Source organism: Flavobacterium sp. SOK18b, assembly GCF_014156605.1.
Classification (GTDB): domain Bacteria; phylum Bacteroidota; class Bacteroidia; order Flavobacteriales; family Flavobacteriaceae; genus Flavobacterium; species Flavobacterium tiangeerense.
Map to the genome: position 1 here is coordinate 1 of NZ_QKNZ01000003.1, position 52,694 is coordinate 52,694.

General features: G+C 35.4%; 48 protein-coding genes and 2 riboswitches. Of the genes, 26 read left to right on the forward strand and 22 right to left on the reverse strand.

Translation table 11 applies throughout. From position 1 onward, the window contains the following. Positions 1-154: 154 nt before the first annotated feature. The 11 genes from DNC80_RS00470 (at position 155) to DNC80_RS00520 (ending at position 9,295) form a co-directional block, all read left to right on the forward strand. Complete coding sequence (locus DNC80_RS00470) at positions 155-808, forward strand: queuosine precursor transporter (protein WP_182648310.1); 654 nt, start codon at positions 155-157, stop codon at positions 806-808. Beyond that, positions 805-1,374 (forward strand): DNA-3-methyladenine glycosylase I, encoded by a 570-nt coding sequence (locus DNC80_RS00475; RefSeq protein WP_182648312.1) that lies wholly within the window; start codon positions 805-807, stop codon positions 1,372-1,374. The genes DNC80_RS00470 and DNC80_RS00475 overlap by 4 nt, the downstream gene beginning before the upstream one ends. Before the next feature lie 36 nt (positions 1,375-1,410). Next, positions 1,411-1,506: riboswitch (TPP riboswitch) on the forward strand. Between the two features lie 66 nt (positions 1,507-1,572). After that, positions 1,573-1,779 carry a sulfur carrier protein ThiS gene (thiS, locus tag DNC80_RS00480; protein WP_182648314.1) on the forward strand — a complete coding sequence of 69 codons (207 nt, stop codon included), beginning with the start codon at positions 1,573-1,575 and terminating at the stop codon, positions 1,777-1,779. 144 nt (positions 1,780-1,923) lie between these two features. After that, entirely contained in the window at positions 1,924-3,747 is a 1,824-nt protein-coding gene (thiC, locus tag DNC80_RS00485; RefSeq protein ID WP_182648316.1) for a phosphomethylpyrimidine synthase ThiC, read from the forward strand. Positions 3,748-3,839: 92 nt separating this feature from the next. Beyond that, positions 3,840-4,430 carry a thiamine phosphate synthase gene (locus DNC80_RS00490; protein ID WP_182648318.1) on the forward strand — a complete coding sequence of 197 codons (591 nt, stop codon included), beginning with the start codon at positions 3,840-3,842 and terminating at the stop codon, positions 4,428-4,430. Next, positions 4,412-5,164: a hydroxymethylpyrimidine/phosphomethylpyrimidine kinase gene (locus DNC80_RS00495; RefSeq protein ID WP_182648320.1), complete on the forward strand. Its 753-nt coding sequence runs from the start codon at positions 4,412-4,414 to the stop codon at positions 5,162-5,164. Before DNC80_RS00490 ends, DNC80_RS00495 begins: the two co-directional genes overlap by 19 nt. After that, entirely contained in the window at positions 5,154-5,786 is a 633-nt protein-coding gene (locus DNC80_RS00500) for a thiamine phosphate synthase (protein ID WP_182648322.1), read from the forward strand. Before DNC80_RS00495 ends, DNC80_RS00500 begins: the two co-directional genes overlap by 11 nt. Further along, positions 5,773-6,543, forward strand: a complete 771-nt coding sequence (locus DNC80_RS00505) for a thiazole synthase (RefSeq protein WP_182648324.1) — start codon at positions 5,773-5,775, stop codon at positions 6,541-6,543. Before DNC80_RS00500 ends, DNC80_RS00505 begins: the two co-directional genes overlap by 14 nt. Before the next feature lie 149 nt (positions 6,544-6,692). Next, a complete protein-coding gene (locus tag DNC80_RS00510) occupies positions 6,693-7,070 on the forward strand; it encodes a GxxExxY protein (protein WP_182648326.1) in 378 nt (125 codons plus the stop codon). Between the two features lie 319 nt (positions 7,071-7,389). Continuing rightward, a complete protein-coding gene (gene thiH, locus DNC80_RS00515; RefSeq protein WP_182648327.1) occupies positions 7,390-8,532 on the forward strand; it encodes a 2-iminoacetate synthase ThiH in 1,143 nt (380 codons plus the stop codon). Positions 8,533-8,584: 52 nt separating this feature from the next. After that, positions 8,585-9,295, forward strand: coding sequence for a HesA/MoeB/ThiF family protein (locus DNC80_RS00520; RefSeq protein WP_182648329.1), 711 nt, complete (start codon positions 8,585-8,587; stop codon positions 9,293-9,295). A 187-nt stretch (positions 9,296-9,482) separates the two neighbouring features. On the opposite strand, the gene aat is transcribed toward DNC80_RS00520, so the two are convergent. The 3 genes from aat to DNC80_RS00535 all read right to left on the reverse strand — a co-directional run bounded on the left by aat (position 9,483) and on the right by DNC80_RS00535 (position 11,518). Beyond that, positions 9,483-10,121 carry a leucyl/phenylalanyl-tRNA--protein transferase gene (aat, locus tag DNC80_RS00525; protein ID WP_182648331.1) on the reverse strand — a complete coding sequence of 213 codons (639 nt, stop codon included), beginning with the start codon at positions 10,119-10,121 and terminating at the stop codon, positions 9,483-9,485. A 110-nt stretch (positions 10,122-10,231) separates the two neighbouring features. After that, positions 10,232-10,612, reverse strand: a complete 381-nt coding sequence (locus tag DNC80_RS00530) for a DUF3127 domain-containing protein (RefSeq protein ID WP_086453648.1) — start codon at positions 10,610-10,612, stop codon at positions 10,232-10,234. Between the two features lie 24 nt (positions 10,613-10,636). Further along, complete coding sequence (locus DNC80_RS00535; RefSeq protein ID WP_182648333.1) at positions 10,637-11,518, reverse strand: flavin reductase family protein; 882 nt, start codon at positions 11,516-11,518, stop codon at positions 10,637-10,639. A 274-nt stretch (positions 11,519-11,792) separates the two neighbouring features. Between DNC80_RS00535 and DNC80_RS00540 the strand changes: the two genes are divergently transcribed. Both DNC80_RS00540 and DNC80_RS00545 read left to right on the forward strand, forming a co-directional pair. Further along, entirely contained in the window at positions 11,793-12,629 is an 837-nt protein-coding gene (locus tag DNC80_RS00540; protein WP_182648335.1) for a CPBP family intramembrane glutamic endopeptidase, read from the forward strand. Between the two features lie 100 nt (positions 12,630-12,729). Next, entirely contained in the window at positions 12,730-13,878 is a 1,149-nt protein-coding gene (locus DNC80_RS00545) for a HAMP domain-containing sensor histidine kinase (protein WP_182648337.1), read from the forward strand. Here DNC80_RS00545 and DNC80_RS00550 read toward each other — a convergent pair. The 3 genes from DNC80_RS00550 to greA all read right to left on the reverse strand — a co-directional run bounded on the left by DNC80_RS00550 (position 13,875) and on the right by greA (position 16,054). Continuing rightward, positions 13,875-15,047: a transglutaminase domain-containing protein gene (locus DNC80_RS00550; protein ID WP_182648339.1), complete on the reverse strand. Its 1,173-nt coding sequence runs from the start codon at positions 15,045-15,047 to the stop codon at positions 13,875-13,877. The two genes, DNC80_RS00545 and DNC80_RS00550, sit on opposite strands and share 4 nt — an antisense overlap. Before the next feature lie 99 nt (positions 15,048-15,146). Further along, on the reverse strand, positions 15,147-15,536 hold the full coding sequence (locus tag DNC80_RS00555) for an HIT family protein (protein WP_182648341.1): 390 nt from the start codon (positions 15,534-15,536) through the stop codon (positions 15,147-15,149). A 41-nt stretch (positions 15,537-15,577) separates the two neighbouring features. Beyond that, positions 15,578-16,054 carry a transcription elongation factor GreA gene (gene greA, locus DNC80_RS00560; protein ID WP_144889642.1) on the reverse strand — a complete coding sequence of 159 codons (477 nt, stop codon included), beginning with the start codon at positions 16,052-16,054 and terminating at the stop codon, positions 15,578-15,580. A 161-nt stretch (positions 16,055-16,215) separates the two neighbouring features. Between greA and DNC80_RS00565 the strand changes: the two genes are divergently transcribed. Continuing rightward, positions 16,216-16,629, forward strand: a complete 414-nt coding sequence (locus DNC80_RS00565; RefSeq protein WP_182648343.1) for a hypothetical protein — start codon at positions 16,216-16,218, stop codon at positions 16,627-16,629. Between the two features lies 1 nt (position 16,630). Here DNC80_RS00565 and DNC80_RS00570 read toward each other — a convergent pair whose 3' ends face one another. The 7 genes from DNC80_RS00570 to DNC80_RS00600 form a co-directional block, all read right to left on the reverse strand. Further along, on the reverse strand, positions 16,631-16,951 hold the full coding sequence (locus DNC80_RS00570) for a hypothetical protein (RefSeq protein ID WP_182648344.1): 321 nt from the start codon (positions 16,949-16,951) through the stop codon (positions 16,631-16,633). A gap of 163 nt (positions 16,952-17,114) precedes the next feature. Next, positions 17,115-19,334: a TonB-dependent receptor gene (locus DNC80_RS00575; RefSeq protein WP_182648346.1), complete on the reverse strand. Its 2,220-nt coding sequence runs from the start codon at positions 19,332-19,334 to the stop codon at positions 17,115-17,117. Positions 19,335-19,427: 93 nt separating this feature from the next. Further along, positions 19,428-19,521, reverse strand: a riboswitch (TPP riboswitch). A gap of 105 nt (positions 19,522-19,626) precedes the next feature. Next, complete coding sequence (arfB, locus tag DNC80_RS00580) at positions 19,627-20,028, reverse strand: alternative ribosome rescue aminoacyl-tRNA hydrolase ArfB (RefSeq protein ID WP_182648348.1); 402 nt, start codon at positions 20,026-20,028, stop codon at positions 19,627-19,629. Between the two features lie 11 nt (positions 20,029-20,039). Beyond that, the gene (locus DNC80_RS00585; protein WP_182648350.1) at positions 20,040-22,160 is read right to left on the reverse strand and encodes a DUF4301 family protein; all 2,121 of its coding nucleotides are present in this window, start codon (positions 22,158-22,160) and stop codon (positions 20,040-20,042) included. Then, complete coding sequence (gene pnuC / locus DNC80_RS00590) at positions 22,115-22,744, reverse strand: nicotinamide riboside transporter PnuC (protein ID WP_182648351.1); 630 nt, start codon at positions 22,742-22,744, stop codon at positions 22,115-22,117. The genes DNC80_RS00585 and pnuC overlap by 46 nt, the downstream gene beginning before the upstream one ends. 3 nt (positions 22,745-22,747) lie before the next feature. Beyond that, positions 22,748-23,464 (reverse strand): geranylgeranylglyceryl/heptaprenylglyceryl phosphate synthase, encoded by a 717-nt coding sequence (locus DNC80_RS00595; protein WP_182648353.1) that lies wholly within the window; start codon positions 23,462-23,464, stop codon positions 22,748-22,750. Between the two features lie 36 nt (positions 23,465-23,500). Next, a complete protein-coding gene (locus DNC80_RS00600) occupies positions 23,501-24,130 on the reverse strand; it encodes a 4'-phosphopantetheinyl transferase superfamily protein (protein WP_182648355.1) in 630 nt (209 codons plus the stop codon). Positions 24,131-24,411: 281 nt separating this feature from the next. On the opposite strand from DNC80_RS00600, the gene ahcY reads away from it, so the two are divergent. Further along, positions 24,412-25,728, forward strand: a complete 1,317-nt coding sequence (gene ahcY / locus DNC80_RS00605; protein ID WP_182648357.1) for an adenosylhomocysteinase — start codon at positions 24,412-24,414, stop codon at positions 25,726-25,728. Positions 25,729-26,087: 359 nt separating this feature from the next. Here ahcY and rpmA read toward each other — a convergent pair whose 3' ends face one another. Next, on the reverse strand, positions 26,088-26,354 hold the full coding sequence (rpmA, locus tag DNC80_RS00610) for a 50S ribosomal protein L27 (RefSeq protein ID WP_086453627.1): 267 nt from the start codon (positions 26,352-26,354) through the stop codon (positions 26,088-26,090). A gap of 33 nt (positions 26,355-26,387) precedes the next feature. Continuing rightward, positions 26,388-27,023, reverse strand: a complete 636-nt coding sequence (rplU, locus tag DNC80_RS00615) for a 50S ribosomal protein L21 (protein WP_182648359.1) — start codon at positions 27,021-27,023, stop codon at positions 26,388-26,390. A 234-nt stretch (positions 27,024-27,257) separates the two neighbouring features. Between rplU and DNC80_RS00620 the strand changes: the two genes are divergently transcribed. Beyond that, the gene (locus DNC80_RS00620) at positions 27,258-28,583 is read left to right on the forward strand and encodes a pitrilysin family protein (RefSeq protein ID WP_182648361.1); all 1,326 of its coding nucleotides are present in this window, start codon (positions 27,258-27,260) and stop codon (positions 28,581-28,583) included. An 11-nt stretch (positions 28,584-28,594) separates the two neighbouring features. Further along, positions 28,595-30,643, forward strand: coding sequence for a pitrilysin family protein (locus DNC80_RS00625; protein ID WP_255493138.1), 2,049 nt, complete (start codon positions 28,595-28,597; stop codon positions 30,641-30,643). Between the two features lie 199 nt (positions 30,644-30,842). Here DNC80_RS00625 and DNC80_RS00630 read toward each other — a convergent pair whose 3' ends face one another. Beyond that, positions 30,843-31,709, reverse strand: coding sequence for a DMT family transporter (locus DNC80_RS00630; protein WP_182648363.1), 867 nt, complete (start codon positions 31,707-31,709; stop codon positions 30,843-30,845). 105 nt (positions 31,710-31,814) lie between these two features. Here DNC80_RS00630 and DNC80_RS00635 point away from each other — a divergent pair, with 105 nt between their 5' ends. After that, entirely contained in the window at positions 31,815-32,207 is a 393-nt protein-coding gene (locus tag DNC80_RS00635; RefSeq protein ID WP_144889681.1) for a heavy-metal-associated domain-containing protein, read from the forward strand. A gap of 93 nt (positions 32,208-32,300) precedes the next feature. On the opposite strand, the gene gldD is transcribed toward DNC80_RS00635, so the two are convergent. The 3 genes from gldD to mutY are packed head-to-tail and all read right to left on the reverse strand — an operon-like array spanning position 32,301 to position 34,432. After that, on the reverse strand, positions 32,301-32,864 hold the full coding sequence (gene gldD / locus DNC80_RS00640; protein ID WP_182648387.1) for a gliding motility lipoprotein GldD: 564 nt from the start codon (positions 32,862-32,864) through the stop codon (positions 32,301-32,303). Between the two features lie 39 nt (positions 32,865-32,903). Continuing rightward, complete coding sequence (locus DNC80_RS00645) at positions 32,904-33,344, reverse strand: single-stranded DNA-binding protein (protein WP_158728750.1); 441 nt, start codon at positions 33,342-33,344, stop codon at positions 32,904-32,906. Positions 33,345-33,391: 47 nt separating this feature from the next. Then, complete coding sequence (gene mutY, locus DNC80_RS00650) at positions 33,392-34,432, reverse strand: A/G-specific adenine glycosylase (protein ID WP_182648365.1); 1,041 nt, start codon at positions 34,430-34,432, stop codon at positions 33,392-33,394. Between the two features lie 133 nt (positions 34,433-34,565). Between mutY and DNC80_RS00655 the strand changes: the two genes are divergently transcribed. The 5 genes from DNC80_RS00655 (at position 34,566) to DNC80_RS00675 (ending at position 39,655) form a co-directional block, all read left to right on the forward strand. Then, positions 34,566-34,856, forward strand: a complete 291-nt coding sequence (locus DNC80_RS00655) for an HU family DNA-binding protein (RefSeq protein WP_066080765.1) — start codon at positions 34,566-34,568, stop codon at positions 34,854-34,856. A gap of 368 nt (positions 34,857-35,224) precedes the next feature. Then, the gene (locus DNC80_RS00660; RefSeq protein ID WP_182648367.1) at positions 35,225-36,769 is read left to right on the forward strand and encodes a ribonuclease E/G; all 1,545 of its coding nucleotides are present in this window, start codon (positions 35,225-35,227) and stop codon (positions 36,767-36,769) included. A gap of 396 nt (positions 36,770-37,165) precedes the next feature. Next, positions 37,166-37,756 carry a phosphatase PAP2 family protein gene (locus DNC80_RS00665; RefSeq protein WP_182648369.1) on the forward strand — a complete coding sequence of 197 codons (591 nt, stop codon included), beginning with the start codon at positions 37,166-37,168 and terminating at the stop codon, positions 37,754-37,756. Continuing rightward, positions 37,743-38,120, forward strand: coding sequence for a GtrA family protein (locus tag DNC80_RS00670; protein ID WP_182648371.1), 378 nt, complete (start codon positions 37,743-37,745; stop codon positions 38,118-38,120). The genes DNC80_RS00665 and DNC80_RS00670 overlap by 14 nt, the downstream gene beginning before the upstream one ends. Next, positions 38,120-39,655, forward strand: coding sequence for a glycosyltransferase family 39 protein (locus DNC80_RS00675; RefSeq protein ID WP_182648373.1), 1,536 nt, complete (start codon positions 38,120-38,122; stop codon positions 39,653-39,655). The genes DNC80_RS00670 and DNC80_RS00675 overlap by 1 nt, the downstream gene beginning before the upstream one ends. Before the next feature lie 9 nt (positions 39,656-39,664). Here the strand turns inward: DNC80_RS00675 and pbpC are convergent, their stop codons facing one another. The 3 genes from pbpC to DNC80_RS00690 form a co-directional block, all read right to left on the reverse strand. Next, positions 39,665-42,040, reverse strand: coding sequence for a penicillin-binding protein 1C (gene pbpC, locus DNC80_RS00680; protein ID WP_182648375.1), 2,376 nt, complete (start codon positions 42,038-42,040; stop codon positions 39,665-39,667). 307 nt (positions 42,041-42,347) lie between these two features. Next, positions 42,348-48,008: an MG2 domain-containing protein gene (locus DNC80_RS00685; RefSeq protein ID WP_182648377.1), complete on the reverse strand. Its 5,661-nt coding sequence runs from the start codon at positions 48,006-48,008 to the stop codon at positions 42,348-42,350. Between the two features lie 299 nt (positions 48,009-48,307). Continuing rightward, complete coding sequence (locus DNC80_RS00690) at positions 48,308-48,751, reverse strand: nucleoside deaminase (protein ID WP_182648379.1); 444 nt, start codon at positions 48,749-48,751, stop codon at positions 48,308-48,310. 59 nt (positions 48,752-48,810) lie between these two features. Between DNC80_RS00690 and DNC80_RS00695 the strand changes: the two genes are divergently transcribed. The 3 genes from DNC80_RS00695 (at position 48,811) to DNC80_RS00705 (ending at position 52,678) form a co-directional block, all read left to right on the forward strand. Next, a complete protein-coding gene (locus DNC80_RS00695) occupies positions 48,811-49,662 on the forward strand; it encodes an energy transducer TonB (protein ID WP_182648381.1) in 852 nt (283 codons plus the stop codon). A gap of 181 nt (positions 49,663-49,843) precedes the next feature. Next, the gene (locus tag DNC80_RS00700; protein WP_182648383.1) at positions 49,844-51,625 is read left to right on the forward strand and encodes a 1-deoxy-D-xylulose-5-phosphate synthase; all 1,782 of its coding nucleotides are present in this window, start codon (positions 49,844-49,846) and stop codon (positions 51,623-51,625) included. Positions 51,626-51,646: 21 nt separating this feature from the next. Continuing rightward, on the forward strand, positions 51,647-52,678 hold the full coding sequence (locus tag DNC80_RS00705; RefSeq protein ID WP_255493139.1) for a DUF3078 domain-containing protein: 1,032 nt from the start codon (positions 51,647-51,649) through the stop codon (positions 52,676-52,678). The last annotated feature ends 16 nt before the right edge of the window (positions 52,679-52,694 follow it).

The following is a 52,694-nucleotide window of genomic DNA, read 5'->3' on the forward strand; positions in this document are numbered from 1 at the left end:
AATTAACCAAATTTTTAATAGAATATTTTCTTACTTTAACTTTTAAATATTACTGATTACTAGCAAAATGGGGATTTAAAGATAAAACAGCTAGCCACATTACCAACTCTCTAATATTGTCATTAATTTATTAAATTTGATGAAAGTTTATTCTATGTTTAAAACCAAAAAAGAAGTTGTCTTTATCATCCTTTCTGGAATATTTATCACTAATGCCGTCACTGCTGAATTGATTGGTGGAAAACTGATACAAATAGGTCCGTTTGTAATGAGTATCGGTATTTTGCCTTGGCCGATTGTCTTTTTAACTACGGATTTAATTAACGATTATTTTGGCGAAAAAGGAGTGAAAAAATTATCCCTAATCACAGCTGGACTAATTGCCTACTCGTTTATTATTTTACTGCTGGCCATGAGTATTCCAGCCGCTAAAGGCATTAGCCCAGTAAATGATGCTCAATTTACCGCCGTTTTCGGTCAAAGTATGTGGATTATTGTGGGGAGTATCATTGCTTTTCTTATATCACAATTAATAGACGTTACTGTTTTTTGGTTTTTTAAAAACCGCACTGGAAACAAAAAAATATGGCTCAGAGCTACGGGTTCCACCATCATTTCACAATTGTTTGATTCTTTTATTGTTTTGGGAATTGCATTTTGGTTGCCAGGCAAAATCAACTTTGAAACCTTCCTAACCTCAGCCTTAACTGGCTATACTTTTAAGCTAGGTACAGCCATACTCTTGACTCCCTTAATTTACCTAGGTCACTACACTATTAAAAAATATTTAGCCACCGAAAAAGAATGATTACAACTGATAAAATACGTTGTGGCTGGTGTCATTCCAGTGATTTATACATGAAATACCATGACGAAGAATGGGGCGTTCCCGTATATGATGACACTACTCTATTTGAATTTTTACTTCTTGAAACCTTTCAAGCAGGCCTAAGTTGGATTACCATCTTGAACAAAAGAGAAAATTTCAAACTTGCTTTTGACCAGTTTGATTATAAAAAAATCGCCCAGTATTCTGATGATAAAATTCAAGATTTATTACAAGATGCAGGTATCATTCGCAACAAACTCAAAGTTTATTCGGCTGTGACCAACGCTCAAAATTTCATCACAATCCAAGAAGAATTTGGAAGTTTTTCGCAATACATTTGGGCTTTTGTAAATCACACACCTGTTAACAACTCCCCAAGAAACTTAAAAGAAGTTCCTTCTACTTCACCACTTTCTGATGCTATAAGTAAGGATTTAAAAAAACGCGGCTTTAAATTTGTGGGTTCCATCGTTATGTATGCCTTCATGCAAGCCACAGGCATGGTGAATGATCATGTAGAAAATTGTTGGAAACGAAATTCATAATTTATAATTCATAATTCATAATTTTCACTACATTTGTTCACACTTTAGGGGTGTCTACCACGGTAGGCTGAGATTTTACCCTCTGAACCTGATCTAGTTCATACTAGCGTAGGGAAAAGTAAGATGACTTCATTGTACCATAATTGGGTACCATCGTAGCCATTCCTAAAGTATACCTATATACTAAACTCAACAGGAATGGAATTAAAAATCAACAACCAAACAAAACATTTTTCCGCCAAGAGCCTAACGGTTCAAGCACTTCTTGACCTCGAAATTCCTTTAAAACAAAACGGAATTGCTGTGGCCATCAACAATACCGTCATTCCAAAATCCAATTGGAATTTACATCCCATACAAGAAACCGATACCATTCTTATCATCTCCGCAACTCAAGGCGGATAAAGAGTCTTCAGTCGCAGTTTTCAGTTTTTAGTGCGAAAATCAGACAATTTTCAAATTCAAATCAAAATAAAAAAATCTGTATTAATCCGTGTCTTCGCTTTAGCGAATCGGTGTCATCCGTGTCCAATCCATAATCACAAACCAATGAACAACGAAGAAAAAATATCTAGAACCCCGTTTCCAAATTCCAAAAAAGTGTACATCGATGGAGAAATCTACCCCATAAAAGTAGCGATGCGTGAAATTTCGCTCGCAGATACTAAACTATCCAATGGCAGAATAGAAAAAAATCCACCGGTAACAGTTTACGACACTTCAGGCCCTTTTACAGATCCTAATCTCGAAATTGATATTCGCAAAGGACTGCCCCGAATACGCGAACAATGGATTCTGGACCGTAATGATGTAGAAGAACTAACCGAAATCTCCTCCGAATACGGAAAATCACGTTTAAATGATGAAAAGTTAGATCACTTGCGTTTTGAATATTTACACAAACCCATGCGTGCCAAAAAAGGTGCCAATGTGACCCAATTATATTACGCCAAACAAGGCATTATCACTCCCGAAATGGAATACATCGCCATTCGTGAAAACCAACGCATCGAACAACTAAACGAGCAAACAAAAGCAATGCAATGCCAACACGCTGGAAATAGTTTTGGAGCAAATACACCAAAAACTAAAATCACGGCTGAATTTGTTCGTAGCGAAGTAGCAAGAGGGCGAGCTATTATCCCCAACAACATCAACCATCCCGAAAGCGAACCAATGATTGTAGGACGTAATTTTTTAGTGAAAATTAATGCCAATATTGGGAATAGCGCAGTTACTTCAAGCATCGAAGAAGAAGTAGAAAAAGCTGTTTGGGCTTGTCGTTGGGGAGCTGATACCATTATGGATTTATCAACCGGAAAAAACATTCACGAAACCAGAGAATGGATTATTCGTAATTCACCTGTTCCCATTGGTACGGTACCAATTTACCAAGCCTTAGAAAAAGTAAATGGTGTAGCCGAAGATTTGACTTGGGAAGTTTTCCGCGATACCCTAATCGAACAAGCAGAACAAGGCGTTTCTTATTTCACCATTCACGCTGGTGTTTTATTGCGCTATATTCATTTGACTGCTAACCGTGTTACAGGAATTGTTTCTCGCGGTGGTTCTATTATGGCCAAATGGTGTTTGTTCCACCATAAAGAAAACTTTTTGTACACCCATTTCGAAGAGATTTGCGAAATTATGAAACAATACGACGTTGCCTTTTCATTGGGAGACGGATTACGCCCAGGTTCTATCGCCGATGCCAACGATGCAGCACAATTCGCCGAATTAGAGACGCTGGGCGAACTAACAAAAATCGCTTGGAAACACGACGTTCAAGTCTTTATTGAAGGGCCAGGTCACGTACCTATGCATATGATTAAAGAAAATATGGAAAAGCAATTAGAACATTGTGACGAAGCTCCATTTTACACTTTGGGTCCATTAACAACAGATATCGCTCCGGGTTACGATCACATCACTTCTGCCATTGGAGCCGCTATGATTGGCTGGTACGGTTGCGCTATGTTGTGTTATGTTACCCCAAAAGAACACCTTGGTTTACCCAATAAAAAAGATGTAAAAGATGGTGTGATTACTTATAAAATTGCCGCACACGCAGCTGATTTAGCCAAAGGTCACCCAGGAGCACAATACCGTGACAATGCCTTGAGCAAAGCCCGTTTCGAATTCCGTTGGGAAGACCAGTTCAACCTATCATTAGATCCAGATACTGCTCGAGAATTTCACGATGAAACCTTGCCTGCAGACGGTGCAAAAGTGGCTCACTTCTGCTCGATGTGTGGACCAAAATTCTGCTCTATGAAGATTTCTCAGGAAATTCGTGACGTTGCTGAAGCCGAGAAAGGAATGGCTGCAAAATCCGAAGAGTTTATTGAACAGGGAAAAGAAATTTATATTTAAGACAATTGAAAAATTAAATGATTTAACAATTTAAAAATTCTTGAATTTAAACCATTTTAAATCTTTCAATCTTTAAATCCTTAAATCTAAAAATGATTGTAATCACAAGTCCAATTCAAATAGCAAACGAAATCAACACCATACACGCTCTCTTTGAGAATGGATTGGAGTTGCTTCATATCAGAAAACCTGATTTTTCAGAAACAGAAATGAAAACATTTGTATCGAAAATAAAAACTGAATTCAGACACCGATTGGTTTTGCATAGTCATCATCATTTAGCGTTAGAATTAGGAATTGATCGCATTCATTTAACAGAAAAAAACAGAATCGCAACATCCCAAGAAAGCTTAGAAAACTGGAAAAAAAGTGGATACACACTATCCACCTCTATTCATCAAATGTCCGATTTTGAAGAGCTATCAAGTGTTTTTGATTACGCTTTTTTTGGCCCTGTTTTCAAAAGTATTTCAAAACCTAATTATGTTTCGAATCTGGATTTCAAAAAAGAATTAGAACAAAGAAAAAATAACAAAACCGCATTGATTGCTCTGGGAGGAATTACATCCGAAAATATCGAAACTGCATTAGCATTTGGTTTTGATGATGTAGCACTTTTAGGCACTATTTGGAACAACAACCATTCAATAGAAAATTTTAAACTATGTCACGACCTTTTGTAGTAAGCATTGCAGGCTTGGATCCTTCAGCAGGTGCAGGTCTTTTGGCAGATGTAAAGACGTTCGAGCAACATCAGGTGTATGGCTTTGCAATTAGTACAGCAAATACCATTCAAACCGAGAATGAATTTGTAGCAATACAATGGACAGATTTGGATTTTGTTATGCAATCTGTTGAAACAATATTTAATACATACGATATAAAAGCCGTAAAAATTGGAATTGTACCTTCTTTGGCTTTTTTAAAAGCAGTTGTTTTTTTGATCAAAAAGCTTTCGCCAGAAACAAAAATAGTTTGGGACACTGTTTTAAAATCAACTACAAAATTTGATTTTTTAACGATTAAAAACCAAACTACTTTGATTGAAATACTGAAAGAAATTGATTTGATCACTCCCAATTACAATGAGATTTTACAATTATCTTCTAAAGGATTTAATGCAGAAACAACAGCCATTTTACTTTCGAAACATTGCCCCGTTTTGTTAAAAGGCGGTCACAATCCAGACGAAATTGGCTCTGATTATTTGTATTTAGAAAATGAATATTTCAATCTGGAACCAAATAGTACTACTATTTTCGACAAACACGGGTCAGGTTGCGTGTTATCATCGGCCATTACAGCTCATTTAGCTTTGGGACAAGAACTAAAAACGGCTTGTGCCAATGCCAAAAAATATATAGAAGCCTACTTACAATCTAACCCCACAAAACTAGGATATCATTATGTACCATAAACTGCAATATATTTCTCAAGGAAACACCGTCGAAGAACAATTGTTAAATATTCGCAATGCGCTTGACAACGGTTGTGAGTGGATTCAGTTGCGTTTCAAAAATGCTTCCACCGCCGAACTGTTTGATGTTGCAGAAACCGCAAAAATTTTGTGCGATGTATTTTCTGCGTATTTAATCATCAATGACAATGTGCACCTAGCACAGCAATTAGATGCGGATGGAGTTCATGTAGGTTTAACCGATATGAATGTAGCAGCGGCGAGAACTATTTTAGGTCGTGAAAAAATTATCGGAGCAACTGCCAATACTTTTGAAGATATTCAAAATCACATTGAAAATGGCTGTAATTACATTGGTTTAGGTCCGTTCCAATTTACAGCAACAAAACAAAAATTAAGTCCGATTTTAGGGTTTGATGGCTACCGCAGCATTATCGAAAAGATGAAAGCTAAAGAAATACAAATTCCCATTTATGCTATTGGAGGAATCCAACTTACAAACGTTGAAAGCATAATGGAAACTGGCGTTAACGGGATTGCTGTTTCGGGTTTAATTACCCAAAGTGAAAATCCATCCGAATTAATCACACAACTAAACGAAAAACTATATGTTACCATTTAAAATAGGAGATAAAACCTTTGAATCGCGCTTGTTTTTAGGAACAGGGAAATTCGGTTCCAACCAACAAATGGAAGAAGCTATTTTGGCATCCGGAAGTGAATTGGTTACCGTCGCCTTAAAACGTATCGATTTAGAAACCGAAACCGATGCCATTTTAGCCCATCTTAAACATCCAAACATTAATTTATTACCCAATACTTCGGGAGCAAGAAATGCGAAAGAGGCTGTATTCGCAGCGCAACTAGCTAGAGAAGCTTTGGAGACCAATTGGCTCAAACTCGAAATCCATCCCGATCCAAGGTACTTGTTACCCGACCCGATTGAAACTTTGAAAGCAACTGAAGAACTAGCTAAATTAGGATTCATTGTTTTGCCTTACATTCACGCCGATCCTGTTTTATGCAAACGTTTGGAAGATGCCGGAACATCAGCGGTAATGCCTTTAGGATCTCCAATTGGAAGTAACAAAGGATTAAAAACAATTGATTTTTTAGAGATTATTATCGAGCAATCTAAAGTCCCTGTCATAATCGACGCAGGAATTGGAGCGTCATCCGATGCCGCAAAAGCAATGGAATTAGGCGCTGATGCTGTTTTGGTAAACACCGCTATTGCTGTTGCTGGAAATCCAAAACTGATGGCTGAAGCTTTTAAGGAAGCGGTAATTGCAGGACGAAAAGCATACGAAGCACAATTGGCACAAAAGGTAAATCGAGCGGTGGCTTCAAGTCCTTTAACGGCATTTTTATACAAGTAATTTTTAAATTGGCACGCAGGTTTTACAGATTTACGCAGATAAAATGAAAACATATTTAAAAAGAACTAAAAAATCTGTATGCAAAAAACACAATCATTTTTAAAGAAATTTACTATATTCAATTATAATTAATTCAAAATTTCTATAAAATGACAGAAAATGAAATTTCATATCAAATAAGAGGAGCAATTTTCAAAGTTTATAACACACTAGGTCCAGGTTTGTTTGAATCTGTATATGAAAGTGCGTTATACTATGAATTAACTAAATTGGATTTAAAAGTGCAGAGACAATTTGAAATCGCCATTCCTTATGATGAAATCATATTAGATGTTGCTTTCAAAATTGATTTACTAGTTGAAGATAAAGTAATTATTGAATTGAAATCTGTGGAAAATTTAGCGCCTATTCATTATAAACAAATTACAAATTATTTAAAATTGACTGATAAAAAACTGGGTTTGTTAGTTAATTTCAATACCGTCTCGATTTTAGAGGATATTAAGCGGATTGCTAATAAAATATAATCACAATAAAATGGCATGCAAATTTTGCAGATCTACGCAGAGAAATTAAGGAACAGATGTGAAAAATCTGCGAAAATCTTTGAAAATCTGCGTGCCAAAAAAAGCAAAACAATGAACACATTCAAATCGGTTTTCGAACATTAGTTAATTTCGATATTGTCTCGATTTTAGAGGATATTAAGCGGATTGCAAATAAAATATAATTACAATAAAATGGCACGCAGATTTTGCAGATTTACGCAGAGAAATTGAGGAACAGATTTAAAAAAATCTGCAAAAATCTGCAAAATCTGCGTGCCAAAAAAAGCAGCTTAAAAAGATGAACACATTTATATCGGTTTTTGAACAATACGACTGGGATACAATTCAAACCAAGATCTATCAGACAACTACCATAGAAGTCGAGCAAGCTTTAGCTAAAACCAAACGCAATCTGGATGATTTTCTAGCTTTGATTTCGCCTGCTGCCCAACCTTATTTGGAACAAATGGCGCAAATAAGTCACGAATTAACCAAAAAGCGTTTTGGCAAAACCATCCAAATGTATGCGCCTTTGTATTTGAGCAACGAATGCCAAAATATTTGTACCTATTGCGGCTTTAGTCTGGACAACAAAATCAAACGAAAAACCCTAACCGAAAGCGAAATCACACTCGAAGTTGAAGCCCTAAAAAAAGCAGGATTTGACCACGTTTTATTAGTAACTGGCGAAGCCAATTATACGGTAAACATCAATTATTTTCTAAAGTCTGTAACTCAAATAAAAAATGATTTTTCGACAATTTCTGTGGAAGTGCAACCTATATCCACAGAAGAATACCTACAATTGCACCAAACTGGAGTGTATTCCGTTTTAGTTTATCAGGAAACCTATCATCGGGATGTTTACAAACAATACCACACCAAAGGGAAAAAATCTAATTTCGATTTTCGTTTAGAAACTCCAGATCGGGTTGGAACTGCTGGAATTCATAAAATTGGTTTAGGGGTTTTGTTAGGATTAGAGGATTGGCGCACTGATAGTTTTTTCAATGCTTTACACTTGGATTATCTCCAAAAAACGTATTGGAAAACCAAATACACGGTTTCTTTTCCACGATTGCGTCCTGCGGAAGGAGTGATTCAACCCAACTTTATTATGGATGACAAAGATTTGACGCAGTTGATTTGCGCCTACCGTCTGTGGAACGAAGATTTGGAAATCTCCATTTCGACCCGTGAAAATGAAAAATTCAGAAATAATATTATTCCGCTTGGTACAACGAGTATGAGTGCGGGTTCCAAAACCAATCCAGGTGGTTATGTAATCGATCCTCAATCTTTAGAACAGTTTGAGATTAGTGATGAACGTTCTGTTGCCGAAATTGCCCAAATGATTACCCAAAAAGGCTATGAACCCGTTTGGAAAGATTGGGATAGAACCTTTAGTCAAATGTCAAAAGTACTCGACTTTCCTTTATAGCTCAGCTTTTAACTTTCTACTTTAAGATTTTCAAACTTTAAGACACAATAAAATGAGTGTAATACAAGAATTTTTACGATACAACCGACAAACTATGTTGCCCGAAATTGGTGATTCAGGACAAGAAAAACTCAAACAAGCGAAGATTTTAGTCATTGGCGCTGGCGGTTTAGGCTGTCCTATTTTGCAATACCTCGCTACAGCTGGTGTGGGCCACATTGGCATTATTGATTTTGACAAAATAGAAATTCACAACTTGCACAGGCAAATACTTTACACCGAAGATCAGGTGGGTTTATCCAAAGCTTTAACAGCCAAAGAAACCGTTGAAAAACTCAACCCATTGATAAACGTTACGGCTTATAACCAAAAATTAACTGCCGAAAATGCCTTAACCCTTATTGCTCAATATGATTTTGTGGTTGATGGTTCTGATAATTTTGCCACTCGTTATTTAGTGAATGATACATGTGTAGCTTTGGGCAAACCCTTGGTTTATGGCAGTATTTTAGGTTTTGAAGGTCAGTTAGCTGTTTATAATCACAACGGAAGTAAAAATCTTCGGGATTTATTTCCAGAGCCTCCCAATCCAAAAGACGTACCAAATTGCAGTTTGAATGGTGTGCTAGGCACTTTACCAGGGATGATAGGAACGATGATGGCACACGAAACCTTAAAATTAATTATGGGTTTACCAACTTTAAAAAATGAATTGGTTCTGTATCAAACTTTAGATTGGAATTTTACCAAGTTGCAGTTTTAGTTGTTTGCAGCAAACCATAAAGTACTGAAAAAATCAGGTGTTTTGCCCCAGATGGACGTGGAAAGCCCGGACTGAAAAGCCTATTTTTTAGAGACAGCAAAGAGCGACCGGCAGGAAGCTCCTTTGATGGCTTTAGAAAAAATAAGGCTTTGAGGGAGGACTTGTAACAGACAGCTGGAATTAGGCCCTACTGCTGCTGCAAAATTTGCATAAACTCCTCGCGAGAAATTTCTCGGCAACCTAAACTTTCGAGATGTGGATTGTAAACTTGACAATCGAGCAGCTTATAATTTTCTTTTTTTAAGTGGTTTACCAAGGCAATAAACGCCACTTTTGAAGCATTAGAAACTAACGAAAACATGCTTTCACCGCAGAAAACATAACCCAAATCAACTCCATACAAACCGCCAACTAAGATATCATCTTGCCACACTTCAACTGATTTTGCAATACCTAATTCGTGCAATTTGCAATAGGCCTCAATCATGTCATTAGTAATCCAAGTGCCGTTTTGACCGTCGCGTTTTACTTTTTGACAATAGGAAATCACATGTCTAAAATTTTGATTGAAAGTAACCGAAAATTCGCCTTTATTGAGAATGTTGCGCATGCTTTTGGAGATTTTTAACTCCTCAAGAAACAAAACCATTCTTGGGTTTGGCGACCACCAAAAGATTGGATCTCCGGTTTCAAACCAAGGAAAAATACCGCTTTTGTAGGCTAACTGCAGGCGTTCTGGAGATAAATCCCCACCAATAGCAAGAATGCCATCTCGATTGGCTTTATTTACTTCGGGAAAATATAAAATATCAGAAAGGTAATGCATGATAAATAAATTATAAAGAAAACGGCAGGTATGCTCAAAAAAAAATCCAAATTCCAATATGAAGAAAGCTTCAACTTAGAATTTGGATTAATATACTTTGGAATTTTATTTTAGAACGGCAAATCGTCTGCTTCCTCTTCGTTAAAACTAGTTGCTGGTGCAAATGTTTCTGCAGATGGCATAGGAGGCATTTGCTGAGCAGAAGGACTTTCCGCTTGTAATTTCCCTATTCTCCATCCTTGAATAGTGTTAAAATAAACCGTTTCACCTTGTGCATTTGTCCACTCTCTTCCTCTCAAGTTAATATCAATTTTTACAGCTTCACCTACTTGAAAATTATTCAACAAATCACATTTATCTTGAACAAACTGAACCGAAATATGTTGCGGATATTGCTCATCAGTTGTTACTACAACATCTCTTTTTTTGAAACCTCCAGATCCAACTTCTTTAGTTTGATCGATCATTTTAATTTTTCCTGTTACTTCCATCTTCTCTATATTTATTGTTATGCTCTATTTTAAAGTATCGGCTAAAAGGACCTTCCATGCCGAGACTACATCATTATCGTTAAGGTATTTTTTTGCCGTAAGATGCACTTTTTCAGTATCATCTGAGCTCAAAACAGCTTTAACTGCAAAATTTTGCTGTACAAATATACTAACTTCTTCGGTTGTAGGCAAGGCTTCCACATTTCCTAAAATCCCCAAATCATTTCCGTTAAAAACCTTACTTTCTTTTATAAAATTTGGAATAGCATCTACGCCAATCCCTAAGGTTGCCAATGGTTTTGGCACTTCAAAAAGTCCTTGATTGGATCTAGAATACCAATTGCCGCCTAAGCGCGAAACTAAGTCAATTTTATGTTGATCGATAGCGCCGTTACTGTCTAAAACGGCCTCGTCAATATGAATTTTTACAACTTCACACACGACTAAATTACCCGCGCCACCCTCTGAACCCAAAGCAATAATTTGATTGACTTTGCACTCAAATTGTACTGGAGATTCTTTTACTCTATATGGCTTAACAATATGTGAAGGCACAGGCGTTAATCCTGATTTTACAAACTCATCTACTCCATCAGCATACTCTGTGCTGGCTAAGGAAATTTGTTGAACCATATCGTAGTTCACTACATTGATCACTACTTCTTTGGTAGCTTCGGCATTGATCAAAGTGTGTTTTATTGAGTTGTCTCGCACGCGGCGTGCCGGTGAGAAAATAAGAATAGGTGGATTAGCACTAAAAACATTAAAAAAACTAAACGGAGAAACATTGGCATTGCCATTTTCATCCATCGTACTGGCAAAAGCGATAGGTCTGGGCCCAACAGAACTTTGTAAATACCCTTGTAATTTTGCGGTTTCAATACTTTTAGGATCAATAGTAATCATAGATTTTTTATTTAGTGCTGTAGCATACAAAAGTAGACAAATCAATTAAGTTTAGAAAGCCGTGTCCCCAAATTAGAATGAAATTAGATCAAGATTAATTTTGGTGAAATTTCTTAGTAAAAACTAAAATAGTAAAACATTTATTTCTTTATATTTATGCACACTAATTTAATGGACACCGTTTTGAAATTTTATTTGAGATTTTGGAACGCAGTTTTCCATAAATTATATAGACTATCATTCGGTAAAGTATAAAAAAATAAAACAACAAAAAATGGCAGAAATAAGTAATGAAGAAAGTTATCCCAATATTCGAGAAAGTTGGAGAGTGCTAGGAACGATAATATTATTTCAATTGTTATTTAGTATTACAGTAACACCATTTGAAACAACTTTAGGAAAAGAACTCACCTCCTTAATTTCTTATGTTCTGACAATGGGGACTACTTTTGTTATTATTCATCGTAAAAGGATAAATAGACAAGAGACAAGTAATTATGATTTTGGAATTGGTTCGATAAAAATTGTTTTACTGCTTTGCTTTGCGACAGTTGCAATTCTAATAGGAATAGAATTTCCTATTGTTAGCCAAATCCCAATTCCAGAATATATGCAAAAGATACTTCTCGACAGTGAAAGTGACACGGGTGTGTATTCATTTATTACTATAGTTATTGCTGCTCCTATTCTTGAAGAATTGATATTTAGAGGAATTATTCTAAATGGACTTTTAAAAAGCTACTCTCCACTAAAGTCAATAATTATTTCAAGTTTGCTTTTTGGTCTAATGCATTTGAATCCTGGGCAGTTTATAGGGGCTTCTATGGGTGGAATTTTATCAGGTTGGGTTTATTTTAAAACAAAAAAAATAACTCTACCCATTATAATACACATGACTAATAATTTTCTAGCCTTTCTTGCCATATATTTTGGTTCAAGAAATGTGAATTTAACTAAATCAACAAGCGAGTACTCACTAACTGAATTATATGGAGGAACGACAAACCTAATTATAATATTAACTGTAGCAGTAACCATAGCACTAAGTTCTATTTATCTACTTGACAAAGAATTTCAGAAAAAACAAAAAAATAGCTACACATTACACTAGAATAAAATAAAGTGGTCATTTCTTTGATTAAAAATTCTTTGGTAAAAACTAAAATACAAGCGCATTTATTTCGTTATATTTAGCACTAAAATCCATTAGTATGCAGTTTTCCGAAAGAAGAGTTAACACCCGCTGGGTTATTATTTTCGCATCGTTTTTTATCATTAGTTTAATTCTCTGGAATACGTATACTTTTTTTCAAATTTTCAAGAATGAAGAGCGCTTGAAAATGAATCTTTGGGCGCAGGCCCAAAAAACATTAATTAACGCCGATGAAAATACTGAGGTTGAATTGCCATTACAGATTTTTAGCAATAACACATCAATCCCAATTATGTTAACCGAAAATGACAGCATCATCAATACGGTTAATATTGACGAGGAAAATTTGTTAAAAAGCAAAAAGGCTATCACGATACTAAACACCTTAAAATCAGAAAATGATCCCATTGTTATAGAATATGTTCCTGGAAAATTTCAAAAACTATATTACGGCAACTCTTCCCTATTAAACAAATTGAAATATTACCCCCTTGCGCTGGTTTTAATAATTGTTCTTTTTGGGGGATTAGTGTACAATTACTACCGCAGCACAAAAATGGCAACTCAAAACAAATTGTGGGCTGGAATGGCAAAGGAAACAGCACATCAAATAGGTACGCCATTATCTTCTCTTATTGGCTGGGTTGAAATTTTAAAATCTGAAAATATTGCTGAAAGCACTACCCAAGAAATCGAAAAAGATATTGAACGCCTGCAAACTATTACAGATCGTTTTTCAAAAATTGGTTCTGAACCCAAACTAGAGCTTACAGATATTGTGCATGAAACCCAACAATCTTATGATTATTTGCAATCTCGATTTTCAAAACAAATTCAGTTTTCATTTAGCGCTCCACAAGCAACTATTAAGGTCATGCTAAACCCAATTTTATACAGTTGGACTATTGAAAACCTGGTAAAAAATGCTATTGATGCCATGAAAGGTAAAGGAAATTTACACCTTGAAATCACTACTGATCAAGAAGTAGTAAAAATCAACATTACTGATACCGGAAGCGGCATCCCTAAAAAACAGTTTCAAACTATATTTGAACCGGGTTTTACCACAAAAAAAAGAGGTTGGGGACTAGGACTCTCGTTAACAAAAAGAATTGTAGAAGAATATCATAAAGGAAACATAAAAGTATTACAGTCCGAAATAGGCAAAGGCACCACGATGCAAGTGAGTTTAAAAAAATTAATTTAGTTTAACGGAACGCCAAACCAGGTAACTTTAGAAAACATTGTTTTTCTGACTATTTTAGACTTGCTCAAATAATTTTTTACAAACAGGGAGTGTTCCTCGGCTTGCGCCAAAGCTACTCCAATTGATTTTTTAATTGATTCCAAGTTAGATGTGTTTTGACTACCAACAGATCCCAGGCTGTAAATATTGTTCTGGCAATTGAGTAGTTTCTCTTTTGGTGTTTCAATCATGCTGCTAATTTCAGCATCTGACAAAGCTGGTTTAAACTTATTATTTCTGTAATAAATAAAATCATTCAATAGAAGAACTGCCAGATTCATTTCATTCACAATAGAATTCAATTTTTCAATATTTGTATTTTGTCGCAAATAAGTCAACTGTTGTTTTTTTCCTTCATAACGCTGCAAAATCATGGCGTTTTTCAATCCATTTTTCTCTATTCTTTCTGCCGAAGCAAATAATTTACCCGTTTCAGATAATGCATTATATTTGGTAATTTCATTCTCAAAATCAAAGTATTTCTTGGTTTTATTGATTTGAATTTTCCCTTCATAAAACTCATTATTGGTAATTGGATAATTCGAAAATTGCCACAAATAATCAAATGGAATGTGGGAAGCAATTATTGTAGAAGGACCTGCCATAAAATAATAATTGTTTAATTTTTTTGAAAACCTACCATTATTTACAAAGCCAGAACCCCAGGTTGGATCAAATATATACCACTTTTTATCAACTTTTGCAGCGATCCAAGCGTGGGCTAAATCACTTATTTTTCCGTTTTGCTTTGTATAACCTTCAATGATATAGGATTGAATTCCTGTTTTTTGCGAAAGCTCATTGAAAACTACTGCATAATGAATACAAACCCCTTTTTTAGTTCTTAACGTCTTTGCGATTTGTTCCTGTTCGGTTTCATTAAAATTTATGGTAAACATATTGGCCACATCATAGCTGATATTGGATGTAGTCCAATAAAAAACAGCTCTGATTTTATCCGTTTCTGTTTTGAAATTAGCGTTGATGTAGTTTGCAATTGCTTGCGTAGAAGTTGTTGCTTTAGCAGGAATTGCCGCCATTTTAGCATCAACTATAGCATATCCAGAATTTGCTTGTCCAAAACTCAACAAGGAGAAAAAGAAAAAAAACAACAAAAAAATGTTTTTCATAGTATATAATGTAGGCATCATAAAATAAAAAAGAGAACAGGTTTGCACCTATTCTCTATTAAACGAAAAGCATACCAAATTATTCTATTGATACAACTATTATAAATAGGTTTTTATGCTTGCTGCCAAAGCTTCAAATTCATCTTTGGATAACGTTACTTTATTTTGAAAACGCATTTCATCCATTTCATTCAATGGAATTAAATGAACGTGTGCATGTGGAACTTCGAGACCTATTACAGCCATACCTACGCGTTTGCAAGGAACTGCTTGCTCTAAAGCGACCGCAATTTTTTTTGAAAACTGCATTAAGCCAATATATAAATCGTCATCTATTTCAAAGATTTTGTCAATTTCTTGTTTTGGAACGCAAAGTGTATGTCCTTTTGCATTAGGGTTTACGTCTAAAAAAGCTATGAAATTTTCATCCTCTGCTATCTTGTAGCAAGGAATTTCTCCGTTGATTATTTTGGTAAAAATACTTGGCATCGTTGCAATTTAATGTATTAGAACTAAACTATTATTTAAAATTAGTCTCTTGAAATTTCAAGAATTTCAAACTTCAAAACTCCGTTTGGCACCGTAATTTCAGCAACTTCACCTACAGATTTCCCCAGTAAACCTTTCCCGATAGGTGAGGTAACTGATATTTTTCCAGTTTTAAGGTCGGCTTCGCTTTCTGCTACTAATGTGTATTTCATTTCCATTCCGTTGGTTTGGTTTTTGATTTTCACATTCGATAAAACTAGCACTTTAGAAAGGTCTAAATGGGATTCATCAATTAATCGAGCGTTTGAGTGTACCTCTTCTAGTTTAGCAATACGCATCTCAAGCATACCTTGTGCTTCTTTGGCTGCATCATACTCAGCATTCTCAGATAAATCTCCTTTATCTCTAGCCTCTGCAATATCTGCTGATGCTTTAGGACGCATCACGCTTTTTAGATAATCTAATTCTTCTCTTAATTTCTTTAATCCTTCTGCGGTGTAATACGATACTGTACTCATAATTTCATTAATTATATAAATAGAAAAAATCCCATCAGGACGGGATTTCTTTCCACAAAGATACTACTATTTTTTTTCGCCTATAAATATATGTTAATCATATATAAGTCAAAGTTAAATAAATTAAATTTGTTTCACTAATACTTTGACACTATTTTAAAATGAAAAAAATTCATCTCTTATTCGCATTGATTCCCTTGTTTTTTTCTTGCAGTGATTCTGGCGTTAACAATAACAATCCCTTTGTCCCTAATTATACTTTCAGCATGGACCTCAACATGAATTTACCTAGTTATTCCAATCTTAAATTTGTGAGCAATGCGGTGTATGTCCCTAATATTGGTGCACGAGGCGTGATTGTTTTTAATACTGGTAGTGGCTACAACGCCTTTGATGCTGCTTGCCCTAATCAAGCCATTAGTACGTGCTCTACCATGACTATCAATGGAATTAATGCGGTTTGTGGATGTGATAATGTTACCTATAGCTTGTTTACAGGTCAAAGCAACTTGCAATACCCAATGAAACAATACCGTGTGCAAGTTAATGGAGATGTACTGCGTGTGTATAACTAAATTATAATTTATAACTAACGGATAGCATGAAAACCCTTGGCAATACAAAAGTGGTATGCTGACTGATAAGATAATCCGAAAAGGAAAAATCATTTTTCACCTTGTTATCAAAAAGGTTGTTCGCCATTAACTCAAATCCAAAAGGACTGTTCTTTTTTTGATAACGCAACGAAGTATTGGCTATGTCGTAAAAATTACTCTGCTTGTTGCTATTTGTGTTTTTAAGATTTTCGTAACTGTATTTGAAAGTCCAAAACTTTGCGATGGTAATGTCAAAATCAGAGGCAATCGCATCGGTTTGAAAATATTTAAACCAATCCATTTTTATATGCAAGCGCAGGTTAAAACGGTAATTTTTTTACTGAAAGAACCGATTAGATTATAGTTCGTCTCGGGATTATCGCTCAAAATGCGAGTGTTAATAAACTAAAAAATCCTGACAGCGAACCATCAGGACTTCATCCAATAACAAACAATTCAATTCATTAAAATTTCAAAGTCATTCCTACTAAGAAATTAATTCCTGCTTGAGGATAATAACCCGCTCCTTCAATTGTTGTTACTGCTGGAGGATTCGAATAATCATCATCAAACGTATAAAAATACCCATTTGATATGTATTTGTAATCGAAAATATTATTTACCAAACCATTTATCATAACCGATTTAAAAACCGATTTAGGCTTCCATTCATACGACAAATTCAAGTCATTTACGAAATACGATCTCAATTTAGACTTTTCTGAATCTATGTTACCCATGTACTGCTCGCCAACAAATTTTGACAAAAACGAAACTTGTAAATTACTCACAGGCACAAACGTGATGATATTCCCGGCAATAAAATCAGGCGAGTAAGCAATATTTGTATTTCCTAAAGATGTCAAAACTCCATCTCTACTAAAAAAGAAATCCTTATTCTTATTCGTACTAATGGTCATATTAGGCCTAATAATTAAGTTGTCTAAAACTGCTATTGTAGCATCGAGTTCCAGACCTAACCGATAACTATCACCACTATTTTTACGAATAGGCGCCCCCACATCGTCTAGGGCTCCTGTTAATATCAATTGGTCTTTGTATACCATATAATACACATTGGCATTCAGTTTTACCTTTGCTGTATTGTGACGTAATCCCAACTCAAAATCATTTAATTTCTCTGGTTTTGGGCTTCCGTTTTCATAATCGGTTCTATTCGGCTCACGATTGGCTCTCGCATAAGAAGCATACAATTGATTGTTGTCGTCAATCTCAAAACTCAAACCCGCTTTTGGGTTAAAAAAATTAAAATTATCATTCACTACACCAGTTTCTGTAGCATTAGCTTTGTAGTGTACATTACGCAATTGCAAGTCTCCAAATAAGCTAAGTTTATCTGCAACTTGATAATTTGCTTTAGCAAAAATATTTCCATCTGTTTTTGTTGCAAAATCATCATAATAACGGTCCCCTAATTCAGATGTTGATGCATAACGCGCCCAAATTACGTTACCAAAGTGACTGCCTTCGTATTTATTATAGCCTCCGCCAAGAATCACGTCCCATTTGTCCTCCTTATAATTAGCCGAAAAGGTAGTCCCGTAAAAATCATTATCCAACCATTTTTGACGAATCAAATCAGTTTTATTGATCGTGGTTCCTCCTATTACAATTGGTGTCAATCCGTACAGAGCAAACTTGGCGTTTTCTTTATAGTTCTCATAGTAGCCTTTTCCTTTAGAATAAAAAACAGCTAAATTGGTGTTCCAAGATGCCGATACTTTTTCGTTCCAATGCAACTGAAAATGATCTTGCTGGTAATTATCGGTTTCATTATCATAAAACCTAGTATTCCCAAATTCATCAGTATACATCCCAGCCGTATTAAAAGTTCTATCGTTTTTCAACACATCCAGATCCTCTAATCCGTTCCATGATTGATAGGTTTTTTCATTTCCTCCAAAAGCCAACGCTTTTATCAAAGTAGTTTTACCTACATAAGTTCCTTGCAAGAAAAAAGATTTTAAATCAGATGAAGCTCTATCAACATAGCCATCAGACTTCAGTGCCGAAACTCTACCTGCTAATTCAAAATGATCGTTTAATAAACCCGTACTGAATTTCACTGTGTGTTTGCGAGTATTAAAACTTCCAAAAGAATTCGAGATCTCACCATTGCTTGCGTTAGCATAACTATCCGTAAGCATATTTAGGCTTGCGCCAAAGGCACCTGAACCATTTGTAGAAGTTCCTACACCGCGCTGCAGTTGCAAACTTTCAACTGATGAAGCAAAATCTGGCATATTGACCCAATACGTTCCATGACTTTCGGAGTCGTTATAGGGAATCCCGTTAATCGTAACATTCACGCGAGTAGCGTCACTACCTCGCACTCGTATACCGGTGTAACCTACTCCATTTCCCGCATCAGAAGTAGTGACTACAGATGAAAGGTAATTCATTAAAATAGGTATGTCTTGCCCTAAATTTCTAAACTTAATTTCTTTTTTGTTGAGATTGCTAAAACTTACCGGTGTTTTTGTTGTGACGCGAACCGCTGATACCAAAACGGCATCAAGCTGATTAACTTTAGTAGTGTCTTTTACTTGAGAAAAAGTGAAAAGTGAAAAGTGAAACGCACAAAGAGTAAAAAATAGCTTTACGTTTCGTTTCTGGCCATAGGCCCTTGGCTCTTGGCCATTTTGGTGAAATAAAGTTTTCATCCGTAATAGATTACGAATAAAAGGGGGAATTATTCTTTTGTTAGATTAAAAAAATTGATTGTTTCCTATGACAAATAAGTAGCTTATAAACTAGTAATGTTGTCATTTTTTCCCTTAACAGCATTACCTGTTCAGGTTCGTTGGGTATAATCTCAGCTCGTTATTTAGAGCACCCCTTTGAGACGATGCAAAACTAATTATAAATTGTGGATAACAAATTATGAATTGGAATAAATTTTAAAAATCGGGATTTTCTATAATTTTTTTGGTGCGCATTGCCTTAAAATCAACACTACAGCTCTGGTTTCTTTCGGTTTTTTTTAATTTCAGAAGTGCTTTTTTTATCCTTAATTCTCTTTCTAATGACTGATTTTGGGACCCTTGTAGCTTTCCGTTCCTTTGGCACAAACAACGCATCAGCAATTAGATTTAAGAATCGCTTCGTAACTAACTCTTTATTTCTAATTTGGCTTCGATCCTCATCACAGTTCAATATCAAAATTCCGTCAACAGTCAATCGTGATTTTAAATTTTCAGCTACAAGTACTTTCTCTTCTATAGTTAATCCTGTAGATTGCATCAAATTAAATGAAAGCACCACTTTTGAGGATACTTTATTCACATTTTGTCCACCAGCACCACTACTTCGTACTGCTTTGTAATTTAATTCCGCTACTATTTGTTGTTTATCCATTACTTGAGAGCTTAAGGCTGATGTAAGGGTTTTAATAAATCATTCACTGTTTTCACTGGATTAAAAGTGATCAAAGGCACTTGAACAAAAACAGTTAGCCAGTTGGCCATAGCTCCGTTCCACAATCCTGGCAACTCATACCCTTTGATAGCGATACCAGCAGCGTTTTTTTCGACAACAAAACCGCTATTTGGATCGATAAATTGAGTCAAATCAAATTTTTCGTTCTTATAATTCTTAATTCCGCACACTAAATCAACTGGATTAAAATGAGTGGCTGCTTGTGCAATGTTTCTTTGTTCTTCATTATTTAAATCAACTTGAGAACTCTCCACAATTTGCAGAGAAATCACTCCATCATTATCCCGAACCCAAAAAGGTCCTCCGCCTGGCTCTCCTTCGTTTTTGACCATACCACAAACCCGAATTGGCTTGTTCAAAATGACTTTTAAAATCTCTATTTTTCGTTCAAGAGTTTCGGTATAAAAGTCTGAAGTGATCGAAATATTCAACCTTTCGGTGACAAAAAGCACCATATTTTGCAAAATTTCTTCTGCAACAGCACTTCCCTCTAAAACTCTCAAATACTTAAAAACATCTTGCTGTAAGGATAATAAAATACCTGCCAAGCCTTTTTTATAAAGGGCAATTTTATCGATATTATTTTGAATGACGTTATCTATATTTTTTATAAAAACAATATCAGCTTCCAAATTATTCAAATTTTCAATCAAAGCACCGTGTCCTCCTGGCCTAAATACCAATTGGCCTGCTGCATCCCTGTATGGTTTGTTATCAAGAGTTACCGCAATAGTATCCGTACTTTGATTTTGATAAGAATAACTCACATCGACGGCCATACCAGATTGCTTTTCGACTCTAACTTTACTTGAAGCTGTATTAGTTTCAAAATAATGTTGGTGCGATTCTGAAACTGTAAAATGCAAACTAGAACCTCTATTTGAGCTCGAATATTGCATACACTCCAATAAATGCTCCTCAACAGGAGTTGCAATATGAGTTTTGTAATCGTGAAAAGGTAGAACGCCTTTTGGCTTGTTAGCAAAATCAAAATGATCTGTGGACAAGAGGACTTTTATGAAATAGAAATTTTTTAAATTACGATCTAAAGAATCAAAGTTTACAAATTCCTGTTTTAATTTGGCATAAACTGCTTCAAAAAAAGGAAATTTCTCCATTCCAACTATAAAAATAGATAATTCACTAGCTTTTTTACGATTGATATAGGCGTTTATAGATTCATTTTTATCATCAAAATCGTTTAAAAATTCATTCAAAAATTTAAACATCCTGCTGGCTGCGCCTGATGCTGGAACAAATTTAGTTAGTTTTAAATCCGTTTTATGCGCATCAAAAAAAGCAGCTTTTTCTTCAAACTCTTTATCTGATAATTTCAAAATGCCTTGAGATAATTTAGCCGGGCTTACTAAATCTATTGGCGTAATGCCGTTACGGAAAAAATTCAATTGAGCTTGAATATTTTGTATGGCAATTCCATGCTGGTATATTTGTACAAAATCAGCTGTTGAAAAACCCATTGATTTAGCTAACCTCAAATCATCAATAATACGGATTGCCTTATTGAGCCTTAATTCTTGATCTCCTGATAGCGTTATAAAAGGTTTTTTGTGCTCAAGCAATGCTTGTTTGAACACAGCAAATACCGATTCTCTCCCCTGAGGTTTATCCCTTAAATCATCTTTTTCCCAAGGCACATCTATGTCTGTGAGAAAAATCAAATCGTATTCATGTTGGCATGCCTCTTGGTGCAATAAAGGATCACAATAATTGTAGTACACCTCAGAAAAAACCTTGGTAACCATCAAATTAGTATCACAAAAAAGATATTTATTTGCTTTTAGCGCAAGTTCATTTTCTAATTGAACTTGACCAACTGCAATAGGAAGCATGTCTTCAAGGGCACAAATCTGTTGATTTTCGTCCCATTTTTGCTGTAGGTAATCCCGAGCAAACTCAGGAACCCATTCTGTTTTGTAATGTACCGCAAGTTGCCTTGCTAAAGTAGTTTTGCCGGTACTTTCAGGACCAAATAAAGCTACTTTACTTATTTCTGTAGCTCCGTTTGAGCATTGTTTGAGATTTTCTTCCATTCTAAATAGCCAAAAATGGCAACTACTGTAAATACTAAATATTGAAAGCTAGTAAAAGTATATCCTTTTGCAAAATACAAGGGAATCGAAATTAAATCCCCAATTATCCAAAAAATCCAATTCTCTACTTTCCTTTTGGCCATAAGCCACATTCCTACAAAGAAAATTCCCGTGATAAACGTGTCTACGTAAGCGTACCATGTGGTGAATTTATCAAAAAAATAGTACACCAATATTACAAAAGCCACCGTAAATATAAAAAGAATTATGGCAATTCGTTTTTCAGAAGGTGAAGTTTTTGAAATTGGGAAAGCAACAGTTTCACCTTCTTTTCTCGTCCAATGATACCACCCGTAAATACTCATTATAAAATAGTAGCCATTGATCATCATATCGCCCCACAAAACCCATTTCCATAATAAATACACAAAAATTGAGGTACTTATTAAACCCGTTGGGAAAACCCAAATATTGTCTTTCTTAGCATACCACACACTTAATAAGCCAAAAATAACAGCAACAATTTCTAGAAAAATATCTAATGCTGGGTATTCATTGTACTGAGAAAAAAAATAATCTACCATTGATTAAGGATTAAAAAAATTCAAATCATTTTCAAAAGCAGTCCCAATAACCACCAGATCCGCACCAGCATTGTAAGCACGTTGAATTCCCTGCAAATCTATAATTCCTCCTCCAACTAGCAATGGAATTTCAATCTTATGTGCTACTTTTTTTATCATTTCTATCGGCACGGGAAGTTGTGCTCCGCTTCCGGCCTCTAGATAAATGAGTTTACAACCAAGCATTTCACCTGCTAGAGCGGTATTCACTGCTAGATCTAAATCATGACGTTTCAAAGGCTTGGTTTTACTAACACGCTCTACTGCGGTTTCATTTCCGCTTTCAATTAAAATATAACCCGTAGATATGATTTCTAGTTGGGTTTGTTTCAAAATAGGTGCTGCAGTTACTTGATGTGCTATCAAATAATCCGGATTGCGACCCGATAGTAAGGATAAAAACAAAATAGCATCTGCTTTATCTGAAATCTGCGAGGGATTTCCGGGAAAAAGAATAATTGGAAGGGTACAATCTTGTTTAATCCTAACTATCAATTCATCAATGATATTATTATGTACAAGGCTTCCGCCAATGAAGATATGAGTTGCTGGTGATTGATTGATTTTTGATATTAAAATCGCCACTGTGTTCCAATCAATTTTATCAGGATCTAGAAGGATCGCTAATAATTTTTGATTTTGAGTTTTGGCTTTTATTATTTTGGCGTAAAGGTTCTCCATAAGTTTTACCGCAAATTCGCAAATTTACGGCTTGTTTTAATTTTCAAATGCGTAAACTAGAGTAAAGTTTTCTATCTCTTCAAAACAGATTTTGAAATCTTGAATCACGTTATCAAAATGCAATTGCGCTTGCGCCTGCATATTTTCTAACTCAAAAGGATTTACCTGAATATGATCCTTAAAACTGATGCCTTTTTCATTTCTAATTTTAAAAATAGCTTCTTTTACACCCCAAATAACGGTTAATTTCCTAATGTATTCTGCGTCGTCCCGATTCAAAAATTGAAACTCTGACTCACAAAACTTATTTGCAATACGCAGTATTTTATCTCTTTGCAATTCAATATCAACTCCTACAGCTTCATCACTTATAATTATGGCCGAAAAATGATGCGAATGAGTAATAGATATAAATTTTCCATCGTGTAAATGTGGCTTCCCAAAAGAGTCGTAATACAAATCAAAATCTGAATAACCTGCTTGCTGTAACAACTTACGAACACTAAGAAAGGCACGTTGCTGCACCTCAGACTTCATTGCGTTTAACCGCAACTGATTATTTTCATTGAGAACAACTTCTTGACGCAATTCGGCAAAAGATTCTGTGATTTTCCAAACTAAAATTTTAGTGTTAGAATTTAAACTCGTGATTTTAAATAATGGCATGTTAGTATCTTGATTTTTAGCCCCGATTGCAATGAAAATCCTTTTTTGAATCGCCCTTGCGAGAAAAAAAGATTGTAATGTAAAGCGGGAAATAGCTCCTAAAAACTAAAACAGTTGCAACTTTACTGTATATTTTATTGATTTTTAAAAGATTACACCACTAAACATTTCATAAATAGGAGTGAATGTTTTTATAATCATAAGTTATTATGTAAATTTGCAAAAAATTTTCACCCGATGCTCTACAGCAATCGGACGAAGTAATTACAAATATACTATAAATGAGTACAGCAACTATGCCTTTCGTGGCTTTCAAGGTTAAAGACATTTCCCTAGCGGCTTGGGGAAGAAAAGAAATTGAATTAGCAGAAGCTGAAATGCCAGGTTTAATGGCGCTTCGTGCAGAATATAAAGACGAACAACCTTTAAAAGGTGCTCGTATTGCAGGATGTTTACACATGACGATTCAAACTGCAGTTTTAATTGAAACTTTAATTGCACTTGGAGCTGAGGTAACTTGGTCTTCTTGCAACATTTTCTCTACTCAAGATCAAGCTGCTGCTGCAATTGCTGCTGCTGGAATTCAAGTTTACGCTTGGAAAGGTTTGAACGAAGAGGATTTTGACTGGTGTATTGAGCAAACTTTATTCTTTGGTGAAGACAGACAACCATTGAACATGATTCTTGATGATGGTGGAGATTTAACAAATATGGTTATTGACCGTTACCCACATTTAGTTGCTGGGATCAAAGGTTTATCTGAAGAGACTACTACAGGAGTTCACAGATTGTACGAAAGAGTAAAAGCGGGAACATTACCAATGCCTGCTATAAACGTTAATGACTCGGTTACTAAATCGAAATTTGACAATAAATACGGTTGTAAAGAATCTGCAGTTGATGCAGTACGTCGTGCAACTGATGTTATGCTTGCTGCAAAAAGAGTTGTAGTATGCGGATACGGTGACGTAGGAAAGGGAACTGCTGCTTCTTTTAGAGGTGCTGGATCTATTGTTACGGTTACTGAGATTGACCCAATTTGTGCTTTACAAGCTGCAATGGACGGTTTTGAAGTTAAAAAATTAGACACAGTAATTGCTACCGCTGATATCATTATCACAACAACAGGTAACAAAGACATCGTTTTAGGTTCTCACTTTGAGAAAATGAAAGATAAAACTATCGTTTGTAACATCGGACACTTTGATAACGAAATCGACATGGCTTGGTTGAACACCAACCACGGAGCTTCAAAAGTTGAAATCAAACCACAAGTTGACAAATATACCATTGCTGGAAACGACATTATCGTTCTTGCCGAAGGTCGTTTGGTAAACTTAGGTTGTGCTACAGGTCACCCAAGTTTTGTAATGAGTAACTCATTTACAAACCAAACTTTGGCTCAAATCGAATTGTGGAAAAACAGTGCTGCTTACAACAACGAAGTGTACATGTTACCAAAACACCTTGATGAAAAAGTAGCTATGTTACACCTTGCTAAATTAGGCGTTGAATTAGAAACTTTACGTGACGATCAAGCAGCTTATATTGGTGTTGAAGTAGCTGGTCCATTCAAACCAGAGTATTACAGATACTAGATTTTAGTTCTTAGTCCTTAGTCCTTAGTGGCTAACTAAATTAAAATAGAGAAACCCTTGCAGCAATGCGAGGGTTTTTTGTTTTTGGGCATGACCCTCCGTAAAAACTTCGGGTCGGGCTATTCGCTATATCTTTTATTGCGCTGCGCTCCATAAAAGGATGCCGCTGCTATCCCTCATGCGAAACTATGTACAAGAAAGCTTGTAGCCTTTTGAAGGCTAGAAGCTTTGTTAAATCTAACTCTTATCTATTTATTCACTTCTCTGCTCTCTTCACTACAGAGAGCCCTTGTGTGAGTATAAAAAAAATCCGTCTCGTTTTATAACGAGACGGACTTTTAAATAATTGAGAAAATCAATTATGCTTCAACTTCAAATGGAAGGATAGAAACATAAGATTTGTTATCTCTTTTCTTTTGGAAGAAAACAACTCCATCTACTCTTGCGTGTAGTGTGTGATCTTTACTGATGTAAACATTAGCACCTGGATTATGTTTTGAACCTCTTTGTCTTACGATGATGTTCCCAGCAATAGCAGCTTGACCACCAAAAATCTTTACGCCTAAACGTTTTGATTCTGATTCTCTACCATTCTTAGAACTACCGACACCTTTCTTGTGAGCCATGACGTATAAGTTTTATATTAGTTAATAAAATAATTAAACAGCTTTACCACCGTTTAATTCATCTTGTAATTTTTTCAATTCGTCCATTTTACCATCTGCAGCTAATTGTGCTTGTTGAGCCCAAGTAGTAGGATCTAAATGAGATAATTTAGACTCTGATGCTTCTAAAATTGCTTTTACAGCTTCAGAAGTTGCAGTAGCTAATTTTGTAAAAGTATCAACTCCTGCTGCAACTAATGCTTCAGCAGCTTTAGGTCCAATTCCCTCAATGATTTTCAAATCATCACCTTTTTTAGACGCCTTTGGAGCTTTAGCTTCAGCAACTTTTTCAGCTTTTGGAGCTGCTTTTTTTGTTCCTGATGCACTAATACCTTCAATTACAATTTGAGTAAGATATTGTCTGTGACCGTTTCTCTTTTTGTATCCTTTTCTTCTTTTCTTTTTGAAAATGATAACTTTATCTCCTTTTAAGTGTTGTAACACTTTAGCTTCTACTGAAGCACCTTCTATAGCTGGGGCGCCTAAAGTGATTGCTCCGTTATCATCTAATAAAAGAACTTTATCAAAAGAAACTTTTGAACCTTCTTCATTAGTCAAACGGTTAACATAAACCTTTAAGTCTTTGCTTACTTTGAATTGTTGCCCTGCTATCTCTACGATTGCATACATACTGAATTGTTTTAATAATTTTTAAGGTTGCAAATATACAATTATATTTTTAACCTGCAATTCGTACTATGAAAAATATTTCAAACCTCTAAACACCTGATTTACTTTTCATTTCAAGGTCATAATCTCTATTATCAATCAAACAGATGTTAAAGTTTATTTGGGTCGCATTTTTACTGTAACAAAATAAATATCTGCACTACTAATTGTCATATTAATAAAATTATTAACCTTATGAAAAATTCATTAATGGCTTTAGGTGCTTTGTTTATGCTAGGAGGAGTCGCTTCTGCGCAGAAAGTAGCTTTTGAGGAATACAAATTAGACAATGGCTTACATGTAATTTTACACAATGACCCATCTGCACCCACAGTGATCACATCTGTGATGTACCATGTGGGAGCCAAAGACGAAAATCCAGAACGCACTGGATTTGCTCACTTTTTTGAACACTTATTATTTGAAGGAACTGAGAATATCAAACGTGGCGAATGGTTTAAAATTGTAACTGGAAATGGAGGGGTTAATAACGCCAATACTACAGATGACAGAACGTACTACTATGAAGTTTTCCCATCTAACAACTTAGAATTAGGATTGTGGATGGAAGCTGAGAGAATGTTACATCCTGTTATTAATCAAATAGGTGTTGATACTCAAAACGAAGTAGTAAAAGAAGAAAAGAGACTACGAGTTGACAACCAGCCTTATGGAAACTTCTTAGCCGAGGTAAAAAAGAACATTTTCACAAAACACCCATACCGTTGGGCAACTATTGGTTCTATGAGTCATTTAGATGCTGCAACACTTGAGGAATTTCAAGCTTTCAATAAGAAATTCTACGTTCCTAACAATGCGGTTTTAATTGTAGCAGGAGATTTCAAAAAAGAACAAGCAAAAGAATGGATTCAAAAATATTTTGGACCAATTCAAAAAGGAGCTCCAATACAAAGAGAAACATTTGTTGAAGAGCCAATTACACAAACTATAAAAGCAAAATACGAGGATGCAAACATCCAAATTCCTGCTATAGTTGCTGCTTACAGAACGCCATCTATGAAAACTAGAGACGCAAGAGTATTAGATATGATTTCATCAATATTAAGCGATGGAAAGAGCTCTAGATTGTACAAGAAAATTGTAGACGATAAGAAAATGGCTTTGCAAATAGGTGCTTTTAGTAATAATCAAGAAGACTACGGAAGCTACATTATTTACGGCCTGCCACAAGCACCAAATACTGTTGAAAATATTCTTGCTGAAATTGATGCTGAGATTGTAAATCTTCAAACTGAATTGATCTCTGAAAAGGATTTACAAAAATTACAAAACAAGTTCGAAAATCAATACGTAAACAGCAATTCAACAATTGATGGTATTGCAGATAATCTTGCAACCTACTATTTATTGTACGGCGATGTTAACTTGATCAACACCGAGATAGAAATTTACCAATCTATTACTCGTGAGGAAATAAGAGATGTTGCAAAAAAATATTTGAATCCAAACCAAAGGTTAGTTTTGGATTATGTTCCATCTAAAGACAAAGCTCAAAACTAAGATATCTCATTATGAAAAAATCAATATTAATTATATCAAGCTTGTTCTTAACCATAATTATGCAAGGACAAATCATCCCACAGCCAAAACCTGGAGTGGCTCCAACAATCAAAATTGGAAAACCACAAACATTTGAATTAAAAAATGGTTTAAAAGTTATGGTAGTTGAAAACCATAAACTACCACGTGTATCCTTTAGTCTTACCTTAGATAACGACCCTTACACTGAAGGTGATAAAAAAGGTGTGTCTGAAATGACAAGTGCTTTGATAGGCAGCGGAACTTCAAAAATTTCTAAAACAGCTTTTAACGAAGAGGTTGATTTTCTTGGAGCAAACATCAATTTTAGTTCTAATGGAGCATCAGCAAGTTCTCTTTCAAAATACGCAGGACGTGTTTTAGAATTAATGGCTGATGGTGCCTTGAATCCTGTTTTTACTCAAGAGGAATTTGACAAAGAAAAGGCAAAATTTATTGAAGGACTTAAGTCGAATGAAAAAAGCGTTTCAGCAGTAGCTGGAAGAGTTGTAAATGTTTTAACATACGGTAAAAATCATCCAGCTGGTGAATTTGTAAGCGAAACTACGCTAAAAAATGTAACACTAGAGGATGTAAAAACAAATTACAACACCTATTTTGTTCCTAGTAACGCTTACCTTATTATTGTTGGAGACGTAAAGTTTAGCGAGACTAAAAAAATGGTTGAAAAGTTCTTTAGCAACTGGAAAAAAGCTGTTGCGCCATCAATATCATATACTGATCCAAAGGATGTTCCTCAAACACAAATTAACTTTATTGACATGCCAAACGCAGTACAATCAGAAGTTGCTGTTGTGAATATGTCTAAACTTAAAATGACAGATCCTGATTATTTTGCTGTTTTAATTGCAAACCAAATTTTAGGTGGCGATTTTAATAGCTACATCAACATGAACTTGAGAGAAGCTCATGGATGGACTTATGGGGCTAGAAGTAGCATTTATGGAGATAAAAGAGTTGGAACTTTCAATGCTTCTACTCAAGTACGTAACGCTGTTACAGACAGTACGGTAGTTGAAATTTTCAAAGAATTAAAAAAGATTAGAACTGAAAAAGTATCTGAGGAAATGTTAGCTAGCGTAAAAGCAGGTTACATCGGTAGATTTGTAATGCAAATTGAAAAACCTCAAACTGTTGCTGGTTATGCTTTAAGAATTCAATCACAAGGTTTACCTGCTGATTTCTACGAAAACTATATTAAAAACATCAGTGCCGTAACTGCCGATGACGTTCTTCGTGTAGCTAACAAATATTTCTTAGCTGATAATAGCCGTATCGTTATAGTAGGTAAAGCTGCTGATGTTGCTGCTGGATTAGAAAAACTAAAATATCCAGTACAATATTTTGATAAATATGGTAATCCAACTGCAAAACCAGAGTTAAAGAAAGCTATTCCTGCAGGAGTTACAGTAAAAAGTGTTCTTGACAATTACATCAAAGCTATTGGCGGACTTCAAGCAGCACAAGCAGTAAAAACTATTGTGATGAACGGAAGCACTACAATTCCACAAGCTCCAGCTCCACTAAGTTTTGTTTCAAAAACCGATTCAAAAGGAATGTTAATGGTAGAGTTAGCCATGGGAACGATGAGCTTAATGAAGCAAGTGGTAAATGAAAAAGGAGGCTATGTTATGCAACAAGGACAAAAACAAATTCTTGAAGGCGAAATGCTAAACGACATGAAAGCAGAAGCTACTCCGTTCAAAGAATTAACACTAGCTACAAAAGAAGGCCTTACATTGGTAAACATTGAACCAATCAATGGTAAAGATGCTTACGCAATTAAAAATGGTAAAACTACATTGTTCTATGATGTGGTTTCAGGTTTAAAAGTAGCTGAATCAGTTGTGATGGAGCAAGGTGGTAAAAGCATGACTAAAACTACCACTTATAGTGATTATAGAGAAGTAAAAGGCGTAAAAGTTCCTTTTACTATGATTCAAAATGTAGGTTTTGATCTTGATATTAAAATAAGTGATGTTAAAATTAACGAAGGAGTACTTGCTACTGATTTTCAATAAACAAACAGCGCATAAATAATAAAGGTTGTCTAGCAATAGGCAACCTTTTTTGATTTAAAATTTCTTGGGCGTGACCCCATAAAAAAAGGGACCTACTCAGCAATACCGGCTAGTTGGTCCCTTTTTTTATGCTGTCGGGCAATACGCGCTACTTCGGTAGCTTGCTGCTTTCCCTCACGCAAAACCACTACAAGAGTACTTATTTCTTTGCAGACAAATACACTCCTATCAAAACAATAAAAGCACCAAAAAGCTGCACAGGTGTCAACATTTCATTGTCTAACAATCCCCAACAAAAAGCAACAACAGGAATTAAATACGTTACTGATGTAGCAAAAACAGGTGAAGACATTTGAATCAATTTAAAGAAAAGAATATTTGCAATTCCTGTCCCTACAACCCCTAAAACCATAATAAACAAGATCGACTCTTGTACTTTAAGTTCGCCCACTTGCGAAAAGAAATTCGTAAACAGTAAAACGGTAAAAGCAGGCACCAAAAGCACGATGAAATTTCCAGTTGTAATACTCAACGGACTCAAATCATGCAAGTACTTCTTGATTAGATTCACATTAATAGCATAACATATTGACGCTATCAAAACTAAAATAGCGTAGTAATAATTTTGCTCAGGATGATGAAAAGCACCGTTCAAAATCAACAAAGCACTCCCTATAAGTCCTATTAATATCCCAAAGGTTTGATTTCTTTTAAACTGTAAACCAAAAACGAGTGCGCCAATAACAAGCGTATTCAAAGGCGTTAAAGAATTAAGTATAGAACTCACGGAACTATCAATTTCCGTTTGCGCAATTGCAAATAAATAGGCTGGAATAAAAGTACCAAACAAAGAGGTTAGCGCAATATACTTCCATTTGAACGAAGGTATTCTAGCAGCACTTTTAAAACCAATAATAATTAAAAAAATTGAGGCAAATATAATTCGGAGTGAGCCTAATTGCATAGCCGTTAACCCTACCAATCCTTTCTTGATCAAAATAAAAGAACTCCCCCAAACAAGCGCTAGAACAACAAGATACACCCACTTTAACTGCTTTGATTCCATATAGATAATTTTACTCCAAAATTGTACTTTTTTTATGAATTACGCCTTCATTTTTTAATTAATTTTGTGAACACATTTAGAAAATAAACTTTTAATAATAACGTCATGAATTTCAATAAATCAATACTTGCATTATTGTTTGCTTGCACCCTTTTTGTGGGATGTAAAGAATCAGAAAACAAAAAACCAGGAACTGAAATTGCTGCTGATGCTGAAGGCAAAAAAAATCCAAACGCAAAACCAAAGAAAATTGCTGCAGCAAATTTACAAACGGCAAACTTTGCAGTAGAAGGAATGACCTGTGCTATAGGTTGCGCCAAAACCATTCAAGAAGACTTAACCCAACTTGAAGGCGTTCAAGAAGCAACCGTAAACTTTGAGACAAAACAAGCCAAAGTAACTTTTGACAAAACCATTCAGTCACCTGAAAAACTAACTAAAGTAGTTGAGGCAGCCGCTGATGGTAAAACGTACAAGGTAAAAGATATGAAATCTTAAACATTATATTTTAAACGAAAAAATCCTCTTTACGAGGATTTTTTTATTGATCGAAGTTACTTTATTTTTGTTATTAACCTTATGGCGTAACTGTTATTTCCATTTTAAAGTTTCCATGAGGCGCTGCATATCATTTTTTATATAACTGGCTGCAGGCATTATTGAATCAAAATTGGGCTTGGCATAAAAATATACAGATCCCGTTACAAAATGTTTCGTACTGTCTGTTACATAAAATTGTGAGTTTGTAGCAGCATTCCCATCCACTTGATAAAACATACCATACACTTTTTTATCTGGATTCAAATACGGTTGCTCCAAGATATCATCTGCTTTTATAACGTGTTTAAAAGTTAGTGTTTGCGCATCTCGCAATAACGCGTTTATGTTGTTGCGAACAGGATTATAAGTCAAAAAAATAGTAGCCTTCATTTTAGGGTACGTAATAGTAAAACCACAATTTTTTTCTTTTTTAATGATTGCATCCGAGTTCATCTCAAACCCAAAAGGACATTCATTAGCAAAATTCACATAAGTAGCCTCTGGATAATCCAATCGTAAAAAGCCTGCCGGTTTCGGCAATAACTCCTCTTTGCAACTGAATAAAACTGTAACCAATAGTATTAACGTGATGCTTATTTTTATTTTTTTTAAAATCATTATCGAAATTTATTTAAAAGAAACTATTCTATTTTCTTAAAACGGCAAGTCATTAATAGGTAGCGTCTTATTTTCGGGTTCAAAATTAGTATTTTTTGAATCATCACCCGCGGCTGTAGATTTATTGTTTTCACTTTCTTTTTTTGTAGTAAGAAAAGTGAATTCAGTCACTTGAATTTCCATGGTTTGCTTTGTACTCCCGTCTTCTGCCTGCCATTGTCGTGATTTAATCCTGCCTTCAACATAAATTTTATCTCCCTTAGAAAGGTATTTTTCACAAAGTTCAGCGGCTTTGTTGCGTACTACAAGATTGTGCCATTCCGTTGAAGTTATTTTTTCATTGGTAGTTTTATTGATGTACACTTCATTAGTAGCCAGCTGAAACCTGCCTATGCAATTGCCCCCCTCAAAGTAGTGCATCTTGATGGCGTCACCAAGATAACCTATAAGCATGACTTTATTTAATGTTCCATTCATTGTGATTTGTGGTATGTATCAAAGGTACATTTTTTTTTGGAAACGGTTTAAAACAATTCTTTTTCTATAAAATTATGAATAACAATTGGGAACGGAAAACTTCGCAAAGTTTCAATATCTATTGCATTTTCTAAAGTTTCTTCTACTTGAACCTTCCAAAACCTAATGTATAAATGCTGGTGGGACAATTTGTGCAATACACTCTTTGTGTTGTACTCATATATAATAGGTTTTGATTCCTCTTTACCATATACTTCTTGAACATATTCATTCACACAATCAAAACCTTCCTCTTTATCGGTTTCTAAAACTGGAAACTCATATAGGTTGTGCCAAATTCCTTTATCAGTACGTTTTTGAACTAAAGCATTACTGTTAGCATCTTCAAAAACTAAATAATTAAAGTAGCGATTTCGTACTTTGAGCTTTTTTGACTTTACAGGCAATTGATCGACTTTGTTTTTCTGCAAAGCCATGCAGCTATCATTAAAAACACAACCGCCACAATCAGGACTTTTAGGTACGCATTGCAAGGCACCAAACTCCATTATGGCTTGATTAAAAATTGCAGGATTGTCCTTTGGCATCAGTTCAAAAGCCAAAGCTGAAAATTCATTTTTGGCTGCTGCCTGAGCAATATCTGTTTCCACATCAAAATAACGAGCCAAAACCCGAAAAACATTACCATCCACTACAGGAACCGCTTCGTTATAGGCAAATGATGCAATTGCAGCCGCCGTATACGTGCCTACTCCTTTTAGTTTTAAAAGCTCATTATAATTTTCTGGAAACACACCAGACAGTTCAGTAGCGATGTATTGGGCTGTTTTATGTAAATTACGTGCTCTTGAATAATATCCTAATCCTTGCCATAATTTTAAGACCTGTTCTTCACTTGCAGCGGCCAAATCAAAAACAGTGGGAAATGCTGTAGTAAAAGCAAAAAAATAGGGCATTCCTTGCGCCACACGTGTTTGTTGCAACATGATTTCTGAGAGCCAAATCTCGTATGGATTTGTGGTATGACGCCATGGTAAATCACGTTTGTTTTGTAAATACCAATCTATCAGTGTTTTATAAAAAATCATGTTTTAATTATTTGTTAGCAAAAGTAAAAGTTTATGTAATTAAAATTTAATGAATTAGCTTGAATTATTGTTTTTTAAATTCCTATATTTGCAAACTCAAAAAAATAGTACAACATTATAAATAGGAAAGAAAATGACGAAAGCAGATATCGTAGCAAAAATTTCAGAAAAATTAGGTCTTGAAAAAGGAGATGTACAAGCAACTGTAGAGACCTTTATGAATGAAGTTAAAAATTCATTAGAAACTGGCGACAATGTATATTTAAGAGGTTTTGGAAGTTTTATAGTGAAGACTAGAGCTGAGAAAACAGGTAGAAATATCTCAAAAAATACAACTATTAAGATTCCTGCACATAACATTCCTGCATTCAAACCTGCAAAAGTTTTTGTAGAAGGAGTGAAAACAAATAACGAAGCAAAATAATAATATTAATCATAAAATCGACAAGACATGCCAAGTGGTAAAAAAAGAAAGAGACATAAGGTAGCAACGCACAAACGTAAAAAAAGAGCGAGAGCTAACCGTCACAAGAAGAAAAAGTAGTTTTAAACTACTTTTTTCTTTTTAAACGTTCATTGAAATTGAAAATCCAGTCAGCAATATACAGTCTCCGTCAGCACTTCAGCTAAAAACTGAAACTGTATATTGTAAACTGAAATTTTCTCCGGGTACAATACCTGTTAAAATATTGTTTAATCCATCCTTACAATTCAGTTATGAGTTATTAGTTACGAGTTTTTAAAACTTAAAACCTAAAACTTGAAACTAAAAGTTCGGATAAAAATTTACAAATGAATAAAGAATTAATCATTAGATCTAGTTCTGAAGCCGTAGATTTTGCCTTATTAAAAGATGGAAAACTAATTGAATTACACAAAGAAGAAGAAAAAAGCAACTTCCAAGTAGGCGATATTTTTATTGCTAAAATCAGGAAACCAGTTGCTGGACTCAATGCTGCTTTTGTAAACGTAGGCTTTGAAAAAGATGCCTTTTTACATTATCATGATTTAGGACCTAACCTATCTTCTCAACTGAAATTCATAAAACTTGTAAGCGCAGGTAAAATAAAAGATTTCTCCCTAAAAAACTTTCAGTTTGAAAAAGAAATAGACAAAGATGGCACCATTACTGATGTTTTGAATGCCAATCAATCTGTTTTAGTACAAGTCGTCAAAGAACCTATATCCACAAAAGGACCAAGGATAAGCGCTGAGCTTTCTCTTGCCGGAAGATTTATAGTTTTGGTTCCGTTTTCTGACCGCGTTTCTATTTCACAAAAAATAGAAGACAAAAAGGAAAAAGAACGCTTGAAACGATTAGTACAATCCATCAAACCAAAAGGATTTGGTGTTATTGTTCGCACAGTAGCCGAAGGCAAAAATACAGCCGAATTAGAAAAAGATTTGCAGAACCTGCTTAGCAGATGGACTGCAATGTGTAAAAAATTACCAACTGCTCATCATCCCTCAAAAGTATTAGGCGAACTCAACAGAGCCTCTTCTATACTAAGAGACGTTTTTAACGATACCTTTAGCGGTATTCAAATAGATGATGAAGAGTTGTACAACCAAACAAAGGATTACTTGCAAGAAATTGCACCATCCAAACAATCAATTGTAAAGTTCTATCAATCAAAAGACACACCTATTTTTGAGAAATACAACATAGAGCGACAAATCAAGACTTCATTTGGAAAAACAGTTTCCATGAGTAAAGGAGCTTACCTAATTATAGAACACACCGAAGCGTTGCACGTTATTGACGTAAACAGCGGAAACCGTTCTAACAAAGCCACCAACCAAGAAGATACTGCCATGGAAGTCAATATGATTGCTGCTGCCGAAATCGCTAGACAATTGCGTCTGCGAGATATGGGCGGTATCATTGTAGTTGATTTTATCGATATGTCAAATCCTGAAAATCGCAAAGTGTTGTTCGATTTCTTAAAAGAAGAAATGAGCGATGATAAAGCAAAACACAAAATCTTACCTCCTAGTAAATTTGGTTTAGTCCAAATTACAAGACAAAGAGTAAGACCAGAAGTTAATATTAAAACTAGAGAAGAAGATCCAAACAATGAAAGTGGCGAAATTGAAGCGCCAATCCAAATCATTGATAAAATAGCTTTTGACCTAGAAAGAGTATTAAAAAACCACAATCAAGTAGTGCTTAACGTACACCCGTTTGTGGCCGCATACCTTACCAAAGGTTTTCCATCATTGCGTTCAAGATGGTTTCTTGAGCACAAAAAATGGGTGAAAATTATACCTCGTGATGCTTACACGTACCTAGAATATCACTTTTATGACAAAAAAGAAAATGCTGTCATAGAATAAAAACAAACTCCTCAAGAAATTGGGGAGTTTTTTTTTGCTCTTTTTTTAGGAGCTGCTTCCAGCTATCCGCTATATTCCCGATCAAAAAAACTACGGCCGAAAAAGCCTTGTTTTTTAAGATCGGGAGATGCCGCTGCTATCTGGGCTAAAATATCTGTCAACTTAGACGACCTTCTTCATAACATTATATTTACGATTTCATCGAATTTTAATAATCTGAATTTCAATAAGTAAAAACAGTAAGGGTTTATTTTTACTTCTACTAATTACTTAACGATGAAAACACTTTTAAAAATAATAAACAAAAACAGCTTTTTCTATAGCAGCTGTTTAGCATTGACTATAGCTTGTATGTTTTTTTTAATTTTTTACTCAAAGGCCGATACTTTCATAATTATGAATGGATTCCATACGTCTTTACTAACTATAATTTTTCAAAATATTACGTTTTGCGGAGATGGTCTTTTTATTATAATAGTGTTTACTATTATAATGATTTCTTTCAAAAAACACAGAGATTTAGGTGTTGTTTTATTAATTAGCTATTTAAGTTCTGGACTTTTGTCACAAGTAATAAAGCAATTTGTAACGTCTCCAAGGCCTAGTGTTTATTTTGAATCCCTTCATTATGCTTATTACCTAGACACTTTTTCAAATTGCAGAATAGGTTTTCGAAGTTTCCCTTCGGGGCATACTGCCTCAGCCTTTGCGATGGTTACTGTTCTTACTAGTTATTTCAAAAAAAGACATGTTTGGGCTCTTTGCTTACTGTTTGCAGTAGCTATAGGCTATTCCCGAATTTATTTGGCTCATCATTTTCTAATTGATGTTTTGGCTGGAGCACTAATAGGAGTCTTATCAGGAACTTTAAGTGTTTTATGGTTCAAGAAAAAAAGATTCAAAATCAAAAAAATTGTAAAACAATTTCAAATAGCGATTCATAATTCTAAAACACAACATAAACCAAACATTAATGGATCTTATTAAATTTTTCAAATTTGGGTTGGTTGGCTTTTCTGGTTTAGTAATTGATTTCGCTATAACCTGGATTTGTAAAGAAAAATTATTGTTCAATAAATATCTTTCCAATTCATTTGGATTCTTATTTGGTGTTGTAAACAACTACTTTTTGAATAAATATTTTACTTTTCAGAACAATGATAATCACGTAGCAACTCAATTTCTAAGCTTTTTGTTTATTTCAATTATAGGTTTTTTATTAAACACTTCATTCCTATATTTACTTCAAAAGAACACCAAAATCAATTTTTACGTTTGCAAAGTCATGGTCACTGTTATTGTTTTTATTTGGAATTTCACAGCTAACTCACTGTATACATTTAAATTATAATGAAAGAAAACCAACAATTGATTTTAATTATAACTATTGCGACACTTGTTAGGGGTATTATTGCAATGTCAATTGGTTTAGGCAATGACGAAGTGTATTACCTCACGTACGCCCAACACCTGCAATGGAACTATTTTGATCATCCACCGATGGTTGCTTTTTTGATCCGTCTAACTACTTTCAATCTCCATTTCACCAATGAGCTATTTGTTCGCCTAGGAGCAATCGCTCTCGGAGCTATTAACACTTACCTAATTTATGATGTCTGCAAAGGAATCAAAAATAAAAAGGCCGGTATAATAGCCTCTTTACTGTATACTAGTTCTTTATATTCTAGTATAATTGCTGGTGTTTTTATTCTTCCAGATTCGCCTCAATTGTTTTTTTGGCTGATTAGCGTTTACTTTCTAATTCAAATTGTTTCAGAACAAGCCAATCAAAAAAAAATAAATTATTCTCTTATTTTATTCGGTTTGTTTAGCGGATTATGCATTATGAGCAAAATTCATGGTGTTTTTTTATGGGGAGGATTTGGATTGTATATTTTAATTTATAAGAGAGATTTACTTAAGAATGGTTATCTTTATTTAGCATTTCTAATCACTTTACTCCTGATTTCACCAATCTTAATTTGGAATGTCGAGAACCATTTTATAACGTATACATATCACAGTCAAAGAGTCACAATTAGCAGAGGAATTAACCCTTCGAGCTTTTTCAGAGAGTTTTTCGGAGGAATTTTTTACAACAATCCTATCAATTATTTTTTGATACTTATTTCTTTAATTGCCGTTTGGAAAAACAAAATTGATGTTGAAAAATCCATAAAGAGACTGCTTCTTTTCTTGAGTTTGCCTTTAATTACAATATTACTTATCCTCTCATTCTTCAGAGATACCCTACCACATTGGTCTGGCCCCGCTTTTGTAACGCTGTTGATACTCGCTTCGTGTTACATTTCAGATGAAATAGAAAAAAGTAAAATTACATTTCCATTTTGGAGAAAATCAGTTTATTCCTCTTGTATATTGATTTCTGTAATTGCGGTAGCAGGAATTCTAACCATAGATTTTTACCCAGGAACAATTGGCAGCAAAGATGAAAGCTCTTTAGGTAAAAAAGACTTTACACTGGATATGTACGATTGGAAATTCTTCAAAACTGAATTTAAAAAAGTTCGCGATAAAGATCTACAATCAGGTTTAACAAAAACTACTTTCATCCTAAATAACAAATGGTTTCCAGGAGCGCACATTGACAATTATATTGCACAACCTCTGGGTTTAGATTTTATTGCTTTAGGAAAACTGGAAGACATTCACACTTACGCTTGGTTGAACACCTATAGAAAACAGCTTAAAACTGGAGATGATGCTTATTTCATAACCGTTTCAAATAGTTTTAGCGATCCAAAAGAGCTTTATCAAAAGAGTTTTAAAAAAATCAATGCTCCTGTAGTCATTAAACAATTTAGAAATAAAAAACCAACACGAAATATGCTGGTTTATTTACTTCAGGATTACACCGGAGAATAATTTAAAAAACTACTCTTTTACAATCTCAATCTTCCTCCGAATTTCATTTCCAAATTCATCTACCACAGTGATGTAATGAAACCCTGTTGTAGCCGAAATAGGCATTTCGTGAAAGGTTTTGGTACTGCCTTTGAACACATTATCAACATACCAAAACAGTTTACTATCTCTTTGCGAATGCGCTACTTTTAAAATCACGGGCTGAACTTCGCTATTAAAATTCTTAGTCAGGTAGATTTTGCTATTTGTTTTCGGATAAATAAAATCCATTGTAGCCATTTGTGTACCCATACAATCACTCCTAAACGGTGGCAATGGCAAATACTCAATATGCTGACTTTTGTAATACCAAGCCATTACGGGTGGCAAAATGAACCAGTTCTTAGTGACTATATTTTCAATGTTTTCGCAACTGCTGTTGACTTGAAATTGCAGTAAATTATCCAAATGCACCGTTTTGTGATACGGACAAATCGAAGTGTTTTTTCCTTTCTTCGATACTAATTGTTTTATTTTCGGACACCCATCTTTGGCCAAATGACCACTCAAACTACACACCTCAACTTCTTCTAAATCCTTAATTGGCGTATCAAACCACCGCTGTCTTGGCAACAAATTAAAAATATCAAATAAAATGGGTGCCGCACTAGTGACACCGGTTAATGTCGGCCTTCCTTCGCCTGTAGCATTACCTACCCACACGCCCACTACATATCTGGAATTTGTCCCAATGGCCCACGCATCACGATTCCCGAAACTTGTTCCCGTTTTCCAAGCTATTTTTAGTGAACTGTCATAAAATTTCCAAGCCTCGTCACCTTCGGGGCGATTGACTTGTTCCATTGCGTTATACGTGAGCCAAATCGATCCTGCGCCCAATATGTTCTTTTGATTAGTTTCGTCACCAAAATCTATTTGAAAATCATCCTGATAGTTTAATTCAGCAAATTCATTAGTTCTGAACTGCCCGTGATTCGCATTAAAATAATTTAAGGTCGACGACAAACCTGCATAGGTTCGGCACAAGTCCCATAAATTACTTTCGGCACCACCCAAAATAAGTGACAAGCCATAATGATCAGGGGGTTTTGAAATATCCCGTAATTTGAATCGCTGCAATTCTTCGTAAAATTTGTTCACTCCAAAATCCTGTAACATCAATACAGAAGGGATGTTCAATGATCGTGCTAATGCCCGATGCGCTGGAACGGCTCCATCAAATGTCAAGTTGAAATTCTGAGGCGTATAGCCAGCAATCTGCGTTGGTATATCTGCTACTAAGGTATTCGGCAACAACTCTCCATCATCAAGCATACCGGCGTATAAAAGCGGTTTCAGAATACTTCCTGTACTTCTTGGCGCATCAATAATATCAACATCTTTTTGATGATTGCCATCCGTAGGCGAATTACCCACATAACTCATCACTTTTCTATTCGACACATCGATAACTAAAATAGCTAAATTATGCACTTCATTTTGCTTGTATTGATTGTAATAATACTTTGCAATTTGATTGACCCTATTTTGCAACCCAATTTCTATAGTTGTTTTCACACGAGTTCCTTCTTGATTCTTGGCAACACGTTGCAATAAATGAGGTGCAATTTGTGGCAAATCATACGGTTTTTGAGGCAAAGGTTCGTCTATAGAAAGTTCGTAAGTCTGATGATCAATGACTCCTTCTTGGTTTAATTTCAACAACAGTCGGTTGCGTTTACTCAATAATTTAACTTGGTTTTTTCCGGGATAAATTAAACTGGGCGCATTAGGTAAAACAGCTAAAGTTGCACTCTCGGCCCATGACAATTGATGGGATTGGACGCCAAAATACCGCCAAGAAGCCATTTCGAGACCCACTACATTCCCGCCAAAAGGAGCGTGAGAAGCATATAATTCCAAAATTTCGTTTTTAGAGTAACCCAACTCTAATCGGGTGGCGAGAATGAGTTCGATTATTTTCTCGAAATAAGTCCGCCTTTTCCCGTTTCTGGACAAGCGAATGACTTGTTGTGTCAAGGTGCTTCCGCCACGGACGACTTTGCCTGCTTTCCTGTTTTGCTGAACAGCATTGATCATCGCCACAGGATTGAATCCAGGGTGTTTATAGAAATATTCGTCTTCAAAATAAACTATACACTTCTTGAATTTATCGGGAACGCTGTCTTGAGAAGGAAACCGCCATTGCCCGTCAAGAGCAATTTTAGCGCCAAGTAATTCTCCTTCTTTACTTTCAATCACCGTAGAATAAGGTTCTTGAAACAAAGTTCGTGGCAACGAAAAATAATAAACCACCAACAGCAAAAAGGCCATTGATGATTTAATTTTATTTTTTTTTATCCAATTTATGATGCGTTGTAGGAACGCAATTAGTTTGTTTTTCAAAGTAATTTTTATTTAACCGCAAGGGACGCAAAATATTGTAATAATTTTAAAAACATAATATAGTTACTGTTTTATCTGCGTGAATGTGCAAAATCTGAATGCCTTATTTTCACGCAGATTTTCACAGATTTACGCAGATTTTATATGTGTCAAAAAACTTATTCCAATCTGCTTAAAATCCGTTGCATCCACGTTATTTGCATGACAGATTTTATCGCAGATTTACGCAGATTTTTTTTGAGCCAAACACCTTATTCCAATCTGTTTAAAATCCGTTGCATCCGTGTTATCTGCGTTCCATTTAGTATTACTTCACCACTTGTACCCAAAACCCTTTCGTTCTGGCCAAAAACGTATTGTCATACATGGCTTCACATTGCAAGCCTGGTAAATAGTACGTTCCCAAATATGAAGCATTCAGCAATATTCTAAACGTTTTGGTTTCACCCGATTTTAATCCAAAATAGAAATTAGTCCTATCATCACGAATATCAATATAATCCGCTACGTTATTGGTGGCGTCTCCATAATCCGTGAAGCGGGTATTTACAATTTCGAAACCAGAAGGCAAAATTTGAGACAACGCCACATTTTCTACACGTTCATTTTTTAGGTTTTTCACTGTTACCTCAGCAACAAATTCAGTTCCTTGATTGATTTTAGACACATCGATAACGCCTCCTTTTCTGTTTTTGAAAACAATCGAAGCCGAAACATTACTCTGAATCGCCTTTTCTTGTCCAATTGGAAGAATTCCAGTATTCAGCACACGAACATACAATCTATTCTTTCTGTTGTTTTTTAGAGTCACACTATTCGAACCCGTTTTGACAAGCAGGCTTCGGTCTGCGATGGTTTTCATCGTTTTAATTGATTGTGATTTTCCATCTTTACTGAACTGAACATCGATTCCTTTTGGACCATTGCTTACAGAAAACTTAGCCATAGCATACAAACCATACGCCGTAGTTTGCGTACTCATCCATTGGTCACTTGACATATCTTTGGCCAATTTTGTTGCCATTGCAAATGCTTTTTGCTTTTGCCCAAGCAATAACAATGTTTCTAGAGCCATGGCGCGATTTCTATCAGCAGATCCGTAATAGTAATAATTATAATTCGAATTATCATCTATAGAAGTATTCAGCAACAACGTCAAACCTGCCGATTTTTGCCCCGCCAATACGTAAGCCGAGGCCAAACGCAATTTACTTTCGTTCGAAATTCCTTTGGTTTCGCGCAATCTGTTCATCGAAGACAAATCGGGAGCTCCCGCCAACGCTAATGTGTATAAGCGATACGATTGTGCCAAATCATTTCCATAACTCGGCATAAATCGCCACTGTTTGGCTTCTTTTTGCTGATACGAAATCCATTTGGTTTTGAAATTGATCGGCAAGAAATACCCTTTTTTCTCTGCTTCAATCATAAAATGTCCTGCATACGAAGAACCCCAATCATCGGCAACGGTTCCTCCTTGCCAGTATGCCATTCCACCATTAGATAATTGAAAACCTCCCAAACGAGTAATTCCTGCGGTCACATTTTTTTGAATTAATTGCTGACGAGTAGCATCCAAATCCATAATATCATTTAAATACAATTGTGGAAAAACAGAAGAAGTCGTTTGCTCGACACAACCATGAGGATATTGAATCAAATATTGTAATCGTCCATTCAAATTGATTGTTGGCATTGAGGAAACCTCCAGTTTTGTCTTATTACTTCCCGAAACACCAAATGTTTTCCAAGAAATAGTTTTAGTGCTATTCGGTTCCAAAATCACATCGGTAAACGTATTGGTCACTGGATTCGGATTGGTCATGTCAATTTCCACATCATACACGGATTTCTCCTTGCCCGAAGTCGCAACGATCTGCACTTTTCCAATTCCGGTTGCAGAACCTACGGCCAAATTAAAATAGGCCATTTTTTCGTCAGGCTGAGCAAATGACAATTTTTGAGTGGCACTGCCTATAACTTTTAATCCGTTGTTCGTTTTAATCTGAACCGTAACGTTCTTGATATTTTTTTCCATTGCAAAAATGGTCACTGGAATCGTCACTTTCTCGGATGGAGAGATTTTTCTTGGCAACGAAGCCAAAACCATCAAAGGACTGCGAACCGGAGTTGCTTTTTCGGCACTTCCATACGCACTTGTAGTTGCATCACCAGCCACGATCATGGTTTTTACGGAGCCAATGTACTTCGGTAATTTTACTTGATGGGTTTTGGTTTGTCCTTTTTCTAATTTAAAAGGTCCCATATAAATTACAACCGGTTTGAAACGATTGGCTTTTTTGGCTTTTCCACCACCCAAATCTTGGTCACCACCAATACTAAAAATCTGATTTACTTTTCCACCATATGCTCCAATCACATCATCATAAATATCCCATGTTTTTACGCCCAAAGCTTCACGAACATAAAAACTATCCCAGGCATTTGGCGCTTTGAAACGGGTTAAATCCAATAATCCTTCATCAACAATGGCAATGGTATAGGTCATTGCTTTTCCAGATTGTTCACTCACTTTTATAGCGAATGATTGCTCTGGACGCAACACATCAGGCATTACTAATTTGGGAGCTAAAATGGTGTTTTTATCAACCACTTCAATAGGCACAATTCCATACATTCGGATTGGCAAATCATTTTTGGTGGAAGCGTGTGGTTGTAAAAGCGTAATATTAAAATACACATTTGGAGCCATAGCAGCCGTAATCGGAATGGTAACTTTGGTTTCTCCTTTTTGGGTCTTTGCCCAAAGTGTTTGTACTACTTTCGAACCATTTTCAATAGAAATAAAAGCTCGTCCTCCTGCACTAGATGGGAACGAAATTTGAGCATTTTCACCCACAGCATACTTCTCCTTATCGGTTGAAAACACTAACATATTGGCCGTAGCAGCATCCGTATTTCTAGTTTTTCCAGACCACATTGGCCAATCGATATTTACCGTTAAAGCCGTTGCGTGTCCGCCAACAGCATCAGAAACCCGAATCATATAACGTCCCCATTCTTCATCCGTCAAGGCAAAACGGACATTTCCTTTTCCGCTAGCATCGGTATTAATTGTAAAAGTTTTGTACGAAGTCGTAGCATTATCCGAGTTATAATTCGATAAATTATCACTAGATGCATCCCACCACCAGCGCCATTCTACTTTATACACTTTTACTTCCAGGTTTTTAACTGACTTGGGTCTTCCGTTTTCATCGACCGTAACCACATCAAATTGGTTCGTAGTACGGGTTTCTAGCATTCCGTATTTGTTAGGCTCAGGTGACTTTATCCCCACATAAGTACTGTATGGAGAATAGGTCGTCGCAATGACATCAGTACTAAAATCGCCGCCTTCTTCATAGACTTTGGTAATAAACGACGCTTTCAACATTCCAGGTGCTTCTCCTTGTATTTTTGGGTCAATCGTAGCATTCGCTTTTCCAGTAGCATCTAATTTACCTGAGAAAACGGTAACTTCTTCGGTGCTGAATTTTCGAACCAAATCATCAAAAATATACTTGTCATAATTCTTGAAAGCCGTAGTTTGTTGCGAAAATTTGGCTTGCATTTCAACATTCAAATTTTTGGCCACAGCGCCATGAAGCCAAGCCACTTCAAGGTTGCTAGTGTTTGGATAAGCCGAAGAAAGTATTGCTCGTTTGAAAGTGTTTTTGATTTTCAAACGATTGGGTTTAATCGTTTCAATTTTGATACTTTTATAAAACTTCGCACCACCCACGCTAACCATTGCCTCCCAATTTCCTGTAGGTGCATCATTTGCTGTTGGAACTGTAAATGCATAATGATTCCATTCATTCGATTTTTGAACCGTTTGATACGTTACTTTTCCATTTGGATCAGCTAGTCTAAATTTGATAGGGTGTCCTAGTGGAATTTTATTCGAAGCATCATTCAAAATGAAAGACAAATACAAATTATCTCCAGGACGCCAAACGCCTCGTTCTCCATAAATGAACCCTTTAAGTCCTTTTTGCAAGGTCTCGCCAGACACATTAAAATTACTCACTGACAATGAATTCCCGTCGTCTAATTTAACATAAGTAGACTCCGTACCTTGCGTTACAATAGCAAAATAGGCAAATTTATCCAACTGAAAAGTCGCAATTCCATCGCTATTGGTGGTTCCTGTAGTTATTTTTTGCTGCTGAAAAGTATACAAATCTACTCTCGCATTTGTAACTGGCTCCGTGGTGACAATATTATTTACGGCAAACAAATACGATTTGTTTTCGCCTCTTTTTGCAATTACACCCAAATCAGTAGCCAAAATATTGGTTGCTATTTTGGCATTATAAAAATACGAACTCGAGCAAGGATCCTGACTTTCTCGCCATTCGTAATCATCGTAGTAATAATCATCGTAAGAGTTTCCGCTGTAATTAACATCATTCTCATCAACCTCTTCTTCCTCTTCGGTTGTATCCTCATCAGCGGTTTCGCATTTATACAAAGAATATTTTTTCTTGTAAACAAACTCTACTCTATAAATCGCGCCTGGTTCAGGAGTAATTATTTTAGATAAATCCAAAGCAAAAGTGTTCCACTTACTTAGATTTAGCAATGTATTTTCTTTTAAATTCAGAGTTGATTTGGCAATAGGTTGTGCCACTCTTTTTAGGTTTTGGCTGCCATTAAGTTCGTTGTATTGCAAAAATTGCATGATGTTGTTTTTGTAAATTTTATATACTTTTACATCAACAGCACTCAGGTTTACAGCCTCAAAATTGAGTTTTAAGTTATTAGAACTTGGCAGAATTGTTCCGTTTTTAATAAAACGAATGCTTGGCTTTATTTCATCAAAGGATATTTTCTTGGTATAATTCTCATTTAACTTTCCACCGTATTCACTTTCTATTCCCTGAAAAACTTCTAACAACAATTCTCCGGTAAGCTTTTGCAAATCCACAACTGGCTCAGGCTCAACAATAGCAACTTCTTCGGGTTCCTCAACCACAGCACTATCAACAGCCACAGCCGACGTATCAACAGTTACAACTGCTTCAACTGGCTCTGGAGCCACTTCAACAGGTTTTTGAACGGATACTTCATTACTAAAATAAACTTTCAACACATTTCCTTGCGCAGAAAACTTTAAATTATTTGTATTTTGAATGGCAACCAATCCTTTAAAATCTTGTCCTTTTTCTAAGGGTTCCGAAAAATTAATAGACAAGGTTTGATTATCCCCTTCTTGAATCTCTGTCTTAACCACTTTAAACTCTTTCAATGCCGTAATCGGGAAATCGATAGTCCCTTTTTGATCGATATCAAAATCATTTCCGTCGTATTTTATCTCCAAATTGCTTTTAGATTCCAATCGTTGAATGCTGTCAATTTTGAACTTGAATTCTTTTCCAACTGCATTCGTTTTTTCGAAAACAATTTTCAAATCGCTTCCGTTATGCTCGGCTTCAATCAATTTTTTAGCGGTTTCCAAATCGATATTGTCTGCGGTTTTAAGTACCGCATTCAAGTATTGATATTCTGGGCTGTAGGATTGCACATCGAGCGTGTTGACCACAAAATCTTGCTGAATCGTTTTTACCGTAAAATTAAAATTGGATAGTGTTTTATCTTTTTCGGCAACCTTTGGATTCAGTTGGTCCAAATGCAAAGTCACCTGATATTCCGTACCTGATTCCAGCTTTTTTTCAGGAACAAAAGCAATCGTATTGGTTGAAAGCGCAATTACTTTACCGTCTACACTAGGATAAATGGTAAACAAATCGTTATCTAAAACCTGATTGACTTTCCATTCTTTTTTATCAAAAGCCAAAACTACCCTAATATCCGATTCTGAAGAGACAATTCCTCCCGTAAAACTGACGATAAACTCTTTGAATAGTGAAAAATCTGAATTAAAATCGGCGGCAGATTTTCTACCACACGCTTGAAACAAAAAAAACACACAAAACACGTAAATTAATCCTTTTGTTTTCACTTTTAGCTAGAGTTAATGGGTTATAAATTAAATTATTGCAACATCTCACAAGTAACACAATAACTAGATAGTTACCGTAATATTGTAGTAAATGTAGAATAATTAATTTATTATTTTAAGAAGAAAATTCTTTGAGAGGAAATTATTTTTTAAAGGTATTTTTCAGGAGCTTTTTGCTTCGCCAGTTCGTTTCACTCGTGTCCAGCTATTCGTTACAATCTTATATGCCGTCCCGAAGTTTCGGGATTGGCACATAAGGATTTCCACTGCTATCTGGGCTAGGGAACATCTTGACTACTCTACTTCCTTCTGTCAGCAAAAAATCGTTTCATTAAATCAGCTGCTTCATAAGCCATGATTCCTTGCACTACAGAAGTTTTAGGATGCAGTTTTGTTCCTAGAGTGATAAAACCGCGCTGTTCATCACGAGCGCCAAAAACAATTTTAGAAATTTGGCTCCAATACAAAGCGCCAGCACACATCTGGCAAGGCTCCAGTGTTACATAAAGTGTACAACCTGTTAAATATTTTCCACCTAGATAATTTGCAGCAGCAGTGATAGACTGCATTTCGGCATGAGCTGTGACATCATGAAGTAATTCAGTTAAATTATGACTTCGAGCAATGACTTTGTTATCAATTACAATTAGCGCACCAACAGGAATTTCGCCTTTTTCAAAAGCCATTTCAGCTTCCTGCAAAGCTTTTTTCATGAAATATTCGTCGGTGAATGGGTTTATCATACAGCAAAAGTACGGATTTGGAATAAATTTCGTTAATTTTATAATCAGAAACACAAAGCATGGAAAGGAAGTACAAAATCACAATTTCAGAACCTTGTCAAGAAGATTGGAACAAAATGACTCCAAATGACCAAGGTCGTTTTTGTATGAGTTGCGCTAAAACCGTTGTTGATTTTACTGCAATGTTACCCGAAGAAGTGCAGCATTTTTTCATCCAAAATCAAAGCCAGAATATCTGTGGTAGAATGAAAAAATCGCAATTAGATTCGACTACCATTCAAATCCCTAGTCACTTACTTTATAAGCAAACTCAGTATCATAAAATGTTTTTGTTAGCACTGTTCATCACAATGGGAACCACTTTGTTTAGTTGTGCCGATAAAAACGGAAACAAACAAAAAATTGATGCTGTTGAAGTGGTCAAAGACACTACAAAAGCATCCCAAATAACTGTTGGAATGATGTTGCCAAAAAAAAACAATTCGCAAAACCATGTTCAGCCTCCTGCACCAGCAACCAAGGTAAATAATGTAAAATTTATAAATCCCCAAACAATTGCTTTCGAAGAAACAACAAAGAACGAGACTATTGCAGAAGATGTAATTTACAACGGAGGGATCGGTTTCGAATTCCCTGCAGAATACAAAGGTGGGATTGAAAAATTTTACACTTTCTTCAAAGAGGAGTTTAATCAACCCGAAAATATAAACAATAAAATTACCGAAATTTCCATCTCATTCGTTGTTGATAAAGACGGCTCATTAACTTATGTTAAACCAAAATCCGAAATTGACGTGGCTTTAGAAAATGAAATTGTTAGAGTTTTGAAATTATGTCCTAGATGGAAACCAGGTGAACAAAATGGTAAAAAAACGAGAACATTATATACTGAATCTATTCCTTTGATCTAAACAAAATAATTTTGATAAAACTTACTTATCATAACTAATTACAATTGTTTCAAAAAGCAACCAATCTGAACTTATTTGCCCCATTTAATTACCTACTTGTTAAAATAATACAGATACTAGAATCGTCTAAAATTGAAAAAAGATTCCATTTTAAAAACGTAAATTTGCTTTTTATAAAACAATGAAAAACAGTTTACTTTCAAACATCAATAACCCAACCGATTTACGCTTGCTTGACGAAGCGCAACTTCCTCAAGTAGCACAAGAATTACGCGATTTTATTATCGATATTGTGGCGGTAAAAGAAGGTCATCTTGGCGCAAGCCTAGGTGTTATTGAATTGACAATTGCCTTGCATTATGTTTTTGACACTCCAAACGATTTATTGATTTGGGATGTAGGTCATCAAGCCTATGGACATAAAATCCTGACCGGTCGAAGAGAAAATTTTCATACCAATCGTCAACTCGGCGGTATTTCTGGTTTCCCAAAAAGAAGCGAAAGCGACTACGACACCTTTGGCGTAGGTCATTCTTCCACTTCTATTTCGGCGGCACTCGGAATGGCAATTGCTTCTAATTTGAAAGGCGATTTCAACAAACAACACATAGCTATTATTGGCGACGCTTCTATTGCCTCAGGTATGGCTTTTGAAGGATTGAATCACGCGGGTGTTACTGATGCCAATTTACTCGTAATTCTCAATGATAACGCTATTGGGATTGATCCTAGCGTGGGCGCCTTGAAACAATACCTCACTGCTGTAAAAAAGGGGAAAAACCCAAGGCAAAACAACATGATTAAGTCCTTGAACTTTGATTATTCGGGGCCTATTGACGGTCATGATATTTTTGCTGTGATCAAAGAATTGAAGCGTTTACAAAAGATAAAAGGCCCTAAATTTTTACATTTAATTACCACCAAAGGAAAAGGCCTGCAACAAGCCGAGGAGGATCAAGTAAAATACCACGCTCCTGGAAAATTTGATGCTGCAACTGGCGAAATCATTACAAAACAAGAAGAAAATTTACCTCCAAAATACCAAGATGTTTTTGGTTTGACCGTTTTAGACTTGGCTCGAAAAAACAACAAGATAATAGGAATCACACCTGCAATGCCCTCTGGTAGTTCGTTGAAATTCATGATGGATGCGTTTCCAGAACGTGCTTTTGATGTAGGTATTGCAGAGCAACACGCTGTGACTTTGGCCGCCGGAATGGCAACACAAGGCATGATTGTTTATTGCAACATCTACTCGACTTTTTTACAGAGAGCTTATGACCAAATTATTCATGATGTGGCATTGCAAAATCTTCCGGTAATTTTTTGTTTGGATAGAGCTGGATTAGTGGGCGAAGATGGCGCTACACATCACGGAGTTTTTGATCTAGCATACCTGCGTTGCATTCCTAACCTAATTATTTATGCTCCAAGGAATGAAATTGAACTTCAGAATATTTTATATACCGCGCAATTGGGACTTGAAAACCCAATCGCAATCCGATATCCGAGAGGTCGGGGTATAATAAATAACTGGCAAGAAAAACATCTGGGTCATTATGATGCTATACCCATTGGCGTAAGCAGCTGTCTTGTATCAGGAACTCGAGTTGCGGTTTTATCAAATGGTACTATTGGAAATAATGTTACTTTGGCTCTAGCCAAAATAAAAAAAACAAATACAATTGCCCACTATGATTTTCCTTTTGTAAAACCATTAGACGAAAAAAGTTTACACCAAATTTTCAGTCAATTTGACTCTATCATTACTCTTGAAGACGGCACTGTAAAAGGAGGATTTGGTAGTGCTGTAATTGAATTTGCAGCCATCAATAATTACAAGTCACAGATTACTGTTCTAGGAATTCCCGATGAATTTATAGAACATGGAACCGTGACTGAATTACAACAATATTGCAAAATTGACGTTTCTAGTCTTGAAAAACTTTTTTCGAATTATTAATTCCTAAAACCCCAGATTTAAATGAATTCATTACGATACCTTATATTCTTTGTGTTTGCAATATCACAATTGAGTTTTTCACAAGATACCATTCAAAATAATAAAATGTATTCCTTAGTTCCTGTAACTGCATTAACAAAAACAGACAAAATAGAACGCATACCGCTTAAAATAAGAACTAAAACACATTTATTGCCTTTTTCGTTCTGGAGTAAAAAAAATAGTGTGGGTTTTGATATTTCTGAAGTAGCCTTTGTAAACTGGTCTGCTGGGGGAACAAGCTCAATATCTGGATTACTTAAAGGTAAATTCCATAGAAATTATGCCCGTGATAACTACAACTGGTCAAATGAACTCATTATAAAATATGGCTTAAACAAACAAGATGGTGTGGCCATTCGAAAAACGGAGGATGCTATTCAGCTGAATTCTACTTTTGGATATCGTAGAGACACGCTCTCAAATTGGTTTCATTCTGCAAAATTTAATTTTAACACTCAATTTACAAATGGTTTTGCTTACCCAAATACCGAAAATGCCATATCAAAACCGTTCGCTCCAGCGTATATCTTTATGGGAATAGGAGCCGAAAATATTGATAAAGAAAAAAAGAGAACTCTTTACATCTCTCCTTTTACTTTTAAAACCACCCTTGTTCTTGATCAAAGATTAGCAAACCAAGGTGCTTTTGGGGTTGCGAAAGCTACCTATGACGTAGATGGAAATTTAATTACTGAAGGAGAGAGAGCTAAGATGGAATTGGGTTTCCTGATTACCAATAAATACAAAAAAGAGGTATTTAAGAATATCAATTTAGAAAACAGACTAACCCTATACTCCGATTACATCAATCGTTTTGGCAATATCGATATAGATTGTGATCTACAAGTTGAACTCGTGGTTAATCAATATGTAAAAGCAAATATTGGTGCTCACGTAATTTATGATGACGATATCAAATCGAAACGAGAAATTGAAGGAATACAAGTCACCGAGGGTCCTAAAACACAACTCAGACAAGCAATTGGAGTAGGAATTGAATATGCATTTTAAATAAAAAGTCCTGATA

Excerpts from the sequence above, each read along its gene's own strand:
- DNC80_RS00470 (WP_182648310.1), top strand. The coding sequence starts at position 155 with ATGTTTAAAACCAAAAAAGAAGTTGTCTTTATCATCCTTTCTGGAATA.
- DNC80_RS00475 (WP_182648312.1), top strand. The coding sequence starts at position 805 with ATGATTACAACTGATAAAATACGTTGTGGCTGGTGTCATTCCAGTGAT.
- thiS (WP_182648314.1), top strand. The coding sequence starts at position 1,573 with ATGGAATTAAAAATCAACAACCAAACAAAACATTTTTCCGCCAAGAGC.
- thiC (WP_182648316.1), top strand. The coding sequence starts at position 1,924 with ATGAACAACGAAGAAAAAATATCTAGAACCCCGTTTCCAAATTCCAAA.
- DNC80_RS00490 (WP_182648318.1), top strand. The coding sequence starts at position 3,840 with ATGATTGTAATCACAAGTCCAATTCAAATAGCAAACGAAATCAACACC.
- DNC80_RS00495 (WP_182648320.1), top strand. The coding sequence starts at position 4,412 with ATGTCACGACCTTTTGTAGTAAGCATTGCAGGCTTGGATCCTTCAGCA.
- DNC80_RS00500 (WP_182648322.1), top strand. The coding sequence starts at position 5,154 with ATGTACCATAAACTGCAATATATTTCTCAAGGAAACACCGTCGAAGAA.
- DNC80_RS00505 (WP_182648324.1), top strand. The coding sequence starts at position 5,773 with ATGTTACCATTTAAAATAGGAGATAAAACCTTTGAATCGCGCTTGTTT.
- DNC80_RS00510 (WP_182648326.1), top strand. The coding sequence starts at position 6,693 with ATGACAGAAAATGAAATTTCATATCAAATAAGAGGAGCAATTTTCAAA.
- thiH (WP_182648327.1), top strand. The coding sequence starts at position 7,390 with ATGAACACATTTATATCGGTTTTTGAACAATACGACTGGGATACAATT.
- DNC80_RS00520 (WP_182648329.1), top strand. The coding sequence starts at position 8,585 with ATGAGTGTAATACAAGAATTTTTACGATACAACCGACAAACTATGTTG.
- aat (WP_182648331.1), bottom strand. The coding sequence starts at position 10,121 with ATGCATTACCTTTCTGATATTTTATATTTTCCCGAAGTAAATAAAGCC.
- DNC80_RS00530 (WP_086453648.1), bottom strand. The coding sequence starts at position 10,612 with ATGGAAGTAACAGGAAAAATTAAAATGATCGATCAAACTAAAGAAGTT.
- DNC80_RS00535 (WP_182648333.1), bottom strand. The coding sequence starts at position 11,518 with ATGATTACTATTGATCCTAAAAGTATTGAAACCGCAAAATTACAAGGG.
- DNC80_RS00540 (WP_182648335.1), top strand. The coding sequence starts at position 11,793 with ATGGCAGAAATAAGTAATGAAGAAAGTTATCCCAATATTCGAGAAAGT.
- DNC80_RS00545 (WP_182648337.1), top strand. The coding sequence starts at position 12,730 with ATGCAGTTTTCCGAAAGAAGAGTTAACACCCGCTGGGTTATTATTTTC.
- DNC80_RS00550 (WP_182648339.1), bottom strand. The coding sequence starts at position 15,047 with ATGAAAAACATTTTTTTGTTGTTTTTTTTCTTTTTCTCCTTGTTGAGT.
- DNC80_RS00555 (WP_182648341.1), bottom strand. The coding sequence starts at position 15,536 with ATGCCAAGTATTTTTACCAAAATAATCAACGGAGAAATTCCTTGCTAC.
- greA (WP_144889642.1), bottom strand. The coding sequence starts at position 16,054 with ATGAGTACAGTATCGTATTACACCGCAGAAGGATTAAAGAAATTAAGA.
- DNC80_RS00565 (WP_182648343.1), top strand. The coding sequence starts at position 16,216 with ATGAAAAAAATTCATCTCTTATTCGCATTGATTCCCTTGTTTTTTTCT.
- DNC80_RS00570 (WP_182648344.1), bottom strand. The coding sequence starts at position 16,951 with ATGGATTGGTTTAAATATTTTCAAACCGATGCGATTGCCTCTGATTTT.
- DNC80_RS00575 (WP_182648346.1), bottom strand. The coding sequence starts at position 19,334 with ATGAAAACTTTATTTCACCAAAATGGCCAAGAGCCAAGGGCCTATGGC.
- arfB (WP_182648348.1), bottom strand. The coding sequence starts at position 20,028 with ATGGATAAACAACAAATAGTAGCGGAATTAAATTACAAAGCAGTACGA.
- DNC80_RS00585 (WP_182648350.1), bottom strand. The coding sequence starts at position 22,160 with ATGGAAGAAAATCTCAAACAATGCTCAAACGGAGCTACAGAAATAAGT.
- pnuC (WP_182648351.1), bottom strand. The coding sequence starts at position 22,744 with ATGGTAGATTATTTTTTTTCTCAGTACAATGAATACCCAGCATTAGAT.
- DNC80_RS00595 (WP_182648353.1), bottom strand. The coding sequence starts at position 23,464 with ATGGAGAACCTTTACGCCAAAATAATAAAAGCCAAAACTCAAAATCAA.
- DNC80_RS00600 (WP_182648355.1), bottom strand. The coding sequence starts at position 24,130 with ATGCCATTATTTAAAATCACGAGTTTAAATTCTAACACTAAAATTTTA.
- ahcY (WP_182648357.1), top strand. The coding sequence starts at position 24,412 with ATGAGTACAGCAACTATGCCTTTCGTGGCTTTCAAGGTTAAAGACATT.
- rpmA (WP_086453627.1), bottom strand. The coding sequence starts at position 26,354 with ATGGCTCACAAGAAAGGTGTCGGTAGTTCTAAGAATGGTAGAGAATCA.
- rplU (WP_182648359.1), bottom strand. The coding sequence starts at position 27,023 with ATGTATGCAATCGTAGAGATAGCAGGGCAACAATTCAAAGTAAGCAAA.
- DNC80_RS00620 (WP_182648361.1), top strand. The coding sequence starts at position 27,258 with ATGAAAAATTCATTAATGGCTTTAGGTGCTTTGTTTATGCTAGGAGGA.
- DNC80_RS00625 (WP_255493138.1), top strand. The coding sequence starts at position 28,595 with ATGAAAAAATCAATATTAATTATATCAAGCTTGTTCTTAACCATAATT.
- DNC80_RS00630 (WP_182648363.1), bottom strand. The coding sequence starts at position 31,709 with ATGGAATCAAAGCAGTTAAAGTGGGTGTATCTTGTTGTTCTAGCGCTT.
- DNC80_RS00635 (WP_144889681.1), top strand. The coding sequence starts at position 31,815 with ATGAATTTCAATAAATCAATACTTGCATTATTGTTTGCTTGCACCCTT.
- DNC80_RS00645 (WP_158728750.1), bottom strand. The coding sequence starts at position 33,344 with ATGAATGGAACATTAAATAAAGTCATGCTTATAGGTTATCTTGGTGAC.
- mutY (WP_182648365.1), bottom strand. The coding sequence starts at position 34,432 with ATGATTTTTTATAAAACACTGATAGATTGGTATTTACAAAACAAACGT.
- DNC80_RS00655 (WP_066080765.1), top strand. The coding sequence starts at position 34,566 with ATGACGAAAGCAGATATCGTAGCAAAAATTTCAGAAAAATTAGGTCTT.
- DNC80_RS00660 (WP_182648367.1), top strand. The coding sequence starts at position 35,225 with ATGAATAAAGAATTAATCATTAGATCTAGTTCTGAAGCCGTAGATTTT.
- DNC80_RS00665 (WP_182648369.1), top strand. The coding sequence starts at position 37,166 with ATGAATGGATTCCATACGTCTTTACTAACTATAATTTTTCAAAATATT.
- DNC80_RS00670 (WP_182648371.1), top strand. The coding sequence starts at position 37,743 with ATGGATCTTATTAAATTTTTCAAATTTGGGTTGGTTGGCTTTTCTGGT.
- DNC80_RS00675 (WP_182648373.1), top strand. The coding sequence starts at position 38,120 with ATGAAAGAAAACCAACAATTGATTTTAATTATAACTATTGCGACACTT.
- DNC80_RS00690 (WP_182648379.1), bottom strand. The coding sequence starts at position 48,751 with ATGATAAACCCATTCACCGACGAATATTTCATGAAAAAAGCTTTGCAG.
- DNC80_RS00695 (WP_182648381.1), top strand. The coding sequence starts at position 48,811 with ATGGAAAGGAAGTACAAAATCACAATTTCAGAACCTTGTCAAGAAGAT.
- DNC80_RS00700 (WP_182648383.1), top strand. The coding sequence starts at position 49,844 with ATGAAAAACAGTTTACTTTCAAACATCAATAACCCAACCGATTTACGC.
- DNC80_RS00705 (WP_255493139.1), top strand. The coding sequence starts at position 51,647 with ATGAATTCATTACGATACCTTATATTCTTTGTGTTTGCAATATCACAA.